At 38.7% G+C, this 57,671-nt stretch carries 47 protein-coding genes (1 of these 47 only partly in view); 27 read left to right on the forward strand and 20 right to left on the reverse strand.

Features of this window, described 5'->3' with window-relative positions; genetic code table 11:
- The first annotated feature begins 70 nt into the window (after positions 1 to 70).
- Entirely contained in the window at positions 71 to 301 is a 231-nt protein-coding gene (locus tag AC1HJP_RS00240) for a TIGR02647 family protein (protein ID WP_058032440.1), read from the forward strand.
- 19 nt (positions 302 to 320) lie between these two features.
- Here AC1HJP_RS00240 and maiA read toward each other — a convergent pair whose 3' ends face one another.
- The gene (maiA, locus tag AC1HJP_RS00245; protein WP_480359614.1) at positions 321 to 947 is read right to left on the reverse strand and encodes a maleylacetoacetate isomerase; all 627 of its coding nucleotides are present in this window, start codon (positions 945 to 947) and stop codon (positions 321 to 323) included.
- Between the two features lie 67 nt (positions 948 to 1,014).
- Entirely contained in the window at positions 1,015 to 2,310 is a 1,296-nt protein-coding gene (gene hmgA / locus AC1HJP_RS00250; protein ID WP_480359615.1) for a homogentisate 1,2-dioxygenase, read from the reverse strand.
- Positions 2,311 to 2,439: 129 nt separating this feature from the next.
- On the opposite strand from hmgA, the gene AC1HJP_RS00255 reads away from it, so the two are divergent.
- The gene (locus AC1HJP_RS00255; protein ID WP_480359616.1) at positions 2,440 to 2,859 is read left to right on the forward strand and encodes a MarR family winged helix-turn-helix transcriptional regulator; all 420 of its coding nucleotides are present in this window, start codon (positions 2,440 to 2,442) and stop codon (positions 2,857 to 2,859) included.
- A 41-nt stretch (positions 2,860 to 2,900) separates the two neighbouring features.
- On the opposite strand, the gene AC1HJP_RS00260 is transcribed toward AC1HJP_RS00255, so the two are convergent.
- Both AC1HJP_RS00260 and AC1HJP_RS00265 read right to left on the reverse strand, forming a co-directional pair.
- A complete protein-coding gene (locus AC1HJP_RS00260; RefSeq protein ID WP_480359617.1) occupies positions 2,901 to 6,023 on the reverse strand; it encodes a TonB-dependent receptor in 3,123 nt (1,040 codons plus the stop codon).
- A gap of 49 nt (positions 6,024 to 6,072) precedes the next feature.
- Positions 6,073 to 6,933 (reverse strand): S1/P1 nuclease, encoded by an 861-nt coding sequence (locus AC1HJP_RS00265; RefSeq protein WP_480359618.1) that lies wholly within the window; start codon positions 6,931 to 6,933, stop codon positions 6,073 to 6,075.
- A 239-nt stretch (positions 6,934 to 7,172) separates the two neighbouring features.
- Between AC1HJP_RS00265 and AC1HJP_RS00270 the strand changes: the two genes are divergently transcribed.
- Both AC1HJP_RS00270 and AC1HJP_RS00275 read left to right on the forward strand, forming a co-directional pair.
- Positions 7,173 to 8,027 carry a PhnD/SsuA/transferrin family substrate-binding protein gene (locus AC1HJP_RS00270; protein WP_480359619.1) on the forward strand — a complete coding sequence of 285 codons (855 nt, stop codon included), beginning with the start codon at positions 7,173 to 7,175 and terminating at the stop codon, positions 8,025 to 8,027.
- A complete protein-coding gene (locus AC1HJP_RS00275; RefSeq protein ID WP_480359620.1) occupies positions 8,027 to 8,944 on the forward strand; it encodes a hypothetical protein in 918 nt (305 codons plus the stop codon). The genes AC1HJP_RS00270 and AC1HJP_RS00275 overlap by 1 nt, the downstream gene beginning before the upstream one ends.
- Before the next feature lie 59 nt (positions 8,945 to 9,003).
- Here the strand turns inward: AC1HJP_RS00275 and ushA are convergent, their stop codons facing one another.
- Both ushA and AC1HJP_RS00285 read right to left on the reverse strand, forming a co-directional pair.
- Positions 9,004 to 10,593 carry a bifunctional UDP-sugar hydrolase/5'-nucleotidase UshA gene (ushA, locus tag AC1HJP_RS00280; RefSeq protein WP_480359621.1) on the reverse strand — a complete coding sequence of 530 codons (1,590 nt, stop codon included), beginning with the start codon at positions 10,591 to 10,593 and terminating at the stop codon, positions 9,004 to 9,006.
- A 68-nt stretch (positions 10,594 to 10,661) separates the two neighbouring features.
- The gene (locus AC1HJP_RS00285) at positions 10,662 to 10,841 is read right to left on the reverse strand and encodes a hypothetical protein (RefSeq protein WP_138479514.1); all 180 of its coding nucleotides are present in this window, start codon (positions 10,839 to 10,841) and stop codon (positions 10,662 to 10,664) included.
- Positions 10,842 to 11,058: 217 nt separating this feature from the next.
- Between AC1HJP_RS00285 and AC1HJP_RS00290 the strand changes: the two genes are divergently transcribed.
- Positions 11,059 to 11,577 carry a GNAT family N-acetyltransferase gene (locus AC1HJP_RS00290; protein ID WP_480359622.1) on the forward strand — a complete coding sequence of 173 codons (519 nt, stop codon included), beginning with the start codon at positions 11,059 to 11,061 and terminating at the stop codon, positions 11,575 to 11,577.
- On the opposite strand, the gene AC1HJP_RS00295 is transcribed toward AC1HJP_RS00290, so the two are convergent.
- Genes AC1HJP_RS00295 through AC1HJP_RS00305 form a run of 3 tightly spaced genes read right to left on the reverse strand, consistent with a single transcriptional unit; the run spans position 11,570 to position 15,025 of the window.
- Positions 11,570 to 12,166, reverse strand: coding sequence for an ABC-type transport auxiliary lipoprotein family protein (locus AC1HJP_RS00295; protein WP_480359623.1), 597 nt, complete (start codon positions 12,164 to 12,166; stop codon positions 11,570 to 11,572). The genes AC1HJP_RS00290 and AC1HJP_RS00295 overlap by 8 nt on opposite strands.
- A complete protein-coding gene (gene pqiB, locus AC1HJP_RS00300; protein ID WP_480359624.1) occupies positions 12,166 to 13,824 on the reverse strand; it encodes an intermembrane transport protein PqiB in 1,659 nt (552 codons plus the stop codon). Before pqiB ends, AC1HJP_RS00295 begins: the two co-directional genes overlap by 1 nt.
- Positions 13,817 to 15,025 (reverse strand): PqiA/YebS family transporter subunit, encoded by a 1,209-nt coding sequence (locus AC1HJP_RS00305; protein WP_480359625.1) that lies wholly within the window; start codon positions 15,023 to 15,025, stop codon positions 13,817 to 13,819. The genes pqiB and AC1HJP_RS00305 overlap by 8 nt, the downstream gene beginning before the upstream one ends.
- 236 nt (positions 15,026 to 15,261) lie before the next feature.
- On the opposite strand from AC1HJP_RS00305, the gene dnaK reads away from it, so the two are divergent.
- Together dnaK and dnaJ are read left to right on the forward strand one after the other, a co-directional pair.
- The gene (gene dnaK / locus AC1HJP_RS00310) at positions 15,262 to 17,190 is read left to right on the forward strand and encodes a molecular chaperone DnaK (protein ID WP_138560357.1); all 1,929 of its coding nucleotides are present in this window, start codon (positions 15,262 to 15,264) and stop codon (positions 17,188 to 17,190) included.
- Positions 17,191 to 17,296: 106 nt separating this feature from the next.
- Positions 17,297 to 18,433, forward strand: a complete 1,137-nt coding sequence (dnaJ, locus tag AC1HJP_RS00315) for a molecular chaperone DnaJ (RefSeq protein ID WP_138479504.1) — start codon at positions 17,297 to 17,299, stop codon at positions 18,431 to 18,433.
- Between the two features lie 42 nt (positions 18,434 to 18,475).
- Here the strand turns inward: dnaJ and AC1HJP_RS00320 are convergent, their stop codons facing one another.
- Positions 18,476 to 18,709, reverse strand: a complete 234-nt coding sequence (locus AC1HJP_RS00320) for a hypothetical protein (RefSeq protein WP_480359626.1) — start codon at positions 18,707 to 18,709, stop codon at positions 18,476 to 18,478.
- Between the two features lie 446 nt (positions 18,710 to 19,155).
- On the opposite strand from AC1HJP_RS00320, the gene AC1HJP_RS00325 reads away from it, so the two are divergent.
- From AC1HJP_RS00325 to AC1HJP_RS00340, 4 genes are all read left to right on the forward strand, one after another.
- Positions 19,156 to 21,402, forward strand: a complete 2,247-nt coding sequence (locus AC1HJP_RS00325) for an acyl-CoA dehydrogenase (protein ID WP_480359627.1) — start codon at positions 19,156 to 19,158, stop codon at positions 21,400 to 21,402.
- A gap of 96 nt (positions 21,403 to 21,498) precedes the next feature.
- The gene (locus AC1HJP_RS00330; RefSeq protein ID WP_480359628.1) at positions 21,499 to 22,440 is read left to right on the forward strand and encodes a protein kinase family protein; all 942 of its coding nucleotides are present in this window, start codon (positions 21,499 to 21,501) and stop codon (positions 22,438 to 22,440) included.
- Positions 22,437 to 23,252: an SMR family transporter gene (locus AC1HJP_RS00335; RefSeq protein WP_480359629.1), complete on the forward strand. Its 816-nt coding sequence runs from the start codon at positions 22,437 to 22,439 to the stop codon at positions 23,250 to 23,252. The genes AC1HJP_RS00330 and AC1HJP_RS00335 overlap by 4 nt, the downstream gene beginning before the upstream one ends.
- A gap of 71 nt (positions 23,253 to 23,323) precedes the next feature.
- Positions 23,324 to 23,716 (forward strand): cytochrome b562, encoded by a 393-nt coding sequence (locus tag AC1HJP_RS00340; RefSeq protein WP_480359630.1) that lies wholly within the window; start codon positions 23,324 to 23,326, stop codon positions 23,714 to 23,716.
- 27 nt (positions 23,717 to 23,743) lie between these two features.
- Here AC1HJP_RS00340 and ykgO read toward each other — a convergent pair whose 3' ends face one another.
- Together ykgO and AC1HJP_RS00350 are read right to left on the reverse strand one after the other, a co-directional pair.
- On the reverse strand, positions 23,744 to 23,884 hold the full coding sequence (gene ykgO / locus AC1HJP_RS00345; protein WP_480359631.1) for a type B 50S ribosomal protein L36: 141 nt from the start codon (positions 23,882 to 23,884) through the stop codon (positions 23,744 to 23,746).
- Between the two features lie 11 nt (positions 23,885 to 23,895).
- Positions 23,896 to 24,150, reverse strand: coding sequence for a type B 50S ribosomal protein L31 (locus AC1HJP_RS00350; protein ID WP_138479489.1), 255 nt, complete (start codon positions 24,148 to 24,150; stop codon positions 23,896 to 23,898).
- Positions 24,151 to 24,330: 180 nt separating this feature from the next.
- Between AC1HJP_RS00350 and AC1HJP_RS00355 the strand changes: the two genes are divergently transcribed.
- On the forward strand, positions 24,331 to 24,582 hold the full coding sequence (locus tag AC1HJP_RS00355) for a hypothetical protein (RefSeq protein WP_138479487.1): 252 nt from the start codon (positions 24,331 to 24,333) through the stop codon (positions 24,580 to 24,582).
- On the opposite strand, the gene AC1HJP_RS00360 is transcribed toward AC1HJP_RS00355, so the two are convergent.
- The gene (locus tag AC1HJP_RS00360; protein ID WP_480359632.1) at positions 24,567 to 25,238 is read right to left on the reverse strand and encodes a DUF6058 family natural product biosynthesis protein; all 672 of its coding nucleotides are present in this window, start codon (positions 25,236 to 25,238) and stop codon (positions 24,567 to 24,569) included. The two genes, AC1HJP_RS00355 and AC1HJP_RS00360, sit on opposite strands and share 16 nt — an antisense overlap.
- A 140-nt stretch (positions 25,239 to 25,378) precedes the next feature.
- Here AC1HJP_RS00360 and dapA point away from each other — a divergent pair, with 140 nt between their 5' ends.
- Together dapA and AC1HJP_RS00370 are read left to right on the forward strand one after the other, a co-directional pair.
- Positions 25,379 to 26,293 carry a 4-hydroxy-tetrahydrodipicolinate synthase gene (gene dapA / locus AC1HJP_RS00365; protein ID WP_480359633.1) on the forward strand — a complete coding sequence of 305 codons (915 nt, stop codon included), beginning with the start codon at positions 25,379 to 25,381 and terminating at the stop codon, positions 26,291 to 26,293.
- A 58-nt stretch (positions 26,294 to 26,351) separates the two neighbouring features.
- Positions 26,352 to 27,647, forward strand: a complete 1,296-nt coding sequence (locus tag AC1HJP_RS00370) for a DEAD/DEAH box helicase (protein WP_480359634.1) — start codon at positions 26,352 to 26,354, stop codon at positions 27,645 to 27,647.
- 67 nt (positions 27,648 to 27,714) lie between these two features.
- Here the strand turns inward: AC1HJP_RS00370 and AC1HJP_RS00375 are convergent, their stop codons facing one another.
- Both AC1HJP_RS00375 and AC1HJP_RS00380 read right to left on the reverse strand, forming a co-directional pair.
- A complete protein-coding gene (locus AC1HJP_RS00375; RefSeq protein ID WP_480359635.1) occupies positions 27,715 to 28,353 on the reverse strand; it encodes a glutathione S-transferase family protein in 639 nt (212 codons plus the stop codon).
- Positions 28,354 to 28,524: 171 nt separating this feature from the next.
- Positions 28,525 to 30,132 (reverse strand): AbgT family transporter, encoded by a 1,608-nt coding sequence (locus AC1HJP_RS00380; protein WP_480359636.1) that lies wholly within the window; start codon positions 30,130 to 30,132, stop codon positions 28,525 to 28,527.
- 161 nt (positions 30,133 to 30,293) lie between these two features.
- On the opposite strand from AC1HJP_RS00380, the gene AC1HJP_RS00385 reads away from it, so the two are divergent.
- Together AC1HJP_RS00385 and AC1HJP_RS00390 are read left to right on the forward strand one after the other, a co-directional pair.
- A complete protein-coding gene (locus AC1HJP_RS00385) occupies positions 30,294 to 31,241 on the forward strand; it encodes a ribonuclease Z (RefSeq protein ID WP_480359637.1) in 948 nt (315 codons plus the stop codon).
- Positions 31,242 to 31,314: 73 nt separating this feature from the next.
- On the forward strand, positions 31,315 to 33,411 hold the full coding sequence (locus AC1HJP_RS00390; RefSeq protein ID WP_480359638.1) for an ATP-binding protein: 2,097 nt from the start codon (positions 31,315 to 31,317) through the stop codon (positions 33,409 to 33,411).
- Here the strand turns inward: AC1HJP_RS00390 and AC1HJP_RS00395 are convergent.
- The 3 genes from AC1HJP_RS00395 to AC1HJP_RS00405 all read right to left on the reverse strand — a co-directional run bounded on the left by AC1HJP_RS00395 (position 33,408) and on the right by AC1HJP_RS00405 (position 36,570).
- Entirely contained in the window at positions 33,408 to 34,211 is an 804-nt protein-coding gene (locus AC1HJP_RS00395) for a 2-oxoadipate dioxygenase/decarboxylase family protein (protein ID WP_480359639.1), read from the reverse strand. The two genes, AC1HJP_RS00390 and AC1HJP_RS00395, sit on opposite strands and share 4 nt — an antisense overlap.
- A gap of 95 nt (positions 34,212 to 34,306) precedes the next feature.
- Entirely contained in the window at positions 34,307 to 35,329 is a 1,023-nt protein-coding gene (astA, locus tag AC1HJP_RS00400) for an arginine N-succinyltransferase (RefSeq protein WP_480359640.1), read from the reverse strand.
- A gap of 35 nt (positions 35,330 to 35,364) precedes the next feature.
- Complete coding sequence (locus AC1HJP_RS00405; RefSeq protein WP_480359641.1) at positions 35,365 to 36,570, reverse strand: aspartate aminotransferase family protein; 1,206 nt, start codon at positions 36,568 to 36,570, stop codon at positions 35,365 to 35,367.
- Between the two features lie 150 nt (positions 36,571 to 36,720).
- On the opposite strand from AC1HJP_RS00405, the gene AC1HJP_RS00410 reads away from it, so the two are divergent.
- Entirely contained in the window at positions 36,721 to 37,149 is a 429-nt protein-coding gene (locus tag AC1HJP_RS00410; RefSeq protein WP_480360244.1) for an Lrp/AsnC family transcriptional regulator, read from the forward strand.
- 66 nt (positions 37,150 to 37,215) lie between these two features.
- Here the strand turns inward: AC1HJP_RS00410 and AC1HJP_RS00415 are convergent, their stop codons facing one another.
- A complete protein-coding gene (locus AC1HJP_RS00415) occupies positions 37,216 to 39,132 on the reverse strand; it encodes a putative bifunctional diguanylate cyclase/phosphodiesterase (protein WP_480359642.1) in 1,917 nt (638 codons plus the stop codon).
- A 386-nt stretch (positions 39,133 to 39,518) separates the two neighbouring features.
- On the opposite strand from AC1HJP_RS00415, the gene AC1HJP_RS00420 reads away from it, so the two are divergent.
- The 10 genes from AC1HJP_RS00420 to rluF all read left to right on the forward strand — a co-directional run bounded on the left by AC1HJP_RS00420 (position 39,519) and on the right by rluF (position 54,860).
- A complete protein-coding gene (locus tag AC1HJP_RS00420) occupies positions 39,519 to 39,842 on the forward strand; it encodes an isoamylase early set domain-containing protein (RefSeq protein WP_480359643.1) in 324 nt (107 codons plus the stop codon).
- Entirely contained in the window at positions 39,829 to 41,811 is a 1,983-nt protein-coding gene (malQ, locus tag AC1HJP_RS00425) for a 4-alpha-glucanotransferase (RefSeq protein ID WP_480359644.1), read from the forward strand. The genes AC1HJP_RS00420 and malQ overlap by 14 nt, the downstream gene beginning before the upstream one ends.
- Positions 41,804 to 44,023 (forward strand): 1,4-alpha-glucan branching protein GlgB, encoded by a 2,220-nt coding sequence (glgB, locus tag AC1HJP_RS00430; RefSeq protein WP_480359645.1) that lies wholly within the window; start codon positions 41,804 to 41,806, stop codon positions 44,021 to 44,023. Before malQ ends, glgB begins: the two co-directional genes overlap by 8 nt.
- Positions 44,024 to 44,025: 2 nt before the next feature.
- Positions 44,026 to 46,068 (forward strand): glycogen debranching protein GlgX, encoded by a 2,043-nt coding sequence (glgX, locus tag AC1HJP_RS00435; RefSeq protein WP_480359646.1) that lies wholly within the window; start codon positions 44,026 to 44,028, stop codon positions 46,066 to 46,068.
- The gene (locus AC1HJP_RS00440; protein WP_480359647.1) at positions 46,058 to 48,577 is read left to right on the forward strand and encodes a glycogen/starch/alpha-glucan phosphorylase; all 2,520 of its coding nucleotides are present in this window, start codon (positions 46,058 to 46,060) and stop codon (positions 48,575 to 48,577) included. The genes glgX and AC1HJP_RS00440 overlap by 11 nt, the downstream gene beginning before the upstream one ends.
- A complete protein-coding gene (gene glgC, locus AC1HJP_RS00445; RefSeq protein WP_480359648.1) occupies positions 48,570 to 49,874 on the forward strand; it encodes a glucose-1-phosphate adenylyltransferase in 1,305 nt (434 codons plus the stop codon). The genes AC1HJP_RS00440 and glgC overlap by 8 nt, the downstream gene beginning before the upstream one ends.
- A gap of 10 nt (positions 49,875 to 49,884) precedes the next feature.
- Positions 49,885 to 51,417, forward strand: coding sequence for a glycogen synthase (locus AC1HJP_RS00450; protein WP_480359649.1), 1,533 nt, complete (start codon positions 49,885 to 49,887; stop codon positions 51,415 to 51,417).
- A 187-nt stretch (positions 51,418 to 51,604) separates the two neighbouring features.
- Positions 51,605 to 52,822: an EAL and HDOD domain-containing protein gene (locus tag AC1HJP_RS00455; protein ID WP_480359650.1), complete on the forward strand. Its 1,218-nt coding sequence runs from the start codon at positions 51,605 to 51,607 to the stop codon at positions 52,820 to 52,822.
- 79 nt (positions 52,823 to 52,901) lie between these two features.
- Positions 52,902 to 53,915: an ABC transporter substrate-binding protein gene (locus AC1HJP_RS00460; protein ID WP_480359651.1), complete on the forward strand. Its 1,014-nt coding sequence runs from the start codon at positions 52,902 to 52,904 to the stop codon at positions 53,913 to 53,915.
- Positions 53,916 to 53,972: 57 nt separating this feature from the next.
- On the forward strand, positions 53,973 to 54,860 hold the full coding sequence (gene rluF, locus AC1HJP_RS00465) for a 23S rRNA pseudouridine(2604) synthase RluF (RefSeq protein ID WP_480359652.1): 888 nt from the start codon (positions 53,973 to 53,975) through the stop codon (positions 54,858 to 54,860).
- Positions 54,861 to 54,945: 85 nt separating this feature from the next.
- On the opposite strand, the gene AC1HJP_RS00470 is transcribed toward rluF, so the two are convergent.
- Positions 54,946 to 57,671: the 3' portion of an efflux RND transporter permease subunit gene (locus tag AC1HJP_RS00470; RefSeq protein WP_480359653.1), read on the reverse strand. 325 nt of this gene lie beyond the right edge of the window; 2,726 of the gene's 3,051 nt are visible here — the last part of the coding sequence; its start codon lies beyond the right edge, outside the window; the stop codon is at positions 54,946 to 54,948.

Below are 57,671 nucleotides of genomic sequence, written 5' to 3' on the forward strand. Positions count from 1 at the left end.
TAACCTTAGTTTAGTTCATAAAAATTTGAACCTATATTACCACAACAACAATAAATTAATGGGAGAGGTTATGGCTATAGATAGCAATTTTATGGCTGAATTAACACTTTTAGCGAAATTTCCACGTTCGAGTATGCAAATGGGGATCAAAATCCATAAAGATGCCGATCCAAATTTGATAGCAGCGGCTGAGAGGCTTTATAAGAAAGGTGTCATTGACAGTCCTGATGGCGGGTATTTGACAGACTTAGGTTTAGATTTAATTGGACACTTAGACCAAGTCCATTGTGCGCTTCAATAAGCGCACAATGAATTAAAGGTTAAGCGGCGTCGAATTGATTTTCAGGCGCTGCATCAATAAATGCTTTATGCGTATTACAGTGATTGTAAATAGCTTCAATTTTTGGAAATTGACTCATATCTACTTTAAAGCGTAACGCATTAAATACTTGAGGCACTAAACACGCATCTGCGAGCGTTGGTTTATCTCCAAAACAAAACTTATCACCGGTTAGCATAGCTTCAAGTTTCTTAAACCCTTCAATGACCCAATGTCTGTACCAAGTGTTTTTTTGATTATCATCAACATTCAGTTCATTTGATAGGTATTTAAGCACACGCAGGTTATCGATTGGGTGTATGTCACATGCTATGGCATAACAAAAATTTCTCACTTGAGCCTTATGCCATGGATCATTCGGTAGTAGAGGCGTGTTGGTATATGTTTCTTCTAACCACTCTAGGATTGCTAGAGACTGCCCCAAAACACCTTGTTCAGTTTCTAGCGCCGGTAATAAACCTTGGCTATTTTTATTGGTGTACTCTTCAGAAGTTTGTTCTGATTTCAAAAGGTTGACTGCAGACATTTCATGCGCAATGCCTTTTAAATTCAACGCAATGCGTACTCTATACGCTGCAGAAGAGCGAAAATAGGTGTAAAGTTTCATATTCAGATCCTTAATCACGACAAAGGCACGCGATTGCGTGCCTAATATTTATAACATTATAGAAAGCTTAAGCACCCTTGAAGTACTTTTTAATACCTTTCCAACAATCAAGGTAATTTTGTTGTCTTTCTTTGCCTTCAAGTGCATATTTTGTTGGAGAGATGACGTAACGAGACTCAAACATGAAAGCCAAAGTGTTTTCATATCTTTGTGGCTCAAGCTCTGCATTTGAAGCTTTTTCGAATACATCGGCTTCAGGTCCATGTGGTGACATACAGTTATGTAAACTCATACCACCAGGAACAAAGCCATGCTCCTTAGCGTCATACACACCTTCGATTAAGCCCATAAACTCACTCATGATGTTACGGTGATAATATGGTGGACGGAAAGTATCTTCTGCAACCATCCAACGAGGAGGGAAGATCACAAAGTCTACATTGGCAACGCCGGCAGTACCAGATGGAGACGTTAAGACTGTAAAAATTGACGGATCAGGGTGGTCAAAACTGACGGTGTTCATTACGTTGAAACGCGCAAGATCATATTTGTAAGGCGCGCTATTACCCGTCCAAGCAACAACGTCTAGTGGTGAGTGACCAATGTCGCAGCGGAAAAGGTTACCGTTGAACTTAGCCACAAGCTCAAAGTCACCTTCAAGATCTTCGAACGCTGCTACAGGATATTGGAAGTCACGTTCATTAGTATAACCGTTAGCACCTACAGGACCACGCTCAGGCAGAATGTAAGGGTGGCCGTAGTTTTCACAGATATAGCCACGAATACTGTCGCCAATTACTTCAACTGAGAACTTGATACCACGTGGAATAACTGCAATTTCGCCCGGCTTTACTGCAAGTTTACCGCACTCAGTATGTAAAACCATTTCGCCTTGTTGAGGAACGAATAGCAATTCACCATCGGCATTATAAAAATAACGACCTTGCATTGATTTATTAGCAACATAGACGTGGATACCAATACCCACTTGACCGTTTGCACTGCCATTTGCTGCCATGGTTACTAAACCATCAACAAAGTCTGTTGCTTCACTTGGGATGTCAATAGGATTCCAGCGTAACATAGTAGGGGGCGTTGGCACTTCAGTAATTGGCGCTGTTCTTAATAAGCCATTGTCCATCGACGTATAGTCCCCCTGAACAACTGAAGGACGAATGCGGTAGAACCAATTACGACGATTGTCAGCACGTGGTGCTGTGAACGCGGTTACATTAAATTGTTCTGCATATAGGTCGTATTTTACTTTTTGTGGTGAGAATTGACCTATTGGTAATGCGCCTGGTAAAGCTTCGGTTTCAAATTCGTTTCCAAAACCTGTTAAGTACTGAAATTCTGTGCTCATAGAACTTGCTCCTTTGATGTTTGCAATTAAGATACTCTCATGTGAGACTATATTCAAATCAAAAAACAAACTTTGCTTGTATAATTTAGTTTACAAAGGCAATGAGATGCAGAAATTAAAAGACAGTTTATGTTAGAAATTACAGAGTTTTTACCTTATCAACTTGTACATTTAGCCAATAAAGTAAGTGACGACTTTGCAAATGTGTATCAAGAGCAGGCCGATTTAACTACGCCTCAATGGCGTGTTATGGCACATCTGGCACAATCGAGCTTTACTGCAAAACAGTTAATTGACCTTGCTCGAATCGATAAATCAACCATATCAAGAGCAATTAAACAATTAGAGTCAAGAGGTTTAGTTGGCCTTAGAGCCGACGCAAAAGATAAGCGGAGCAAAGTACTGTTTTTAACGAAAGAAGGCCGTGAAATTTATAAAAAACTGTCAGTTTCTGCTAAAGCTTGGGAAAAATCGTTGTTAAAGCATCTAACAGAAGAAGAGAGAGTGACATTGAAAGCCGTATTACACAAACTTAATGAACACATATAAAAAAGGCCAACATATGTTGGCCTAAATAAATCTATATTAAATTAGAAAGTGTATTTCACACCGAAACGCATTTCCCAAACTGATACATCTTTTTGAACAGATTGGTTAGCTGCATTTGGATTGAAGTCAGAGTAAACGTACTTACCGTCAACAATAGCTGCCTTAACAACTCGGTTACCAACGAAGTTACCTTTACGCATCACACCCCAGTCATCGTTTAACATGTTAGTTAAGTTGTCGATAACGAAGAATACTTCACCTTTGTGACCATCCATAAATCCAGGTACTTCTTGAGTGATCTTGAAGTCTAGCTTTTTGAACCAATCAGCATTTTGGCTATTACGTGCTGCGATTTGACCACGATCTAAACCTTGCTCAGAAATCCAGTTATGGAAATCTTCGATTTCAGCAGCTGACATGTTGTAAGTTACTTTGTCATCATTGATTTCTGGAACATACATAAGCTGACGACCGCTGCGTGAATTCCAGCTTGCATCACCAAACGCGCTGTCACTGCCTGAGAATAGATAGCTGTACGGCTGACCTTTGCTTGCCTGACCGAATAGGTTGAACTTAGTCTTGAAGCCATCAATTAGTTCTACTTTATAACCAAGTTGTAAAGTAAAGCGATGCGGTACTTCGTAATCAGACGTTGATAAGCTTGGTGCAGTCGGGTTGAATGTCGCGATGTTACCGTAGTTTGAACCAGCTGTTGAGCTTGTCATTGGGTTCACATCTTGAGAGTCAGTGAACGCATAAGATAAAGTTAAGTCAATGCCATTATCAAAACGTTTGCTCATTGCAGCAGAGATGATGTGTGACTTAGCATCTGGACCTGATACGTTAGTTAACATGTAGTCACCATCACGACCATCTTCACGCGCTTCAATTAGAGGGCGGCCGTCAGGTGCTGTTTCACCAGTTGTCTGAAGTGCAATGTCTTTTACAAGCGCTGAGTTTTGCTTATCAGTGTATAGGTAATCTACGCTGAATACATACTCGTCTTCAGTTGTGTAGGTTGCACCTAAAGCAAGTTTCCACTCTGAAGGAATTTCAAAGTTAGGCGCAGTTGAGTTAACAGCACCATCGCCATCACCGATAGCAGTGTTACCGATAGCGTCGAACATGTCTTTAGGAACATCATAACCTGGTGTACCACCGTGCATGTTCGTTAACTCAGTTTCAAATAAGTTAGCATAGAAACCACGCTTACCAATTTGAGTTACACCATCATTTGAGTATGAGTTAGAAAGCCATACATTCGGGTTACCACCAGAATATAGACCAATACCACCACGTACTTCTAACGCGTCATCAACATACCAGTTGAAACCTACACGTGGTTGAAGTAAGTCAACACCATCAAGGTTTTTAGTGTTCATGAAACCATAACGTTCTTCAAAACGCTTGTTTTCTGTTGGGCTGTCGTCACTTGTGTAACGGTCATAACGTAAACCGAACGTTAGTGTTGCATCGATGTCAGAGAATGCGTATTCATCTTGAACATAGAAAGTATGCTGAGCATAAGAGAATGAAGCAGCTACATCGTTAGGGTTGTTAGTACCAGCTGAGTTGTTGTAGAACGTGAATGCAGCACCGTTCTCATACTCTTCAATAGAGCTGAAACGGAATTCACCTTGTGTATGCTGCATGAATAGGTTGAATACATTTAATTCTTCGAACTCGTAACCAGCAGTGATTGTGTGCTCGTCAAGGTAATAAGTACCCGCTAATTTAAGCGTGAAGTTATCCCAGTCTAGATCGTTTGATTGACGAGAGTCATCTGGACCAATATAAACAGTACCTTCGTCTTCAGTTGTGATTTGGAATTCACCGAAACCAGATGCAGCATCTAGTGATGCTTGGCGACCATCTAAATCAGTTTTACCGATGCGGACTTCAGTTGAAAGTTCATCAGTCCAGTCTGAGTATAGAGACGCTACGATTGACGTCATTTCTGCGCCTTGCTCGTAGAAGTGGTTGCTTAGCGGTAGCTCATCACTTGCTTGGTCAGACTGAGATAAACGGAAACCATCATTCCAGTTGTACACTACGTTAGCACGGTGGCTGTCGTTAATGTTCCAGTCAAGCTTAACTAGAAGTTTTTCATCTTCAACAGGCATACTAGGAACCATTGTACCTGGGTCGTAGTTATACTTGTCTTTTGTAATTGCAATAATACGGTCAAGGTCAGACTGGCTTACAGTATTGTTTAAAGCACTGTAGCTAAATTGCTCAACACCTTCTAACTTCTCGTAAGAAGTAAATAGGAATAATGAATCTTCGATTAAAGGCATACCAACGTGGAAGCCGTAACGCTTCTCAGAGTAATCACCGTTGTCGATGTCTTCGCCTTCTACCTTATCACCCTTCATAGAGTCATTTGTGTAGTCGTAGAACATACCGCCGCTGATGTCGTTACCACCTGATTTTGTAACCGCGTTGATGTTACAAGAAGTGAAACCACCGTATTGAACGTCGAAAGGTGCTAATTCAACAGCAACCTGGTCGATTGAATCAAAAGAGAAAGGTGCGCGAACAGTAGGGTAGCCGTTTGAACTTAGACCAAAGTTGTCGTTCATACGAACGCCGTCTAGTGTCAGGCTGTTAAAGCGAGGGTTACCACCACCACATTGGATAGCACCACGGCTCTCATCTACGTAAACACGTGGGTCTGCACGAACGATATCGCGAAGGTCACGGTTAATCGCTGGTGCTTCTTGAAGATTTTCAAGTGTGAAAGTCGCAGCAGGGCCAGTACCACCAGACATCTGGCTAATAGGGCGACCTGTTACAACGATTTGCTCGATATCTGAAGGAGCTTTCAACTGAACGTTTACTGGGTAGTCAGAACCAAGAGAAAGATATACGTTTTCGATAAGCTGATCTTCAAAAGTCGTTGAATCAACGATGATTTGGTAAGGACCACCTACACGTAAACCCTTTGCTGAGAAGTAACCTGCATCATTTACAGTTGCCACTTTTGTTGAACCAGAAGGTAAGTGCATGATAGTTACTGTAGTACCAGTAGCTGGATTACCTTGAGGACCAACGATCTGACCTTTCACTGCAGAAGAGGTTTCGTTAGCAAACGCAGCGCCACTTGCACCGATGCCAGCAATAACTGCAAGCGATAGTGCCGTTTTGCGTAGTTGAGTTTTCATTTTATTGTTTCCCGTGTTGAGATTATTTAACTTACTTTTTTGCATGCCATTAACCACGCTTTTTAATAAGCGCTTCTGTTAACGGCTTTGCGTTACTGTCAAAAATTTGGTTAAGAAGCCCGGCCAAACGGATACCACCTTGTGATAAGCGCTTTTTGATAACAGGCATATGCTTGTATACATAGCCATAACTGAGCTTTGTTTCTTTTTCACCGTACACACGGTGAGCTATTTTGTTTGATTCAACCAACCAATCAGCAGGCTGGCTATTTAAGTATGCCTTTATAGTCTTTTTATTTGACGTTTTTATGAAATCTGCAAACTCAGTGAAAGATAAATTTTCATTTTCAATAAGATGAGTATCCCACGTGCTATGCAAGTTTGTTTCTTTACCGAAGAAAGATACCTTGATTAAGTTACCTCCACGGTCTTCTGAGCGTCCCGCATGGAAAGGCTGATGGCTATCGCCTACCAAATGCACTAAGAAACTTAAAGCAAACTTTCTAGATTCTAAGTCGCTCTTATTACTCTTTAAAATATTAATAGAATAATAAATTCCGTCTAAAATATGTGCAACTTTATCTCTGGAGTCAATAGAGGTGTTTACATATTGATGCATTTTTTTTGCATCTTTAATATTAATGTAATGCCATTTGCCAGATTCTTTTCGCCAAAAGTGCTCCGGATTAGAGCGCATTTCATCGGGCCAAGTTGAGATTTGAGCTAGAGAACTACCAGCCAATAAAGGCTGTAGGGCAGATTTAGTGCTATCAGTTAAATGCATGTCAGCTATTTCACCAATCACTCTGTGACCGTTTTGGCCCCAAGCAATAGCTTTGTGTGAACTAAGTGCTGTTAACATTGTCAGTGATAAAGCAAGTGTTTTAGTAACTGTTGTCAAATTTAACATGGATTGCCCGTGTAAAACGTAATCTTATTAAGGTCAATTGTCCGTGTTTTTGAAGATTGAATAAAGGACTCAAGTTTATTCATCATTACCTGTTAACAAAGCAGCTAAATCAATGGTTTATGGAATTTAAATAACTTTACCTATTGTAATAAGTAAACAAACTTGCTCTAATGGCCAAGTTATCAATAAACTTACTTTTTGTTTTGTTAAAAAAATATAAATTATCGTTAAAAACTATCTTGTTCCTGTCTGTTATCACAAGCACATGGTTAGTTTGGTTATTATCAAAATTGGTTATTTCTGATACATCTATACATCTGATGCCGATACAGCAACATAAATTCAATTGCCAAACTGCATCTAGTGAAAACCAAGCCGTATTTAGAGTTAAAGTACCTACAAGACAACTTGCTGAGCAATTACTCCCGGCGCTTTGTCAAAACAGTGTTCTTAAACGTCAATTTGGTCATGTTGAAGTTTTTTGGGGCGGGAGTTTAGCTGAACAAATCGAATTTTTTGGTAAAGGTATCGCAGATCTCATATTGAGCAAAGACAGTATTATGCAAGCACTTCGTGCCGATGCGACACATAATTACACACCGATTATCGGCTATTCAAGTTACTCTGCATTTTTTATCTCGAACAAAGAAAAACCTAAACTTGAAAAGGCCTATTTCCTTGATAAACGTATTGGTTTGCTTGATTACCCAACCAGTCGTTCTGGCCATATTTTGCCAAAGAAAGCATTTAAACAATTAGATTTAGATATTAAAAACCTAAATATTACTTATGTTAGCTCTCACACCGCACTAAGAGAAAAGCTTGCAAATAATGAAGTAGATATCATCGCGTCTTATTGGAATGATAAGACGGATGACGAAAAGTTTTCTCATAACTATATTACCCCCATTGGTGATAATATTACTGGCAGCCGTTGGTACCTTAAATTGACAGAAAACAATACAGATCTCGCTTGTGCTGTTCAAACAATTACTACACAAATAGCGCAATCAGTAGGCAGTGCCTATTTTGAATCTTTAGAAAAGTTCTGGCAGTGCGATCTTTCACCTTATAAATTTATTGGTGAAAAATAATGATAAACATAAAACCAATTTATATTTTCACAGCAGCCATTTTCGTTTTGTTAAGCTTGCTATTTTATTTGGGTCAAGAGAATAAAATAGCACAGACGGTTGAATTGCAGAGCGAACAAGTAGCTAAGCGTGTCTCACTCGATGTCAGCAGCTTACCATTAGCAGAACCACTTTTTAATTATGCAGGCAATCAGCAAAAAGTAGATATTTATATTGAACAATTGAATCAACAACTCGATTCGCTTGATTCTAGAGTAAAAGTTGAATCTATATCTACTGTTAAGCCAAGTAATAAAGTGTTTTTGGAATTGTTCGCGAATTATAAAACTATCTATTTGGTTTTAATTGCTGACAGAAGCCATGTTAAATACACTTACATTATAGTGATGTTACTTACCTTCGCCAACGCATTACTCTATCGCAAAGTATTTAGAAAACATATTGAAAACAGAGTGAAAAAAAGAGCGGTTTCAGTCGAAACTATAAAACCAAAGTTAGTAATCGATTTATATTCAAAGTCACTATTTATAGAGGGCTCTAATGATTTTCAAAGTCAATTAGCCAATAAGCCACTTTGCTTTTATCTGGCAATGATCGAATTTAGCCATGCTTACCCAGATTTAAACCTTCATTTAAATAAAGACGTGCCAGCTGAGTTACTTACTATCGCTGAAAAGTATTTTCATAGATTATCTGTTCTAGGACACACAGTTAGAAAAAGGCCAAATTTCTCGAACAGCTTAGAAAAAACCCTTAGCGAAATTAGGGCGGCACTTGACGAAATTTTAAGAGAGAGCCCGGAATTAAAAGCAAAACTTTACCCACCTAAAGCGCATGGTGAAGGGTCGCGCTCTAAGTTACATAGCTACGGTCTTAAGAACTTTTTAGATAGTGATTATGAGATAAGAGGTAAGTAATTTGTTGAAGATGCCAGATATGTTCTGGCATCCATTATGGAATACAAGACGACTTGAACTTATAGTTCGCTCACCTTAATAGGAGAGTATTTTTCGATATAGGCTTTTAATACTTCAGCATCAGTTCGCTCTGAAGGAACAAACCCTTTTCGTCCAACAAGAACTGGATATCCATCACCTCCTGCTGCATTGTAACTGTTTATACTCATTCTATAGGTTTTGTTAAGTTCTAAAGCTTGACCGTTAATTTTCACATTAACTAACTTGCCATCTTTTCGTTCAAAACTTAGACCTTCATATTGTAAATAAGCACCAGCATCAATCGGAAAAGAAGTAACGATTTCAAGGTAATCAATAAGATCTTTACCTATCCAATTCATTGCCGTAATTCTATTTTTAAAAGGATGAACTTTTAAAACGTCTTTATAACTGATCTCGCCAGCTTCAATACTGTGACGTATTCCCCCACCACTGATCAGGCCAAAATCTGCTTTTACTGATTCTTTTTGTGCTTTAATAATTAGGCGTGCTAATGGGCTTTGCTTAAATCGCACAGTATCTCGTTTACCGTCTAAATAGGCATCAGTAAAACCGATAGGTAAATCAAGCTGACCTTTACCTATTTTCTGGAATGGCTTTAATAAATCTAACATGTCTTGATCTTCTGGAATATATTCCCCGATCACTTCACCATTATCACTTTTTAAATTGACCGGAATTAACTGATAATTCACGAGCGTAATATTTTCACCTACGATTTTAAATTCTGCTTTACCAACATATTTCCCCCATTCATGGGCTTGCATGATCCAAGTACCATTTTGATTATCTGGCTTACAAGCTTTTCCAGGTGCAAAATCTTCATCTGGGTTACCGAGTGAATCTACACAAACGGGTTCTTGAGAGTGTCCGCCAATGACCATATCGAGTGCGCCTTTTGGCAGCTCTCTTGCTAAAGTGACGTCGCCGGGTGCATTAATACCAAATTTTGCGTCGTGGTAATGGCCCATGTGAGTAACCGCAATTGTAACGTCGATATCTTCATATTTATTATTTATATCGTTTAGTACTTTTTTCGCAGCGATACTCGGTTTGATAAAGTCCAAATGCCCAACATACTCGGGATTGGCAATTTTAACCGTATCGACTGTAGTAAGTCCTATCACACCAATTTTAAGACCATTTTTTTCTATAATTGAGTATGGTTGGTAAGCATGAGACGCATCACTTTTATTAAGAATATTCGCCGATAGAATAGGGAATTGAGCCCATTCAATTTGTTTATCAAGAATATGTAATGGATTATCAAATTCATGGTTACCGATTGCCATGGCATCATAGCCAAGTAAACGCATACCTTTGAAATCAGGCTCCGCATACTGAAGGTCTGACTCTGGAACACCAGTATTTATATCACCACCCGAAAGTAATAACACGGCATGACCATTTTTTTCGGCTTCATTTCTAAGCCTGTCAACAAGTGTTTTTCTTGCTGACATGCCATATTCACCTTTTTCGTTTTGCCAAAAACGTCCATGGTTATCATTAGTATGAAGAATAGTAAGGTATTCAGATTTTGGTTGTTGGACTGAATAGGTAGCACATCCTGAAAGTGCTAAAGCTACCGAGAGAGCTAATAATTTGCGCATAATAAACCCGTGTGTAGTAATTACGCGCTTAGTTTAAACTATATGCTCTAAAGCGCTACAGGTAGACACTAATTTCTTTTTGAGCAACTCTTAAGCGCGGCAGTTTCTCTTCTTAATAATTCTTGTTTTGCAAAAGCACATTTCTCATGGTCAATCTCAACCATCCAGTTTAAAAAGCTTGCAGGCAAACTAGTGTATTTCTCGCCTTGATGAAGGCCGAAATCACAAATAGGTGATTCAGTATTCATTACTTAACCTTTTCTGTTGTTTTTATAGCCACTGCATCCTATCAAACTCAGATTAAAATAAAAGAACAAAACGTTACGGAAAGGTTAATTTTAATAACCGGTAGTTTTAAGAGTTCTCTTTACATTAGATAATTAGTTGTTTAATTAATAGTATTTGTTGTAGATTGTATACAGTTTTTGTTTCGCATATCCAAGAGTAAATGATTAGGGTTCTATCGTGAAATTGAATACAGAAAGATTATTGCTAAGACAGGCAACTTTAAATGATGCCGGTTTTATTTATAAATTATTGAATCAAAATAGTTTTAAAAAAAATATAGCTGATAAAAGCATTAAAACTCATAAAGATGCAGAACATTACATTGAAACCGCTTTTTTAACACCTTATAAGTTAGATACTTTTTCACCTTATATTGTGTGTCTGAAAAGTAATGATAAAGATTTTAGGCAAATTGGTGTATGTGGCTTATACAAAAGACCAGCATTACAGTATCCAGATCTTGGTTATGCGTTTTTAGATGAGTTTACTGGGTTAGGTTATGCGAGCGAAGCGGCAAGATGTGTCATTGATTACTCGCTCAATACGCTAGGACTAAAATATCTCTGTGCACTCACTGATCCTGAAAACAGGGCAAGCATAAACTTACTAAAAAAATGTAAGTTCAACTTAGGAACACAAGTTATATTAAATGAAGAGCAGGGGGTGAGTAATCTGTATCAACTTTCACTTAAATAGATTTCGATAGAATGATTCCAGTTATTTTATCAGTAAGCTTTTCCCAGCTAAATTGATGTGCTTTGATGAGCGCATCAAATCCTGAATCTTCTAGTGGGGTTGAAATTGAGAACAGCTCTGAATTTAATAATATCTTTCCTTCGGGATTAAATTGATAAATAAACCATTGGCCTTCAATCAATGAACCAAGCTCATAGTGGCCAGCAAGTTTTGTAACAATCACCTGGAGCATGAACTCACCATCTTGAGGCGCTGTTTTTCCGGCAGGGATCACTTTGTAATTTGATACCTTTTTTACCAAGCCACGTGCCATGGAATCGGTAAACGTATATTTAGGGTGCTGAGACCAAAAGTGATAATTGGCAATATTGACAGAGTTATCTCTTAGTATCTGTATTAGAGGCTGTTGATCCGCAACGCCTTGGATCTTTACTTGATTGATATGTAGATATTTAGTTTCCGTCTGCTCAGAAGTCGTTGCACCATCTTCTTGCTGATATGCAAAATCATAATATTTTAACTGAATGTTTTGGCCTGACGAGCAAGCTGTTAACGTCAGCAGTACCAATAGAATAGTTAAATTACGCATTATTGCTTCTCTGGAATTGGGTCATTTGGAGTGTTTTTATCAAATATCAGCATAGTTGGTTGCTCATTTAACCCCTTAGATAGTGGTTTAAGTGTATTTGATAAGTTTTCTAACTCTTGCAATGTATTGGTTAGCTGATCGACAACACCTGAGTCTTGTTGGTAGCTAGACAGTGTGGTTTCAAATTGCTTCAAGCTACTGGTTAGTTGAGTAAGTGTTGTCTCTAATTGTGTTAAATTTTTAGCCACTTTATCTGCAGTCTCGTTGTTATTTAGTTCGTGGATCATGGCCTTTAGTTCTTCTGCAAGAGATTGGTATGCCACTAATGTATTGTTTAATGTGTTGGTGGTTTGTTCGAATGGCAGCTTATTTAATTTGTTAACCAAGGCTGTCATTTGTTCCGATAAAGCAGTGAACCCACTCGATATGCTTGGAAGAACAGGGTATATGTCAGTTTTAGTGACATAACTCATCTCATTAGCATTATTATAAAAATCAAAATCTATATATACCGCACCGGTCAATAAATTACCACTTTTTAGTGATGCTCGTAATCCAGAGTTAATCCATTTGTCTATATTTTGTTGCCAATATTGTTTTGCTAACTGCTCGTTTTTATAAATTCTACCATATTCAATTTTTATCAGCACAGGCACTTGAGTGTTGTCTTGCTCAAAGTATATGGGTTCTCCATTTTTCTCTATTTGGGCGGGGGCTTGTTCAACAGTGCCAATCCTCATTCCCCTGTATTCCACTGGTGCACCAGCATTGAGGCCACGAATTGACTGTTCAAACTCAACAATATAAAAGTCGAAATCATCAAAGCGTTTCTCTAATGCTTGCGCATAGTTTTTATGTAAAGCATAAGTTTTATTGGCGAGCGCTACACCATTTGGATTTTGTTCTGGAGGGTAATCAACTGATATACCGCCTTTTATCAATTTTGATAAACTTCCAGTTGAAAACTGTACGCCAGAAGTATTAAGGCTGAAATCAACCCCTGAGCTAACCCAGAATATTGTGTTGTTGGTGATCAGTTTATCATAAGGAGAAAATACAAAAATGCCGTAATGCATAGATAAGGTATCAACATCAAATCGCCCTGATTCAATCTGACCTATTCGATAACCCCTAAAATAGATAGATGTACCAACATCGAGCACTTCTGCTGAGCTCGCTGTTAACTTGAAGCGTTTACCTTCTATATCATTACTTATCAAAGCAGGTTCATCTTGCAGAGTGAATAAATATGATAGGCTCTGACTTTGTCCAGGCTCTAACTCTAAATACGCTCCTGAAAGTAAGGTGTTCATTCCTGATATGCCTGATTGATCTATGCGAGGCTTAACTACCCAGAATTTGGCATCTTCAGTTAATAAATCTCCATATTGATTGTCAATTTGAACTTTAGCTAACACACCATTTTGAGAAAGATCTAATTCAAGGCCTTTTACTAAACCGACCTTAACATTCCTTACTTTAACTTCAGTTTTTCCTGCTGTGATACCATCTGCTGTTGTCATTTTGACATAAATAGTATGACCTTGATCAGCTTGGTATTTAAATAACATCCAAGCAGTTATTAGCAGTGCGATGATTGGAATAATCCAAATCACAGTAAATTTTGGCTTAGACTCGATATAAGCGTGTTCATTCATGATTGTGAAACTTGTCCCATAAGATTCGAGGGTCAAAACTATTCACGGCAACGATCTGACATAACACCATGATAGTAAAAAATACGATACCAATTTGAGGTTCAACACTGAGCACAGTACCAAGTTGTACCAGAGAAACCAAAATAATCACGACGAAAACATCAATCATTGACCATTTACCCATTATTTCTAACCAACGATAAATTGTGCTTGCCCGTTTTGGGTGCGTACACTTTCTCGATTGTAATATTAAGTAGAACAATGCCATGGCTTTAATAATCGGAATACAGACACTGGCTAAGAATATCAGTATAGCAACTGGGTAGGAGCCTGATTGCCACATAACAACTACGCCAGAGAAAATAGTAGCCGGTGTTTCATTGCCCAGGTTAACAGTATTCATAATGGGCAGCAGGTTTGCAGGGATTAAAAAGACCGTTGCAGTAACCATCCAAACAATTGCTCTTTGCGCTGAGTTTGGTTTACGGAAATAAGTTTTAGTATAACACCGAGGGCAATGAGTTTCTCTGGTTAGCTGAGAGCAAGTCAAACATTGCTTGAGCTCTTGTGCTCTTGCGCTTTTACCATCATGAAGCAACGCGGGTTGAAACAGCATCTGCTGTCTCTCCCATAATTCAGTTTCATTTATTAAAGACAAAGTCTCTATAAAACAAACTACAAATAGAATATAAGCCCAAAAACCAAGACCAAACCCAATATCAGCGAGTGACATTAATTTGAAAACACTGACTAAAACGGCTACTAGGAATATATCTGCGAGATTAAGCGTTTTTGTCTTATTGAGTAATCTAGCCAGGTAGCGAGCATTATGAGGGTTTAGGTCTTGCCAATAATGGCTATTAGTTAATAGTACAAGTAAGCATACAAATAGGGGGATTAAAAATGTGCTGAGCACAAAAATTCCAGAAAGAACGACACTATATTTATCAGCGAGTAAACTAAAAGCCTGCCATAAACTTATATCTTGAACTAGACCATGTTGGCTGAAGCTTACAAAAGAGGGGTATAGACTAGAAAACAGGAATAATAAACTGGTGAGGCTGAATGCAATCAACCATTGTTGTTGATTAGCTTGATAACTGACTATCTCATTTTTACAGCAAGGACAAATCGCACGCTGATGTTCTCCAAGTGAAGATACACGCACTAGTGAGTCACAATGTTTGCAGGCGAGGATCATAAATGGCTAGTTTTATTCTACTCAAGTTTCTGTTGAGTTTGATTTACTGCAGTACACAAAGCAAGATAATTGCGTTATTTGGTTTTTAAAAAAGAAAATGTGCTCATAAAACAGGCAAAAGAAAAATAATTTCAAAAAAATGCATTTTTTTTTATTTTTACGCTTGAATTCAAAAACACTGCCCCTATTTACTAGTCATCGAAACGAACAACGAATTTTGAAGTCGGAGAAGATTCATGGGTAAAATTATTGGAATCGATTTAGGTACTACTAACTCTTGTGTTGCAGTACTAGATGGTGATAGCGCACGCGTTATTGAAAATGCTGAGGGTGATCGTACAACCCCGTCAATTATTGCTTTCACTGAAGAAGGTGAAACCTTAGTTGGTCAGCCAGCTAAACGCCAAGCGGTTACAAACCCTAAAAACACATTATTTGCAATTAAGCGTTTAATTGGTCGTCGTTTTGAAGACGAAGAAGTACAACGTGACATTGGCATTATGCCTTTCACTATTACTAAAGCAGACAATGGTGATGCATGGGTAGAAGTACGTGGTGAAAAGCGTGCTGCACCTCAGATTTCTGCTGAAGTGCTTAAGAAAATGAAAAAGACAGCGGAAGACTTCTTAGGTGAAGAAGTAACAGAAGCTGTAATCACAGTACCAGCTTATTTCAACGATTCTCAGCGTCAAGCAACAAAAGATGCTGGCCGTATCGCCGGTCTTGAAGTTAAGCGTATCATCAATGAGCCAACTGCTGCAGCACTTGCATATGGTATGGACAAGAAACAAGGTGACAATGTTGTTGCTGTATATGACCTTGGTGGTGGTACATTCGATATCTCAATCATCGAAATCGATGAAGTAGATGGCGAGCACACTTTTGAAGTACTTGCTACAAATGGTGACACGCACTTAGGTGGTGAAGACTTCGATAACCGTGTTATCAACTATTTAGTAGCTGAATTCCAAAAAGACCAAGGTATTGATCTTAAGAATGACCCGCTTGCAATGCAGCGTGTTAAAGAAGCAGCAGAAAAAGCGAAGATTGAGCTTTCAAGTGCACAGCAAACAGAAGTTAACTTACCTTATGTGACTGCAGACGCGACTGGTCCTAAGCACATGAATGTAAAACTAACTCGCGCTAAGCTTGAGTCTTTAGTAGAAGATTTAGTAACTCAATCAATTGAGCCATTAAAGCGTGCACTTGCTGATGCAGATCTTTCTGTGAGCGACGTTAACGACATCATTCTTGTTGGTGGTCAAACACGTATGCCATTAGTGCAGAAGACAGTAACTGAGTTCTTCGGCAAAGAGCCACGTAAAGACGTTAACCCTGATGAAGCGGTTGCTGTAGGTGCTGCAGTTCAAGGCGGTGTATTAGCGGGTGACGTAAAAGACGTACTTCTATTAGACGTTTGTCCTCTATCTCTTGGTATTGAGACTATGGGTCAGGTAATGACTGCGCTAATTGAGAAGAACACGACTATCCCTACTAAGAAGTCGCAAACTTTCTCAACTGCAGAAGACAACCAATCTGCAGTAACAATCCACGTGTTACAAGGTGAGCGTAAGCGTTCAAGTGACAACAAGTCTCTTGGTCAATTCAACCTTGAAGGTATTCGTCCGGCACAACGTGGTGTACCACAGATTGAAGTTACTTTTGACGTTGATGCTGATGGTATCTTACATGTATCAGCAAAAGATAAAGACACTGGTAAAGAGCAGAAAATCACTATCCAAGCTTCATCTGGCCTAAACGATGATGAGATCGAGCAAATGGTTCGTGATGCTGAAGCAAATGCTGAAGAAGATAAGAAGTTCGAAGAACTTGTTGCTTCACGTAACCAAGCTGATGCAATGGTTCACGGTACGCGCAAGCAAATCGAAGAAGCGGGTGATGCATTACCAGCAGAAGACAAAACTGCAATTGAAGCCGCACTTTCTGAACTAGAAACTGCAATTAAAGGTGAAAGCAAAGAAGAAATCGACGCTAAAGTCCAAGCTTTAGCTGAGAAATCTCAGAAGCTTATGGAAATTGCTCAAGCGAATGCACAGGCGCAACAAGCACAAGGTGCTGATGCGGGTGCACAGCAGCAAGGTTCAGCTAAGCAAGATGACGACGTAGTTGATGCAGAGTTTGAAGAAGTAAAAGACAATAAGTAATTGTTGAACTTCAAGGGCGCATTTAAAATGCGCCCTTAGTCTATTCAAAATCCGTAAAAATTAATGTTCTGGTAGTTTAAACTACCCTTAACTGAGTAACAAAACTATGTCAAAACGTGATTATTATGAAGTGTTAGGTGTTGCAAAAGACGCCAGTGAACGTGACATAAAAAAAGCTTATAAACGCTTAGCAATGAAGTATCACCCAGATAGAACTGAAGGTGATGCGGATTTAGAGGCCAAGTTTAAAGAAGTAAAAGAAGCGTACGAAGTACTCACAGACAGTCAAAAACGTCAGATGTATGACCAATACGGCCACGCAGCTTTTGATCAAAATGGTGGCGGCGGCCATGGTGGCTTTGGCGGAGGCCATGGTGACTTTGGTGATATTTTCGGTGACGTATTCGGTGATATTTTTGGTGGCGGCGGTCGTCGTCAATCACGTCAACAACGCGGTTCAGATCTTCGTTACAATATGGAACTTAGCCTTGAAGAGGCCGTTCGTGGTAAAGAAGTTGAAATCAAGGTACCAACTTGGGTAAGTTGCGAACCTTGTGACGGAAGCGGTGCTAAAGCGGGTTCTAAACCTAAGACTTGTCCAACTTGTCATGGTGCTGGTCAAGTGCAAATGCGACAAGGCTTCTTTGCTGTTCAGCAAACATGCCCAACATGTCAAGGTACGGGCTCTGTTATTTCAGATCCTTGTAACAGCTGTCACGGCCAAGGACGAGTTGAGAAAACCAAAACGCTTTCAGTAAAAATTCCAGCAGGCGTTGATACTGGTGACCGTATTCGTCTTACGGGTGAAGGTGAAGCAGGCATGCATGGCGCGCCGTCAGGTGATTTGTATGTTCAGGTTTCTGTTCGTGAACATCCGATTTTCACTCGTGATGGCAATAACTTGTATTGTGAAGTACCTATCAGTTTCACTACAGCAGCTATTGGTGGCGAAATTGAAGTTCCGACCCTAGATGGCCGAGCAAACCTAAAAATTCCTGCTGAGAGCCAGACAGGTAAAATGTTCCGCATGCGTGGTAAAGGTGTTAAATCTGTACGCAGCGGTTCAGTCGGTGACTTAATTTGTAAAGTAGTAATTGAAACACCAGTAAACTTAAATGACAGACAAAAAGAGCTGTTAAAAGAGTTAGAAGAGAGTATGGGTGCTGACAACGGTAAAAACAGACCGAAAGCACAAGGTTTCTTTGATGGTGTTAAGAAGTTCTTCGATGACTTAACAAAGTAAAATTTGTTGAACCAAAAACGGCGCGCAGCGCCGTTTTTCTTTTTAATCTAAAATTAATAGATAGTCTTGTTCACCCTCACATCGACATGCTTGTGATTGACCATCCTTTTGACCAAATAAACTTCCAGATTTACAACCAAACAATTGGCATTTCGCCTCACAGGCCATTGCATCTCGCCATGTTACATACTCGTCGTTCATGAAACTAAAAGCAGAAGAAACCGTTAGCATGCCTATGAAAAGGGTTAGCACTTTAAGCTTTGATTTAAGCCACATGTGACACCTCATTTTCATAAGTATTAGACTTTAGTCTAATGCTTAAACGGTATTGTTCAAGTAAAGGATCGTGTTGTGTTGGCTCTGAATTCTAACTGTATCTTGAAAATCTAATGTTTAGCACTAAGCACTTAAATTCACATTCTTTAGCTATGAAAGTTAGAGTGACTGATTTATAAACTAAAATTCAATTTAAAGATTCTAACTCCGACTTGGTTTTAAAATTTTAATGTTGTTTTAATAACCAAAGAATGCAGATTAAACGCTTTATATTCAAAAATTTTCTAACTTGAGCTTACACGTGTAAGCCTATCTAATTCAATGACTTAAACCGTCATTTGCAAAGGCAGAGTAATTTTCTTGTTAAATTATTGCATAGAGTAATTGATCTAACGCGTTTTTTATGCCGTAATGTAGGTATATTCAACTGGTCTGATGAGTTAGTTATGAGTTTAAGAACACAATTTAGAAAAGTATTACCAAGTATCTCAATTACAGAACAAGAAGCGCTTGACGCAGGTGATGTTTGGTTAGAAGGTTCAATCTATCAAGGTAAGCCTGATTTCAGCGCGCTTCGTGCCGTGCCTGAAGCGACACTTTCTGCAGAAGAGCAAGCTTTCATTGACGGTCCAGTGAAAGAGTTAATGGCTATGATTGATGATTCTGTTATTCAAAACAGTAAGCATCTTCCTGAGCATATTTTAGATTTCTTGAAGAAAGAACGTTTCTTCTCTTTAATCATTCCAAAATCATACGGTGGCCGTGAGTTCAGCCCTTATGCTAATTCAACCATCGTAGGAACAATCGCAACGAAATCTTCAGCTGTAGCTGTAACTGTTATGGTGCCTAATTCATTAGGCCCGGGTGAGTTATTAATGCATTATGGTACTGAAGAGCAGCGTGCGCATTACTTACCTCGTCTTGCGAATGGTACTGATATTCCATGTTTTGCACTTACCAGCCCAGAAGCGGGCTCTGATGCCGGTGGTATTCCAGATCAGGGTATTGTGACTAAGGGTATGCACAATGGTGAAGAAGTCTTAGGTTTAGAGATAACTTGGGACAAGCGTTATATCACTTTAGCACCTATTGCGACAGTACTAGGTCTGGCATTCAAAGTATTTGATCCTGAAGGTCTATTAGGTGGAAAAGAAGAGTTAGGTATTACGTGTGCGTTAATTCCAAAATCACACCCAGGTGTTGAGCTTGGTAATCGTCACGACCCTATGGGAATTCGTTTTTACAATGGTACTACGCGCGGCAATAAAGTCTTCATTCCAATGGAATTCATCATTGGCGGGCAGGAAAACATTGGTCGTGGTTGGCAGATGCTTGTTAGTTGTCTTGGTGCAGGCCGTGGTATCTCGTTACCAGCTTTAGGTGTTTCAACAAGTCAGGTAGCACTTAAGTCAGCTTCAGAATATGCCGCGGTTCGTGAGCAGTTTGGTCTATCTATTGGCCAATTTGAAGGTATTCAAGAAAAGCTAGCTGACATAGCGGGTAAAACTTACCTTCAAGAGTCTATGCGTGTGTTAACCACTGAAGGTCTAGGTATGGGTCTAAAACCATCAGTTGTTACTGCTATCGCAAAATATCACATGACTGAAATTGGTCGTGATGTACTTGACTCTGCAATGGACATTCTAGCTGGTAAAGCGATCCAGAATGGTCCCCAAAACACGTTAGCTAGTGGCTATGTGGCTCAACCAATCGCAATTACTGTTGAAGGCGCTAACATTCTAACTCGAAACCTGATGATCTTTGGTCAAGGTGTAATGCGCTGTCACCCGCATCTTCAAGAAATGGTTGAAGCAATTCATAGTGAACAAGCTGACGCAGATAAGAAGTTTAATAAGAAATTCCGTCAAACTGTGGGTTACGGTATTTCGAATGGCTTACGTGCATTTGGGTTAGGCTTAATGCCATTTATGGCTGGCAGTCAGAGTTCATTGTCTGAAGTTAAGCAATATGAGAAAGCGGTTATGCAATTATCATCTCGTTTAGCTTTGTTTGCTGATTTCTCATTATTAGTTCTAGGCGGCAAGTTAAAGCAAGCTGAAATGTTATCAGCACGTCTTGGTGACGTAATGAGTTACCTATATGCAGCAATGGCCTCAATTAAGTATTATGAGCAGAAAGTATCTGAATCAGAGCGTGCACAAGCGGCACCTTATTTCCATTATGCAACGCGCTGGGCATTACAAAATGCTGAAAACGCATTACATAAATTCTTAGATAACTTCCCAGCAAGTTTTGCTCGTAAGTTCTTACGTGTAGCAACATTACAATTTAGTCACAGAATGGCAAAAATTGACGACAATTTAATTCGTGAACTAGCTGCTGCCGCACAACAAGACACAGCATTTAAGTCACAAATCACTAAACTTGTTAAACCAACTGCTGGTGATGGTCACGATATTAACGAGCAGGCATATAAAGCGAAAATGGCTTGTCTTGATTTACTTAAAGTACTCAAGAAAGCACTTCGTTCAAAACAAGTAAAACCAGGAGTGCGTTTTGCTGACACATTAGATAACGCTTTAGCCGCGAATATTATTACTAGTGAGCAATATGCCAAGTTAATTGATTACAACAAGAAGCGTGAAAAAGCGATTCGAGTTGATGAGTTTGATTTCGACTTAAACCTTATTGATGATTGTCCGTTGAATGCTGATATTCAGCAGGCCAGTTAACAATCGTGGAGAACAACGCCCAGTAATTCGCTGGGCGTTTTTATTTTAGGCGCGTACAATAAATTAATATCCTAAAGAAATTTAAAAGTAATCCCCTTGAGTACACGTCATTTAGAAAAGCATATACCTGAGCTCAAGCTCATTGATTTATCTATTTCACTCTGGAGTGGATGTGGACAAATTCAATCAGGTTTATATAGCTCCCAGCCAGTGGTAGTTAAACTCAGTGAAATTCCTGAAAACATAAATCATCAAGTCATCAGTCAATCTAATTTTGCCAAACAGAGAAAAGATAAGTCTTATCTCAACGAACTCAATTTTTACAATGACCCGACATGCCATACAGCTTTTGAGAATGTAAGACCCTATTGTTACTTTGCAAAGCGAATAGGAGCTTTAAATGTTTTGATCTTAGAAGACTTTAAATCAAATGGCTTTCAAAACATAGATGATCATAAACTTGAACATATCTATGCAGTTGTGAAATGGTTAGCCCAGTTTCATGCGCAAGGGTTTACCCTTATCAACTCAAAACCATTTCCATTAGGCGGATATTGGCATTTAGAAACAAGGCCTGATGAGTTTGAAAGGATGGAATTCATTGATTTAAAACGCCATGCAAGGTATTTGGCTGATTCACTTTATAAAGCTAAGTATCAGACTTTAATACATGGCGATTCCAAGTTAGCAAACTACGCGTTTGATGACTGCTACAAGGTCCTTGGTTATGATTTTCAGTATGTTGGTTCAGGCATAGGGTTACAAGACGTTATGCTGTTTATGACCAGCGTGTTTAATGGTGATGCGTGTGCAAAGTATGAAGAATCATTACTTAATTTATACTTTGAAAGTTTGAATAAAGCACTGAGTAATACCATGAGCATAAAAGAATATGAACTTTTAGAGCATGAATGGCGTACTCTATGGCCAATAGTGTGGTCTGATTTCTATCGTTTTTTAAATGGCTGGAAACCTGAACATAAAAAAATAACGCAATTCATGCAAAATAAGTTTTCAGAAGTTCTAAACACCATATGATTTTTTCTTTATTCAGTGCGCTTTGCTGGTCTTTATTTGATATTGCAAGAAAAGAGTTGGCGCAGCATATTAATCCAAAGTTCTTGTCGCTTGCAATGAGTGTCAGTGTTCTGCCTTTGTTCTTCTTATTGTGGGGATTTCAAGGGTTTCAATTGCCGAGTAGTTCTTATTATTTTCCAGCAACGATAAGTGGCGTACTTGCTGCAATAGGCAGTGTTTGTTTTATGTTAGCCATTTCGAAAGGCAAACTTGCAATTGTATTATCTATTACTGCTTGTACACCGTTTATTTCAGCAGTGTTCTCATTCTTTTTCTTAGACGAAATACTTTCTAAGTTAGAGTGGTTAGGCATAGTCTTGGTTGTATCTGCAACCATGCTTCTTGCTGGCACATCATTTAACACACGTGAAAAATCAAGCTTATATGCATTAATTACTGCACTTGCATGGGGCACCTGCATTGTATTCGATAAACAAGCATTAACTCACGGCTCAAGTTCGTTCCATGGCATGTTTCTAACATCCATAATAATTGCTGTTTTGTCTATTAGTTTACGAATTGACTACCAATGGCGAGCCTTGCTTAAAAACTTTAAGTGGTGGCTTATTGCAGTGATGGTGTTTTTTGGGGCTGTATTTCTTCAATTCGCAGCGCTTGAATATCTAAACCCGGGTGTAGTTGAGGCTATAAAACGCGGAATTGGGATTGTTCTCGCTGTCATTATTGGTCGCGTGTATTACCAAGAAATATTGTCTAATAAACAGGTCGTGGGAGTTTGCTTTGTCTTATTCGCAACTTATTTATTCATGTAAAGGGGCTTTACAAAGCGCTTTTCTATTTTTCTAGAAAACTTATAATGTCTTCTCGATTATTCGGAGTTTATATGAAGTATTTAGTTTTATTGTTTTTGTCAGCCAGTATGTTCAGTTTTAGTACCTCAGCACAGACAAGCGATTTATCTGTAACAATGAAAAACATAGGCCATGCTTACAAAAAGGCAGTTCGCTCAACTGACGGTAAAGAAATAATCAGTCAAATAGATGAAATGATTTTTTTGATTCAAAAAAGTAAAAAGGCTAATTTCAAAGCTGATTTAAAAGAGCAATCAATCGAGGGATTAGATAAGGTCATCACCGTTTTACAAGAATCAAAGCGTTTTGTAGAGAAAGGTGAAATTACCAAAGCTAAGGTAAAATTAAAGAAAGTTGATGTACTTCGAGAGAAATATCATGAGCTACACGAGCCACCAAGTGTTTGGGAGCTATTATTTGGATAGAGAAAAGCGGCATAAATGCCGCTTTTTTTATTTTTTCTTTTTCTTCATGCCTTGGACGGCTTTGAATCTTGGGTTTGATTTACAGATCACAAAAACACGACCACGTCTTTTTACTACTTGGCAGCCTGGACGATTTTTTGCACTCTTTAAAGAGCTCAATACTTTCATAAGTTTTCCTTTTATTTTTTGCTTGCAAGATTTTTGAAGCGGCGGTTGAATTGAGCAACACGACCATCAGAAGCTGTAATTTTCTGCTTACCTGTATAGAAAGGGTGTGATTCACTCGAAACATCAATCGGTACATATGGGTAAGTTACGCCATCAATTTCGACTGTTCTATCAGATTTAATTGTCGAACCAACAATGAAGTATTTATCGATAGAAGTATCGTGAAATGCCACTTGTTCGTAATCAGGATGAATATTAGGTTTCATAGAATGCTCTTATGTTTTGTTATAATATCTCGCATGTTATTCTAAATGAAAATTATTTGCAAATGGGTTTTGGGTAAATTTGTTGATTTTGATGGTTTGTTGTGCAAACAAACACCTTGTCTCTAGCTATTCGTTGTAGGCCTGTTATAAATAAGGTGTAAGTTTTAAAGGGAAGCAACAATGGAAGAGCTAAATAATAATTTGGATAACACCGTGATTGATTCACTCAAAAATAAAGATCACAGTGGCATTAACAAACAGCTTGATCAGTTGAGTTGTTCTCATAGTGACATCATTGAGTTACTTGCAGAATATGTTGTGTTAGCTGAACAAGATGATGAAAGCTTTGATGCTTGGTACGACGGTCTTTGCGAAGATAAATTAAAAGTTTTAAAGGCATTTGAAATTATGAGAGCTCACTTAGAGTCGTGAGCTCTTCTTACCGACAAATCATATTGCTTTATTAAACGCTCAATATAACGCTGTCGAATAAGCTGTTTTGGTAATAGTGGATTGTCTAGTGCAACTGAGTTATTAAGTTGTCTGAGTGCAACATGAAGTATTTTTCGTGTCTCCTCATCGAGTATGTCTAAGCTAAAATCTTCAGTTAAAAATGAAATAACATACTTAAATAGATCGATAGCAACGATTTCTTCTATCTTTCCTGTAGAACTGATTGCGCCATATTTTCCTACTAAGAAATATTGCCAACTCGACTGAATGGATTCTTCCAGATCTTCTGTAAATGAGGCGATAAGAGTTTCAGGTAAATCATGCACTAACTGATTCAAAGTCTGTTGATAAAGATTCCCAAAATACATGAATGCTTGACTTGATGACTCAATATTATGCTTTATAAGTATCTGAGCCCAAGCTAGATATCCTCTCGGGTAATATTCAATCTGCTCTGTATGCTCTGTGATCCCTAAGTAAGAATTGACTTGAAGTTTATTTTCTATAACGAAACTGCTCGCTGGAAACAAACCTGACTCTTGCCACTCAAATAAGATATCTTCATCTACTCTCGCAGACTGGCATATTTCTATAGTTTGATAAAAATTCTCATTGAAATGATTAAGTAAGCTCATAGTGGTACTGGTTGAATATACAGTATTTGTATTAAATCAGTAATACAACCAATTTACAAGTCATTCAGCCTAAAGAAAGCTCGGAACTGCTATTGTTTTATGTAAGAATATTGGGACTTGGAATAAGAATACTTGTAAATATGCAGATTAACGAAAAACTACAACAAGCAAGCTTGATCACCGCGATAAAAACCCCTTACTTAGAAACCGGCGAAATTGATTTAGCAGCCTACGACAAATTAGTCGAGCTACAGATCGAAGCAGGTGTTGATGGTATTATCGTTGGTGGTACTACCGGTGAAGGTCAGTTAATGAATTGGGAAGAGCACCTAATGTTAATTGCGCACACGGTGAGTAAGTACAAGCAACAAATATTAGTTATCGGTAATACGGGCAGCAATAATACCCGTGAAGCTGTGAAAGCAACAGAATATGGTTTTGCAACGGGAATGGATGCCGCATTACAGATAAACCCTTACTATGGTCGCACTTCAGTTGAAGGTGTTGTTAAACACTTCGAAAAAGTGCTCGAGATTGGCCCTGCATTTATTTACAACGTACCAGGAAGAACGGGGCAGGACTTAACACCAGATATCATTGAGCCTCTTTCGAAACATGACAATTTTATTGGTGTTAAAGAGTGTTCGGGTAATGAGCGTATTGCTCACTATGAAAAACAAGGTATCGCATGCTGGTCGGGTAATGATGATGAAGCACACGATGCAAGACATTTACATGGTGCGCACGGTGTCATTTCAGTCACTTCTAATATTGTGCCTAAGCAATTTAGAAGTTTGATGAATGAACGTAATGACGACCTGAATCAGTCATTGCAACCATTAATGTCTTGGTTATTCTGCGAACCTAACCCGATTGCGATAAACACGGCGCTGATGATGACTGGTGCTGTAAAGCCTGTCTTTAGATTACCTTATGTACCATTAAGTGCATCTCAACAACAACAAGGCTTGCAATTAATCTCTGAACTAGTAAGTGGTAGTTATGTTGGTCATGCACCAACTTTACTAGACACTGAGTCAATTATTCTTTGTTAGAACTGACTAATTGACGTATAATCTGCGGCCTTTTAATGATTGGCCGCAGGTTTATGTTATGAATTTCAAATCTTTTAGTTTTTCTCCGCTTATTCTGCAAGCACTAGACGAATTAGAATTTCACACCCTTACACCAATTCAGCAAGCTGCTATCCCTGTTGTAAGAAAAGGGCATGATGTACTTGCCACAGCTCAAACAGGTACAGGTAAAACCGCCGCTTTTAGTTTGCCAATCATTCAGAATATTTTTGAGCAATCTGAGCAACATCCTAGAGCTTTGATCATAGCGCCAACCCGTGAATTAGCAGAACAAATTGCAAATAACTGCAAACAATTTGCTAAATATACTGACCTAAATGTGGTTGCTTTATTTGGTGGTGTAAATACTGCAGGGCAAGAAGAACAATTGAACGCTGGCTGTGATATTTTGGTTGCAACACCTGGTAGGCTTCTCGATCACTTACGTCTAGGCAGTGTAAACCTTTCTCAGGTAAAACACTTAGTGTTAGATGAAGCCGACAGGCTACTCGATATGGGCTTTATTACTGATATTCAAAAAGTGATAGAGCTATGTCATGAAGAGAAACAACAACTATTCTTCTCGGCAACTTTCCCAACGGCAATGAAACAGTTTGCTCGTCAAGTATTAAAGCACCCAAAGTTTGTGCAAGTCACTCCTGAAAATACAACGGCAGAAACGGTTAGACATATTGTTTATCCTGTCGAGCAAGGCAGAAAACAAGAGCTGCTTTCTGAGTTGATTGGTAAGAAGAATTGGCAACAAGTTCTTGTATTTGTGAACATGAAAGATGTTGCTGACGATATTGTTAAAGAGCTGAACCTTGATGGTATTCCTGCAACTGTGTGTCATGGCGATAAAAAGCAAGGTGCTAGACGTCGTGCTTTACGTGAGTTTAAAGAAGGCAAGGTTCGCGTATTAGTTGCCACTGAAGTTGCTGCTCGTGGAATTGATATAGAAGGACTGCCTCGCGTTGTTAACTATGATCTACCTTATCTTGCAGAAGATTACGTTCACCGTATTGGTAGAACAGGTCGTGCGGGTCAGCAGGGCCAAGCAATTTCATTTGTTGCACGTGAAGAAGAGCAAGTTTTACTGCATATTGAAGAATTAATAGGACAGCAAATTAAGCGCTATTATTTACCTGGCTATGAAGTAAGTAGTCGTGAAAGTCTAATTAAAAACTTAAGTAAAAAACCTTCACATCAACGTAGAAAGCCAAAAACTAACCGCCCTAGTAATCAGGCAAGTGGTGAAGCGAGAGCGAAAAACAGAGCGCGTATCGCGAATGTGAGAAAGCAGATTAAAGGTAAGTCTTTAAAGTTGAGTAAATAAATTCTTTTTAAGCAAAATATTCAAAAGGTTGCCAAGTGCAACCTTTTTTATTTTTTAAGTAAAATGATTAAATTGCATAAGCTGCGAGGCTTATCTCTTCAATTTTACAGGCTTGTTGTATTGCCTCATCTCTTGCCATGGTTTTTAAATATCTATTTAGATTACTAAAGCTTAATGGTGGATGCTGAATTTCATCCCCCCAAATACACAGCATAAATAAAATGTAATCACAGACAGTCATTGATTCACCAACCAAATAGGTGTTGTCGTTTAGCTGTTTATCAATGATCTGTAACACATCTTTTAATCTTGTTTGCTGTGTTCTAACAATGTCATCGTAAATTAATGCGTTTTGTGTGTGCCTTTCTGGATAAAAGTAAGTCATAAGCTCTGTTTGAAGAGTACTAGTTAAGTACATCAACCACTGATTGAAAACAGCTTTTTGTTTTATATCAGAAGGAATAAGAGATGTTTCGGGGTGTTTTTCTGCAAGATATAAACATATCGCTGCGCTTTCGAAAAGAATAAAATCATCATCAACCAATGTCGGGATCCGTCCTGTTGGGTTAATTGATAAATATTGGGCAGACTTTTGGGCAAGCTTTTTTCTATCCACCAGCTCGAGTTGATAGGGGACATTAATTGCTTTTAAAACAAAATGAGGGGCAAGACTGGCATTACAAGGGTAGTAAAACAGAGTATACATACTTCACCTAGATAGTTAGAGTTTTTCGATAGCAGTGTCCTTTCAGTTAAATGATACTTGAAAAACTTAGGTGAGATAATCTGTTTAATCAAGAAATTACTTCACTTTACAAACTAAAACGGCAACCTGAGTTGCCGTTTTATCGCTTTAAAATGCTGATTTAGTTACTGACTAAGGCGTATAGTAAATCGGCGAGTTAGGGCCTACAGGTAAACCAAAACCGAACACCCAAATATAAAACAGAGCAACCCAGCCAACAAAGAAGAACATACTGTACGGAAGCATAGTAGCAACTAGCGTACCTATACCCATGTCTTTTTTGTACTTAGTCGCAACAGCGAGTATGAGACCAAAATAGCTCATCATAGGCGTGATAAGGTTAGTCACAGAGTCACCGATACGATATGCGGCTTGGATAGTCTCTGGCGCATAACCAATCAACATTAACATAGGTACGAAGATTGGTGCAGTCACAGCCCACTGAGCCGACGATGAGCCTAAGCTTAAGTTGACTAATGCACACATAAAGATAAACAGCACAAAGACCTCAGGGCCAGTTAGATTAAGCGCTTGAAGTAGTGCTGCGCCATTAATTGCTAAAATAGTACCAAGGTTAGTCCACTTAAAGAAAGCAACGAACTGAGCCGCGAAGAATACAAGTACAATGTACATACCCATAGAGCCCATTGACTTACTCATTGCGTCAATGACGTCGCGGTCATTCTTCATGGTACCAACAACACGGCCATATACGAAGCCAGGGATCGCAAAGGTAACAAAGATGAATACCACGATACCTTTTAGGAATGGAGAACCCGCTACTTCACCAGTTTCAGGGTGTCGTAGAATACCATTTTCAGGCACGATGGTTAATGCAAGAAGCGCAGACACAACAAGAAGAGATACACCAGCCCATTTCAAACCAGACTTTTCTTTCGCGCTTAATTTTTCAATGTTGTTTTCACTTAAGTCGATGCTTGCTTCTTCAGGGTTGTATTTGCCAAGACGCGGTTCAACAATCTTCTCTGTAACCAATGTACCAACAGTGGCAATTAGGAAAACTGAAATCATCATGAAGTACCAATTCGCCTCTGGGCCGACTTCATAAGTTGGGTCAATCATCTGTGCTGCAGGTGTTGTAATACCGGCAAGTAGCGGATCGATTGTGCCAAGTAGAAGGTTTGCACTATAGCCACCTGAAACACCGGCAAACGCCGCAGCTAAACCAGCAAGTGGGTGACGACCCAGACTATGGAAAATCATTGCAGCAAGCGGAATTAAAACAACATAACCTAATTCAGATGCTGTATTTGACAAGATTGCGGCGAAAACAACCATGAAAGTAACTAGGCGCTTTGAAGCACCCATCACCATACCGCGCATCGCAGCTGATAGCATACCTGAGTGTTCTGCAACACTTACACCCAGAAGTGCAACCAACACAGTACCTAACGGTGCGAAGCCTGTGAAGTTAGTTACAAGCCCTGTAACGATGCGCTGAAGACCTTCAGCACTTAAAAGACTGACAACTTCGATGACCCCATCAGGATCGCGTCCTTTAGCGCCTTCAGGGCGAGGGTCAATGGCACTTAAGCCAAACCAATCTGCTATACCACTGAAAATAACAATGGCAATACAAAACATAGCAAATAGCGTGATAGGGTGGGGTAACAAATTACCTAAAAACTCAACAGTTGCTAAAAAGCGATTAAACAAACCCTGTGGTTTTTGTTCTGTTGATTGTTGATTTTCAGGTTTTGTCTCAACTGCGTTCGACATAATGAAAAATACTCAATACCAAAATTGCCGCATAACCTATCACTTTTTTAATTTGAAATCATTTTTTTACCGTTAATTCACAGTAAAAACAGGACAAACACCATGACGAAAACCTGACAATTTGGCAATATAGACTCAACTTAGCGTTTACCGTATTCAATATGTACATTCACTTTCTCGGCACTTCATCAGGTGTACCTAGTCAAACTAGAAATACATCGTCTACAGCAATTTCATTCGATAAAACAAAATCATGGGTTATGGTTGATTGTGGCGAAGCAACACAGCATCAACTCTTAAAGTCTTCTCTCTCTTTTTTCCATTTAGATGTTATCTGTATTAGCCATGTACATGGAGACCACTGTTATGGTTTACCTGGGTTATTGTCGTCTATGTCGATGAATGGCAAAAAATCTGCTGTTCACCTAATCGCGCCCAAAGAAGTAATTGCATGGTTGCATGTAACTTTTCATATGTCTGATACCAGACTCTCCTTCGATTTAATCACGCATGATATTAGTGAAATGACAGGTTCATCTGATTTCAATTTTTGTGATATTGAAGTCATCTCTTTAAAGCACAGAGTCTTCAGCTTTGGTTTTAAGGTTTCAGAAAAGCTGATCCCAAAAAAGCTCAAAATTGAAAAGTTACTAAAAGACGGCATTAAAAGTGGCCCTCATTACAATAAATTGCAAAAAGGGGAAAACGTTGAATTTGGTTCACAAGTACTTTTAAGTAAAGATTACACATCTCAAAGCTGGCAAACACGTCGAGTCATTGTTTGCGGAGATAATGAAAAACCTGCTCTTGTTGCAAATTGGTGTTCTGATATTGATGTGCTAGTCCATGAGTCAACTTTTACACATAATGACCTTCACAAGCTAGGTTTTCATACAGGCCATTCAGATGCGAAAAGAGTTGCAGAGTTTGCGCAGCTTCATAAAATCCCAACGCTAATTTTAACTCATTTTAGTGTCCGATATCATGGAGAGCATGGACTTGAAAGTTTAAGGCGAGAAGCAAATCACTACTATTGTGGAAATTTAATTCTCGCAGAAGATTTTTTTACTTTCTCGATAGAGAAAATAAAATTGCATTTAGAGCAATAATAATTTGGCATATTAATAGCGCATCTTTCACTTTGATATATGCTTAAAACAGATACAATTTCGTTTAGTGAATATGCCTACTTTAAATATCAAAACACGTATTCTACTGTTTGTGGTAATTTTTGAAATATTGGCATATTCGTCAATTGTACTTTTTAGTAACGTTTACTACAGCAGCGCGTTATCTAATGTCAAAGAACAAGAAATCGTTCAAACCTTCAAATCTAGTGCTAATAAAATTGACCACACAATCACATTGATGGAACAAAGCGCCTACAATCTAGCACAACACGGCCTTTCTCTTTATCTTGAGCACAATAAATCGCATTTTGAAAAAGCAGAATTAAAGCAGAAATTTAGTGTCATTTTAGAACAGCACTTTTCATTTTTTGAACTTGCCTTAGGTGGTGGTGTTTGGTTTGAACCTATGCGAGTGTTCGAAGATACACAATATTTCGGTCCTTATGTGTATCGAGATAATAAACGTATACTATTTAGCTGGGAGCTAAGTAGTGAGCAATATGATTACCATAGTCAAGATTGGTATCAGTTAGGAAAACAAGCTGCAAAAAACGCGCTTCCAGTTGTCTGGACACATCCTTATGTCGACGAAGCGGGTAGCTTAGCTCCAATGATGACAGTTGACGCGCCAATTATTCTAACTAATGGGGATATGATTGGTATGGCAACAGTAGATTGGTCGTTGGCTGCACTTACTACATTTTTAGAAACAGTGAAGATCACCGATAACTCATCACCACTGTTAATCCATAAAGCATCAAATAGAATTATCAGCTTTCCTCTAAAGTCTGAGTTGGTGATGCAAACGACACCCGATGAAGCATGGGTTAAGCCATTGTATCTTGGTTCATCAAATACTAAGTTCAATACTTTTAAAAGTTTACCGATAAACGGTAAGCTGTATGACTTGTATTTTCTAGAGACAAAAAGCGGTTTTATATTGGGGTTTTTCAGCCCGCATAAAGACATCGATAAAGAAGTGAGGGCGGTATCTCAAGTCACTTTATTGGGAGGTGCAATTATCGGTATCACTTTCATTGTCTTGATTATTTTTATCATGAAGCACCTTTTTAAGCCTTTTGATTTAGTGCTTAGCCAGATCAAAGGGTCCATCAAGCATACAGATAATGAAAAAGTAACCGTTCAAAACATTGTTTATGACGAGCAAAACGAATTCACGCCAATTATTACTGAGTTAAATTTTGTCTATCAGCAAGTCAACACACATATAACTGAAATTAATCAAGCCAATAGTGCGCTTACTAAGACACAGAGTGAATTAGATAAGCTCAACATTGACCTAGAGCTAAAAGTCAAATCGCGAACAGATGAGCTTAATTACAAAACTGAAGAAGCATTAAAGGCACTTTCTGATTTGCAAACTATACAGAAAAAGTTGATTGAACAAGAAAAGCATGCGTCACTCGGGCGATTGGTTGCTGGGATAGCACATGAAATTAATACGCCAGTTGGCGTTGCCATCACAGCGGCTTCATTTGTTGAAGATGAAGTGATACATCTAGAAGAGAAACTGCAATCATGTCAGTTAACAAAACACCAATTGGTTAAGGTTATTTCTGATTTTAAAGAAGGCTGTTTTATCCTTAAAAGTAATTTACATAGAACTGCTGAATTGGTAGCCAGCTTTAAACAAGTCTCTGTAGATCAATCTTCTGAATTACTACGAAAGATTGAGTTGAATGCTTATCTAGAAGATGTGATCCGTACTTTAAGGCCAAGGATTAAAAACTCATCGCACAAGGTTCATCTTGAGCCTAACCCTGTTGAAATTGAAGTACTTTGCAGCCCAGGTGCAATAGCGCAAGTTATTACAAATATTATAGAAAATGCGCTAGTTCATGCCTTTAATGAACATGAGTCTGGTGAAGTTAATGTACTACTCTCTCAATCAGGTAATGAAGTTAGCATTTTGATTTCAGACAACGGCAAAGGTATGCCTAGTGATGTGTTAGAGTGTATTTTTGATCCGTTTTTCACTACGAATAGGGAAAATGGTGGAAGTGGTTTAGGGATGCACTTGGTTTATAACATTATTTCTCAGCAATTAAACGGCACGATTAATTGTTCCAGTATTGTTGGCAAGGGAACTCAATTTATCATCAAGTTCCCAATAAACTCAACGAATTAACGAGCGTTTGTGCTTTCGAATATTTTGTCAGCAGACGCTGCAACAAATCCAGTATAGATTTCACCATCTGGTTTGTTGTAACGTAGTGCAAACTCATAGAAACAGCTTGGAATTGCAAACTCACCATCAGTGAATACAACATTTGCATGATCGGCCAATGTAGATGATTGCTCTAATAGCACTTCTGGTGACCCTTTGATTTCACCACCTGAAGCATTCAATTCAAACCCAGCATCTTTTAAAGATGTATTTACCGCTTCAATAGTCTCAAAGTTCGCCAGGTGATTAATGCTTACAGTGAAGTGATTAGCGCGGTAGCCCCATGCAGACATCCAAGCAGCATATTCACTTTCTTCTAGTAAAGCTTTGTAGGTTTCATTACTTACTTGCCAATGTGTGCCTGAGTATAAGAAATTGTCTGCAGTTACTGCATCTTCATCAATTTGATCGACCATTTCTTTAACAGTTTTCTGTAAAGACTCAGAGCACTTTTCAACAAGTAATTCAGAGATGAATACTTTAGGTTTAGTTGGATCAGTATGCTCGAAGTGTTTTGCATATAGTTTTTTTGCTTCGAAATGGTATTCACCACATTCTTTGTAACCAACCGCTAGAAAATGCGCCGCTAACTTTTCTAAACCCACTTTTTCTATGTTAAAAGTACGAAGAGCAATATGATCATTGATAACGTCAGACTGTTGTGTAGAGCCTAGTAGCTCATGAACTTTAATGGCCGAAGGTGTAACTTCTAAATAGTTAGACCAAAGGTTATCAAATAGTGTGTCAACATTGTTGTGCATAATGGTTCCTTAATTTGACGGCTTAGCCGCTCAGTTTATGTATCGATTAAGCACGACACATAATCTCATACCAATTTTAATTAGTTATTTGCGTTTTATAGCGCAAAAATTCTTACTGTATCGCCATTTTTTAGGCTAAGTGCTTCAGCTTCTTCACGCGCAATCGTGAGTGATAGCGCTTGTTTGTCAAACAGTACGTTATCTGTAAACACGGCTTTAAAATCAGTGAGTTTTTGATTCGATATGGCGAAGGTTTTCTCACTGTTTACAGAGTCGACTATAATGACAGGGACAACGTAAGACTCTTGTACTGTTCTGATATTGTCCAGTTTTGCTTCTATTGTTGGGCCCGCATCGAACAGATCAACGTAGCCTCTATGCTCAAACCCTTCTTTTTGAAGGAGTCTAAGTGCAGGCTTGGTTTTTTCATGCACATGACCGATAACGGCCTGAGCCTGGTCACTGAGTAAGTTCGCGTAAATAGGGTATTTAGGCATTAGTTCGCTGATAAATACCTTGTCACCTAAACCGACTAAATGGTCTGCTTGAGGAAATTCAATCGAAAAGAAGTGTTCTTGCAACCATTGCCAAAATGGAGAATGGCCTTGCGAATCACTTACTCCACGCATTTCTGCAATGACGGTATCACTAAAGCGACTACTTTGATCTGCCATAAAAGCAAAACGAATACGGCTTAAAAACCGACCTGCAAGACCCTTACGGTATTGTTCGCGTAAAAACAAAGTACAAATTTCAGAGCAACCCGTGTAGTCATTACACATACTCAATATTTCAACCGTGTTATACACGTTCAATGTACTTGAATGATGAACCGTTTTACCCATGTGATAGTGGTAAAGAGGGACTTGTGTTCCAACAGCTGCTTCAATCGCTGTTGTGCCAACAATTTCATTCGTTTTTGTATCTTCTAATACAAACAAATAACCTTCATCAAAAGGTGTCTCAACATGTTTTGAGAAACTATTTTCTGAACGTGAAATTTTATCTTGTAGTAAGTTGTCGTCAACAGGCAAAGACGTGAAGCCATGACCAGACTCTATTGCGATTTGCTTTAAAGCTGCAAAGTCAGTGTTTTTGATTGGTCTTAAGATTTGCATAATAAAGTGAGGGGCCAATAGACCCCAATCCTATTTTAGCCGTTTACAACATCTGCAACTGCGAGCTCAAAACGAGCTAGACCCGCTTTAATATCGTCTTCTTCGATCACAAGTGATGGCGTGAAGCGAACAACATTAGTACCAGCTACGAGTGTCATTAGTCCATGTTTCATACTCGCAACTAAGAAGTCACGAGCACGACCTTCAAACTGCTCATTAAGAACCGCACCTAACAGTAGACCTTTACCGCGAATCTCACTGAAAACATTGTATTTTGTGTTGATAGCTTCTAGCAGTTCACGGAACATGGCTTCTTTTTGTTGAACGCCAGTAAGAACAGATTCGGTATTTACTGTATCAAAAGCCGCTTCAGCGACAGCACAAGCTAATGGGTTACCACCATATGTTGAACCGTGTGTACCAATTTTAAGGTGTTTTGCAATATCAGTTGTTGTGATCATTGCACCAATTGGAAAACCACCACCAAGTGCTTTTGCTGTTGTTAAAATATCAGGTGTCACATTCAAACCTTGATATGCATAAAGATGACCAGTACGACCAACACCAGTTTGCACTTCATCGAAAATTAGCAATGCATTGTGCTGGTCACATAGTGCTCTTACACCTTCAGCAAATTCTTGCGTCGGAGAGATAATACCGCCTTCACCTTGAAGCGGTTCCATCATAACAGCACATGTGTTGTCATCCATTAGTGACTTTAATGTTTCTAAATCGTTGTAATCACAGTGAACGATATCAGCAGGTTTAGGGCCAAAGCCGTCAGAGTAAGCAGCTTGACCACCAACAGTTACAGTGAAGAAAGTACGACCGTGGAAGCCTTTGTTGAAAGCAATAATTTTAGACTTGTGCTCACCAAAGTTATCAAGTGCAAAACGGCGAGCAAGTTTAAGTGCGGCTTCGTTTGCTTCTGCACCCGAGTTTGCAAAGTAGACTTTATCAGCGAATGTTGCATCGGTGATTTTTTTAGCAAGTCTAAGCGCAGGTTCATTGGTCATTACATTTGATAAGTGCCAAATTTTTTCGCCTTGTTCTTTTAATGCATTAACAAGATTTGGGTGACTATGTCCTAAACAGTTTACAGCGATGCCGCCTGCGAAATCGATGTACTCATCACCTTTTTGATCCCACACTCGTGATCCTTTACCTTTAACAGGGATAACTTCTGAAGGGTTATAGTTTGGCACCATGACGTGGTCAAAAAGTTCGCGGTTTACTTGCATAATACTGCCTCTAAAACATGTGTTTAATAATTGTTCTTTTCTATCGTTTGATAGTTTTCCTAATTATTGCTTTGATGCCAAGAAATTTGCAGTGCAATATTTCTCAAATTGATAGATAATTTTGATAATTTAACCAGTGTAATGGTCATTATGATAAAAACACAAGACGAAAAGTTGATAGCTCTGTTAAGAACGAATGCAAGAACGAGTATTTCAGATTTGGCTAGAATGCTCGATCAGTCACGTTCAACAGTCCAGAACAGGCTCATCAAGCTTGAGCAAGCTGGGATAATTAAAGGTTATAGTGTTGAGTTTGGAGAAGAGTATCTTGAAGGACTTGTTTCAGCACATGTATCTATAAAGGTAAAGCAGAAGTTAACTACGCAAACAACGGTTGCCTTAAAAAATCATAATAACGTATCTGCCTTGTATGCGATCAGTGGTGAATACGACATGATAGCAATTGTAGAAGCACAAAGCCTCCAACAACTTAGCAGCATACTCGATGACATCGGTGATTTAGATGGAGTAGAGAGAACAAACTCATCAGTCATTCTAGAGACCAAGTTTAAACGTTAAATGTTAAAGGTTCAGATTTTTATAAGGTAATAACTTGAGAGGTGCAGTAAAGAAATTTACATGTATTTAGTTCTTTTGCACTTCGGGTAACCAAACACTGGTACCAGTTGTTGCTATATGGTTCACATTGCCAGTTAAAACTTTTGAGCCCACATTGTAAGAGGTTTCTGGTCTACTTACTAAGTAACCTTGAACACAACGAATACCCAAGTTTTTAACTAACTCAAATTGTTCGATTTGTTCAACGCCTTCAGCAACGATTTTTAAACCAAGTTGGTGTCCTAACTCACTAATAGAGTTCAAAATTTTAAGGTACTTAGGGTTTTCATTGGCTTGGGTGATGAACAGTTTATCTATCTTAATTACATCAATAGGCAAATCGGCAAGTGTACTCAAAGAGCTAAAGCCTGTACCAAAGTCATCAATTGCCACACTTACACCAGCCTTACGACAAGACTCTAATTGCTGAATTATATGTTCGCTGGCAGTTATAAGAGTTGATTCAGTAATCTCTAGCATTAAAGAGCTAGCAGGAAGCCCTGTCTTATTAAGTGCATCCATTACCCAGTTATAAATATCTCTGTGCTTAAGTTGAATGCCTGATACATTAACTGATATTTTAACTTTCTTCATACCAGCGTTGTGCCAAGCTGACATTTGCCTACACGATTCAAGCAAAATCCAATCTCCTAGCTCTAAGATAAGATTTGACTCTTCTGCAATAGGTATAAACTCAGATGGTGGAATAAGCCCTTCTATAGGATGTTGCCACCTGATTAACGCCTCAAAGTAATCAATGGCACAATCTTCAACATGTACAATCGGTTGAAAAGACATATGGAAGCTGTTTGAGCTAATTGCGAGCCGCAGTTCTTCGAGAAGATAGTGGTACCTGCGCATTTTATTTCCCATTTCTGGAGAATAAACCCTAAAGATACCTCGACCATCAGTCTTCGCTCTGTACATGGCAACATCAGACATTTGTAATAATGCATGAGGTTGAGATGCGCTTTCTGGGTAAGAAGCGATACCAATACTAGCGCCGATTTTCACCAGTTTGTTACCAAGAACAAAATCGCGCTCTATCTCTGTCAAGACGGCTTGGGCGAGTTCAGTGCAAAATGCTGGATCTCTAATATCAGGCACAAAAACTGAGAATTCATCTCCTCCCAGTCTAGATAAGTTTTGATCAATGCCGTTTTGAGGGTGAAGGTCCTGGATCTTAAATTGACGAACTATATCTTTTAAACGATTAGCAACTTGAATTAAAATTTCATCTCCGAAGCTATGTCCAAAAGAATCATTCACTTGCTTAAAGCCGTCTAAGTCTATAAATAAAAGTCCACACCTAAGTTTGTTTTGCTCTGCAAGCTTGAGCTGCTTCTCAAGGTGCTCAATATAAGCATGTCTATCGATTAACTGCGTGAGTTTATCTTGATAAACGTGGTGGTCTGTTTGTTGTTGAATTTCACCAACTTGTTCGTGTATTAAATTTATTGCATGTCTGATCTGAGTTACAGTGGAGCCGTACCTCAGGCTCTTTTCATCAACCTCAAAGCTTTTTAGCAGCTTATGTATGTCTTTATTGATCTCATCTAACGCAACTTTTTGACGTTGATGATTTTTTTGATTTCTGGCTAAGCTACTAAGTGATATGACTATAAGTAAAACAGAGATTAAGGCGTAGGGAGATAGTAGGCTTTCGATAAAAGCATGTTCTGCTTTGATTGCGAGTAGCTCACCTTTGTTTCGCGTTAAGACGTGTACGGTGTTGTCCAATTCAATGAATTCATGAGATGGCAAGATAAACCTAAACCAGGCTGAAGAAGGGGTGATATTTGATGCCGAACTAAGCTTAGTTACGTTAACTTGATCTTCGCCAGCTATATCCATAAGAGACTTGGTGAATAAAAAGTTGAATATAAAACCCAACAAGATCACACAGAGAATGAGTAGTCCTTGTAATTTAAGCTTTTTTAACATATCAGCTGGTTCCAGCAATTCCCATGCGGAGAAACAATATCAGGTTTAAGTTTTATCATATTTATGACATTTTATGAAAGTAAGATTTTAAATTTAGCAACAAACTGAATAGCTATGAGTAAAAATTGCGTACTTATTAAGAATATTCACTTTACACTGTTTAAAACTTGGTCTAATTTAAAATTCTCTCTCACACATACTTACCACTCAACGTAATGTTGAATTTGTTTAACTTGCGCATTGAATCTTGCGCTGATGACACTGGAGTTGTCACATAAGATAAACATTCAGTTGATTAAATAGACTAATAATCTTCAAAGCTGAAATGCAGTTTGTTTCAGAAGCAAGAACTTGATGCGTAAATTCTTTAGGAATAAGGCAAGGCAATGCTAAATAAGCGATTCTTTAAGACCAAAGCAGAAGCTGAAATAACTTTCGAGTGTGGGTTTAAAAATGCGGATAAAATCGAACTGGTTGCAGAGTTTAACGACTGGCAACCAGTTGAGATGAAATTTGTTAAATCACGTCAAGTATTCAAAAGTAAATTTCGCTTACCAACAAATAAACAGTATCAGTTTAGATACCTAATAGATGGTGAAGTTTGGGAAAATGATAATCAAGCTGATGGCTATAAAGCAAATGGGTTTGGTTCAGAAAACAGTTTAGTGTCTACCACAAAGGAAGTTGGTATTCAGAATGAATGCATTTGAACAACTTTGTTATTTATATGGTATAGGTTCTGAGTTCACAAAATATACTGGTGAAACTGTTAGGTTTTCTCAGCCTGCTAGAGAAGCTGCGCTCAAAGCATGTGACATAGATTTTTCTTCTAATGAATTAATACATGCTTTGAACTATCAGTTAGACGTTGCGCCATGGCATTCGTTATTACCAAGTATTAGTTTAGTTGAACAGGCTGACCCTCATCTTACGATTAGGATAAAAGACAATCAAGAATACGGTCCATTACATTTAGCGGTATCTGAGATCAATTTAAGTGTTGAATTATCGTTTAAAAAAGCGGTTTTCTCAGGTGAATATATTGATGCTGGCATTCGTTTTATTGAACTAAAGTTACCTATATCGGAGCACCTGCCTACGGGTTATTTCACCGCGGAGGTGACACTTAATGATGAGGTATATTCTACAGAGTTGTGGGTGACACCCAAAGAAGCTGTGGCTTTTAATGAACATAAGCAATTTGGTGTTAGCGTTCAACTTTATACATTAACTTCAGCTGGAAATTATGGTTTCGGTGATTTCTCGGATTTGCAGCAATTGATAAACAATAGTGCCAAGTCTGGCATTGATTTTATTTTGTTGAATCCACTACATCTTTTGTTTGAAGATGAACCACAAAGAGCCAGCCCATATAGCCCAAGTCATCGAGGGCTAATTAATCCACTCTATATTTCAATAGCTGAATGTCTGACTCAGCCTACCTTTGCACAATTAGTAGATGAGCATAATTCGGCATTAGCAATTTTAAATGCTGAAAAACAGGCGCAATACATAGACTATGAAGTAGTCACAGAGACAAAATACAAGTTATTAAAGTCTCTTTATCGTCAATTCAAGCAAAACGCTAGCTTGAATTTACAGCGCAACTTTCGTCGATTTTGTCAAATTAAAAGTAATTTATTGAGTGCTTTTGCAGATGATGAACGGGCAAAATTCTGGCAATGGCTCGCTCATGAACAACTAAATAAATGTCAAAAGCTTTGTTTGTCTCTAGGGATGAAAACCGGTTTGATCAATGATTTAGCGGTTGGTTGCGCGAAAGATGGTCTTGAATTCTTAACAAATCAATCAATATTTGCAAAGCATGCTGAAATAGGTGCGCCACCCGATCCTTGGGCTGAGTCTGGTCAGAATTGGGGATTACCAGTTATTGACCCTAAAAAAATGGCTCATAATAACTTTTCTTACTTTAAGCAATTAATAAAAGAGAACATGCAATATTTTGGGGCTTTAAGAATTGACCATGTAATGTCATTAAGGCGTTTATGGTGGTGTTTAACAGTCGATAATGAGCAAACTGGTTGTTATGTCTACTATCCGTTCGAACATCTTTTAGCTATCTTGAAAATTGAATCACACCTCAATAATACCGGTTTAGTTGGAGAGGATTTAGGGGTAGTGCCGCCTGAAGTTACGGAAGCCTTAGCATTAAGTGGTATCTACGGAAACACTTTGTTTTATTTCGAAAAAAACCACATGGGTGAGTTCAAGCATGGTAATGATTACCGCGAAAATTGTATGTTAATGCTTTCGAACCATGATGTGCCCCCATTTATTTCTTGGTGGAATGCACAAGACGTTGACTTGAAATTAAGTCTTTCTCTTTGTACTGAGCTGGAAGCCAATACATTAAAGTCGCAAAGACTAATTGATAAACAACGTGTATTGAATTGGCTCAATAAATCGCACCTTAATTTAGATAGCGATGTACACGAATTGTTTAATGAGCTAGTTAAAACACTCATACAAACCCCACCTAAACTTTTTAGCTTAAACTTTGATGATTTAGCAAAGCAAACCTTGCCGATTAACATTCCAGGTACAGATAAAGAATATCAAAATTGGCGACGCCGAATTCTCACACCGATAGAAGATGTGTTTACTGCACAGCAAAGTTTACTCAATGATTTAACAGCATTAAGGAAAAGCAATGATTGACTCTTTGGCCCGCAAAGAAATTACTTACGACGCGCAAATAAAAGCATTACAACAAGGTCAATTTAGTGATCCTTTTTCTTTCTTAGGATTACATGCTAATTCTGAACAGCAGTTTGAAATAAGAGCATTTATTAAAGGGGCACACTCTGTCGAGTTGGTGAGTCCCTCTGGAAATATTGATTTCTCAAACATTAATGATTCGGGTTTATTTGTTCTAACGCTAGAAAATGTTGATTTACCTGAGCCATATCAACTGAGGGCTTTATACCACGATGGCGCAGACCACGTTTTTTACGACCCTTACCAGTTTAAATCGTCGTTAAACCAGGATGATATGTACCTTTTTAATGAGGGTACCTTCGAGCATGCATATCGTTTATTAGGCGCGCATTGTGTCGAGCAACAAGGTGTTTCAGGTGTACGGTTTGCTGTGTGGGCACCAAATGCACAGTCTGTATCTGTTATCGGTGAGTTTAATCATTGGCATGCTAATCAGAACTTAATGCGCAAACACCCTGCAAGTGGTATTTGGGAATTGTTTTTGCCTGAAGTTGAACCCGAGCAATGCTATAAATACTCGATAACAGATTGCCATGGTAATCGTTTTGAAAAGGCAGATCCTTACGCATTAAAAACACAACAGTCACCGGGTACAGCATCCGTAATTCAAAAATCGATCCCTCAAGTCTCCGTTAAAGAGAGTAAAGTTGAAAATACCCTTAACAGAGTTGATGCGCCTATCAGTATTTACGAAGTACATTTAGGCTCTTGGAAAAGAAGAGAAAACGAAGGTGAGCGTTATCTTACTTATCGAGAATTGGCAGATGATTTAGTCAACTATGTAAAAGACTTAGGTTTTACGCATATTCAATTAATGCCTATCAGTGAGTATCCTTTTGATGGCTCTTGGGGCTATCAGCCTGTTGGATTATTTTCTCCATCAAGTCGATTTGGCTCTGTAGATGACTTTGCTTATTTTATAGAGTCATGCAAAAAAGCTGAATTGGGCGTTTTATTGGATTGGGTGCCAGGGCACTTTCCGTCTGATCCACATGGTTTGCATTGTTTTGATGGCACGCATTTATATGAGCATGCAGACAAACGACAAGGATTCCACCCTGATTGGAATACGTATATTTATAACTATAGTCGCCCTGAAGTTCAGTCTTATTTACTTTCAAATGCCATCTACTGGTTAGAACAATATCAAATAGATGGCTTACGCGTTGATGCCGTTGCTTCCATGTTGTATTTAGATTACAGCCGTGAAGAAAATGAATGGGTACCAAATCATTTAGGTGGTCGAGAAAACTTTGACGCCATACATCTTTTACAAAAAGTAAATACCCGCAGTTATGCCAATCAAAACGACATCATGATGGTTGCAGAAGAATCGACAGCTTGGCCTGGTGTGACCAATTCTGTTGATAATAATGGTTTGGGCTTTGGTTATAAGTGGAATATGGGGTGGATGAATGACACGCTAAATTATATGAAGCGTGATCCAATTCATAGGCAATACCACCACCATGAAATGACCTTTTCTATGGCATACGCTTATTCAGAAAATTACATTTTGCCACTCAGTCATGACGAAGTGGTACATGGTAAAGGGTCTTTATTATCTAAAATGCCAGGGGATGATTGGCAACAATTCGCTAATTTAAGAGCGTATTATGCATTTATGTATGCGCACCCAGGTAAAAAATTACTTTTTATGGGCGCTGAGCTCGCACCCAGGGAAGAGTGGAACCACAATGCTGGTTTAAATTGGGATTTACTTAACTCTGAAGCGCATCACGGTGTATTTAAGACAATACAAAAGTTAAACCAAGTCTACAAAACATCACCTGCGTTTTATGAGTTGGACCAGCAACCAGATGGATTTAAGTGGATTGACAGTGATAATAGCCAGCAGAGTATTTTCAGCTTTGTTCGTTTTTCAAAATCTGTAAATGATCATGTCGTCGTAATTTCTCATTTCACCGGTCAAGTTTACCATCAATTCAGAATGGGGGTGCCGGCTAAAGGTGTATATCAAGTTGCCCTAAACACTGACGATAAGACGTTTTGGGGCAGTGGCGTTAATGCAGTTGCACACAGCCAGCAGCTTATCGAGACACAAGATATCGCCAGTCATGGCTTTGAACAAAGCATTCAAATAACTATTCCGCCTTTATCTACGCTTTATTTACAGTTCGTGACGGGGTAAGAATGCTGATTTCTGGTAAAGGTAATAGCTCACCCTTAGGCGCTTCACAGTCAGATAATTCAGTGAATTTTGCAGTATATGCTCCACAAGCTGCACATGTTTCACTCTGTTTATTTGATGACAGTGGCTATGCTGAAACAGAGCGTTTGGCTATGCATTTACACGAAGGGGGCGTCTGGTCAGTCAGTGTTGAAGGCCTACAAGTAGGCTGTATTTATGGCTTCCGGGTTTCTGGTAATTATGATTTGAGTTCAGGCCAGTTACATAATGAACATAAATTATTGCTAGACCCCTACGCAAAAGACCTTCACGGTCATTTTTATTGGAGCGAAAGGCACTTTTGTCATTTACCAGTTGGGCATTTCAATGATGCTGATAATGCCTTTGATATGACGAAGTCGAAATTAACTTTACTTGAAAAATATCAAGGTGAAAGGCCAAATGTTCCATGGAGTGAGACTGTTATTTATGAGTGTCATGTAAAAGGCGCTACGAAATTAAATAACAAAATACCCAAAGCGCTGCGAGGTAAATTTCTTGGCCTTGCACATGAGCACTTCATTTGTCATTTAAGGTCTATGGGTATTAATACAATCGAGTTATTGCCTGTTCATAGCTTTATCAGTGAACAGTTTTTAACAGCCAAAGGCTTACAGAATTATTGGGGCTACAATACGCTTAACTTTTTTACCCCACATAAAGAGTACCTTGTTGATGGAAATATTAATGAATTTCAGCAAATGGTTGGGCTACTTCATAAAGCGGGTATAGAGGTTATTATTGACGTTGTCTTTAATCATACCGCTGAAGCTGGGCTTGAAGGGCCATCGTTGTCTTTTAAAGGACTCAATAATTCTGGTTATTATCGATTGTTAGAAGAAAACTGTGATTATATTAACGATACGGGGTGTGGCAACACAGTCAATATAGATGACCCACATACACTAAAACTCATACTAGATAGCCTAAGATATTGGGTTGAATATTACGGGGTTGATGGTTTTAGGTTTGATCTCGCAAGTATTCTCGGTAGAGGTAGCAAAGGGTTTAATAAAGGTCACGCCTTCTTTCAAGCAATCCATCAAGACCCGATTTTAAGTCAATGTAAACTCATCGCTGAGCCTTGGGATATCGGCCCAGGAGGCTATCAGCTCGGTGCATTTCCTGCTCCTTGGCGTGAGTGGAACGATAAATACAGAGATACTGTTCGTCAGTTCTGGCAAGCCAAGCAACATGTTCTTCCTGAATTGGCAAAACGGATCCATGGTTCAAATGACTTATTTGAACACAACTTGCGAGGTCCGTTAAATTCAATCAATTTCATCACCAGCCATGACGGTTTTACACTCATTGATTGGGTGAGCTATGAAAATAAAAACAATCTTGAAAATGGTGAGAATAACCAAGATGGTCACAATGACAATCACAGTTTTAATTGTGGTATTGAAGGTGAAACCAAAGATGTTGACGTTAATGCGCTCAGATTAAAGCAGCAAAAGAATGCACTTATCACGCTACTCATGTCTTGTGGTGTGCCTATGATTGCCGCAGGTACAGAACTTTGTCACTCTCAAAAAGGTAATAACAACGCCTATTGCCAAGATAACGACATTAGCTGGTTAAATTGGGAAGAACACAACAGCCAAGATCTGAGAAACTTTATTGCTAGACTTGTCGAGATAAGGCGTTGTTTTGCTATTTTCAAGCACCCTTTTTATGTACATCAAGAAGATAGCGACTTTTCGGTGCATTGGTTTGATGAACTATCTCAGCCTATGGATACCGTTAAATGGCATGACCCAACTTCGCAATTTTTAATGTGTCGCTTGGATGATAACAACAATAAAACGTCTCTTTTATTACTTTTAAATGCAGGCGAGGCAGCCGTTAATGTCAGTCTCCCTAAGACTGCTCAAAAGTGGCAACTACAAATCACCTCTGAACCCTCAGATAAATTAAATCAAATAGACCAAGTTTTAGATATATCAGCGCAATCAAGCTGGGTTTTTTCTACTAATTTTGAAGGAAATGATAATGAGTCATAAAAATTCAAATGGACAAGTGCCTGATACAGCTAAGGTTGACACCTTGTTAGCTGATGTCAGTGAAGATCTAAATCGACATTTTTACTATACCTTAGGGCGAGATAAAAATGTCGAATCAAGGCTCTATTTATATCATGCACTGGCATTAACTATTCGAGATAGGCTGGTAGCTAAATGTAGAAAAACCAATGAGCAGAGAAACAAGCAGCCTACTAGAAAAGCGGCATACATCTCACTTGAGTTTTTAATGGGCCGAGCGCTTGGTAACGCTATTTTGAATCTTGATTTAGAACAAGATGTAAAAACAGCGCTTGAGCAATATAGTGCAGAATTGGAGTGTGTAAGTAGTGCAGAGCATGATGCAGGTCTTGGTAATGGTGGCTTAGGTCGACTTGCAGCATGCTTTTTAGATAGTTGTGCCAGTTTAGCACTTCCTGTTGTTGGGTATGGTATTCGTTATGAATATGGCATGTTCAATCAATCTATTGAAAACGGTTATCAAGTCGAGCATCCAGACAACTGGTTACGTGAGGGACACCCTTGGGAGCTGAGTGCGCCTGAACAGTCAAAGCGAGTTAAGTTCTTTGGTCATGTTGAGTCATATGTCGATAAGCATGGAAGAACACATAGAGCGTGGGTGAATACTCAGGATGTACTTGCTGTGCCTTATGATGTGCCAATTCCTGGCTATAAAAATGACATAGTAAATACATTGAGGCTTTGGAAAGCAGAAGCAACAGATGAATTCAATTTAAGAGAATTTAATGAAGGTAGCTATTCTGATGCTGTTGCGCAAAAAAACTTAGCAGAGCAAATTTCGATGGTGCTCTATCCCAATGACAGTAGCGAAAACGGTAAAGAGTTAAGGCTTCGACAACAGTACTTTTTAACCAGTTCTAGTTTACAAGACATTCTAGATGATTGGGTGGCCGAGCATGGTGAAAATTTTGATGATTTTGCAAAATTTCATGTATTTCAGTTAAACGATACACATCCAAGCATTGCTGTCGCAGAGCTTATGCGTTTGCTGATTGACGATTATGAAATCGAGTGGGATAAAGCGTGGGAAATCACCACAAGTACCATGGCCTACACGAATCATACCTTGTTACCTGAAGCATTAGAGCGTTGGTCAGTTCCTTTATTTGAAAGGCTTTTACCTCGCTTATTAGAAGTTATTTATGAAATTAATGCCCGTTTCTTAGCGCAGGTCGCCATTCATTGGCCAGGCGATATTACAAAACAAAGGGAGCTTTCTTTAATTGAAGAAGGGGATGTGCCACAAATTCGTATGGCTTATTTGGCAATCGTGGGCAGTTTTTCTGTTAATGGTGTTGCTGCGCTTCATACTGAGTTATTGAAAAGTGGTCTTTTCAACACCTTCTATCAGCTTTGGCCTGAGAAATTTAATAACAAAACCAATGGGGTAACACCTCGTAGGTGGCTTGCGCATTGCAATCCTGAGCTCAAATCATTAATCAGTGACTATATCGGCAATGAGTGGATTGCTGATTTCAGTAAAATTAAAGACTTGCGTCGCTACTACGATGATAAGCAGTTTCAAGCTAAATGGTTTGAAGTCAAGAAAGCGAACAAAGACAAGCTTGTTGCTTTAGTTAAATCACAATGTGGTGTTGAGTTTGATTCAAAAATGATGTTTGACGTGCAAGTGAAACGTATTCATGAATATAAACGTCAATTATTGAACATTCTTCATGTCATTCATTTATACATTCAGATTTGTAAGGGCGATACAGAAAACCTGACACCGCGATGTGTATTAATTGGTGGTAAAGCTGCACCCGGGTATTACATGGCTAAGCAAATCATTAAATTGATCAACAATGTTGCTGAAGTCATTAATAAAGATGAAAGGGCTAAACCTTTTCTAAGAGTCGCATTTCTTCCTAACTACAATGTTACTGCGATGGAGACTATTTGTCCTGCGACCGATTTATCAGAGCAAATCTCAACGGCTGGTAAAGAGGCATCGGGTACAGGCAACATGAAGTTTATGATGAATGGAGCCATTACAATCGGGACCCTCGATGGTGCCAACATCGAAATCTTAGAAAATGTTGGTGCAGACAACTTCTACTTATTTGGGGCAAAATCAGAAGAGACCAACGCTATCAGGTCGCACTATGACCCTGAGAAAGTTATTCGTGACAGTGAAAACTTAAGCGCGGTGTTTAAGTTGCTTGAAAGCGGTCACTTTAATTTATTCGAACCCAACATCTTCGACGACATTATCAATGCCGTTAAATGCCCAAGCGACCCTTGGTTAACTGCGTATGACTTTGACAGTTATTGTCAGGCTCAAAGTAATGCAGCCAAAGCTTACCAAGATAAAGTTCATTGGACTCAAATGAGTATTCTCAATACTGCGGCCAGTGGCAAATTTTCAAGTGACAGAACTATTTCACAATATAGTGAAGAGATCTGGCAAATATTGCCGGATACAGCACAGATTACAGACAAGGAACAAATGGAGAAGCAACATGCCTAGTTATGAAAATCGTTATATTAGTAATTTAACCAGAGAGACTTATGCCCTGATATTGGCTGGTGGCCGAGGCTCTCGTTTACATGAGTTAACTAACTGGCGTGCAAAGCCTGCTGTCTACTTTGGCGGTAAACATAGGATCATCGATTTTCCGCTTTCAAATTGCATAAATTCAGGAATCAGACGTGTCGGTATTGCCACACAGTACAAGTCTCACTCACTAATTCGCCACGTTAATCGAGCATGGGGACATTTTAAAAAGGAACTCGGTGAGTCTGTTGAGATTTTACCGGCATCTCAGCGTTATGGTGATGAATGGTATTGTGGAACCGCTGATGCGGTATTCCAAAACATGGACATTATTCGTCATGAATTGCCAAAATATGTCATGATTTTATCAGGCGATCATGTTTATCGTATGGACTACGGCGCATTGCTCGCAAAGCATGTTGAAACCGGTGCAGATATGACAGTATGTTGTATTGAAGTCCCTTGTGAAGAAGCTGCGAATACGTTCGGTGTGATGACGGTTGATGACAATAATCGAGTCAGACGTTTTGACGAAAAGCCAGCTGAACCTTCTTCTATTCCAGGAAAAGAAGGGACTTGTCTAGCATCAATGGGTAACTATGTATTCAATACAGAATTTTTATTCGAACAGTTAAAAAATGACGCAGAACGAGAGGGGTCAGGTCGCGATTTTGGTCACGATATTATTCCTGCCATCATCGAAGAACATAACGTGTTTGCATTTCCTTTCAGAGAGCCAACACAAAAAGGTCAAGCTTACTGGCGTGATGTGGGCACAATTGACTCATTTTGGGAAGCAAATATGGAGCTCGTTTCTCCAGAGCCACAATTAGATTTATACGACCCGAGCTGGCCAATTTGGACTTATCAAGAACAGCTACCTCCAGCCAAGTTCATTTTTGATGACGAGGAAAGACGTGGTATGGCTGTAGATTCAACGGTTTCTGGTGGTTGTATTATATCTGGCTCTGTTGTCCGTAAATCATTACTGTTTTCAAATGTTCATGTTCATTCTTATTGTACTATCGAAGGCTCAGTGATCCTTCCAGGCGTTAAAATTGGCAGAAATTGTAAAGTTAGAAATGCCATAATCGACCGTAGCTGTGAACTTCCAGAAGGCATAGTCATTGGCTACGACTCAAAAGTTGACGAAGAGAATGGCTTTAGAGTGTCTAAAAAAGGCATTGTATTGGTGACGAGAGATATGCTTGCTGCGTATAATCAACGTCAACTAGTTAATGAAGAAAAACAAGAGCTTTCAGTAGTTTAAAAGGCAGGGTATGCATATTTTAATGGTCGGTGCTGAGAATGACCGATTGCCAAATTGTAAAGTTGGGGGGGTTGCGGATGTTATCCGTGACATCCCTTACGCTTTAACTGAACATGGTGTAACGGTATCTGTTGTAGTACCTGATTATGGTCAAGAGCAATTAAATCGACACTTCATCGCAGACATAGCAGTGCCATTCAGGCAACATTTAGAGACCGCGAGTTTGTGGTTAGTTGAATCAAGTGAAGGTGTAAATCAATATGTAATTTCACATTCTTTGTTTTCAGACAATGGTGGGAAGATATATTGTGATGATGGTGCAAACAGGCCGTTTGCCTCTGATGCAACGAAATTTGCTTTTTTTAGTGCTGCTGTTTGTGAAATTATAGAGCACAGGGTAATTGATAATCTAGATGTTGTTCACTTACATGATTGGCATGCTGCGGGTGTATCTGTGCTTGCGAAGTTTAGCCCACGCTTTGTGTATCTGAAAACGTTGAAGCTTGTATACACAGTCCACAACTTAGCCCTACAAGGTATAAGACCTTTTAATCATGATGAATCAAGCTTAGAAGCCTGGTTTCCAACCTTAAATTATGATGGTCATCAAATTTGCGATCATCAGTATCCTCACTGTTATAATCCGATGCGTAGTGGTCTCAACTTATGTGATGTGATCCATGTCGTTTCTCCTACTTACAGTTTTGAGGTACAAGAGACAAGCCGACCTGACGAAGGTTTTTTTGGAGGGGAAGGCTTAGAACATGATATGCGTTTGGCTGCGAGTCAAGGTAGGCTGTTTGGTATTCTAAATGGATGTAATTACAGTGCAGCAGAAAAGGATAAGCTTTCTTATAGTGAATATCTAACTGAAGCGGAAAAATGCATATTTAAATGGATGTCAAAGTCTCACCTTATTGAAACTAAGCACTATATTGCTCATCAAAGAGTGTCTAAATGGAAAGCTCAGAAAGAAAAAGCAATTGTTTCTAGTGTCGGCCGTATAACGGATCAAAAAGTGTTATTGCTAATGCAAAAATCTGCAAATGGCATTGTACTAGATGACTTAGCTTTAGTTGCGGATAAGTTTAATAGCAACATAGTTATACTAGGAAGTGGCGATCCATATATCGAATCGCAATTTATGCAAGTGATGGCAAGAAGAGACAATGTTTTATTTTTAAATGGCTATGATCAAAAGCTTGGAGATACATTATATCCATTAGGCAAGTTATTCTTAATGCCGAGCTCATTTGAGCCTTGTGGCATAAGCCAAATGCTTGCTATGCGTGATGGACAGCCATGTTTAGTGCATGGTGTCGGTGGGTTAAAAGATACAGTTTCGCATAACGAAACAGGCTTTGTCTTTAATGGTAAGTCATTAGCTGAACAAGTTAAACAATTAACGGATTCATTTGAAAACGCTTTGTCTTTGCTTGCTTCTAATAAGGAAGTGTTCTCAAATATTTCAATGAATGCAAAAGCTAAACGGTTTGAGTGGTCGGGTTTAGCTAAACAGTACATTTCTAAATTGTATAAATAAACTTCAATTATACGGCTGGGGCACAAAATTGGATCTACTTCAGCCGTAATCCCTCCTATAATTTGCTATAATTTTAGATTAAAGACTTTGTTTTTAGTGATTTAGTGTGGTTTTTTTGCTGGGCTATAGTGCTATTATATTAAGTGTTTGTACTTGAAAGATCGTATTTGGGAAAAGGAGCTTATGCTTGAAAGTTTTTGTTGCAAGACAAGCTATTTTTAATAGGAAAATGCAAGTTGTAGCGTATGAACTTCTTTTTAGAGATGGTTCTAGCAACAGTTTTCCCAACATTGCAGAAGACAAAGCAACTGCAAAGCTAATACTTGATAATCAATTGAATCTTGGCACGCGGTATCTTACGTCTGGTAAGAAAGCCTTAATTAATATTGGTCCTGAGTCTTTAAAACAAGAGCTTGCAACTTTTCTTCCTGCAAATGATGTTATTTTAGAGTTACTCGAAACAATTCAGCCTACTAAAGATAATTACGAGCTTGTTCGACGTTTATTTCATCAAAATTATAAATTAGCGTTAGATGACTTTGAGTATGAAGATGCATGGCAGCCTTTCTTGAAACTGGTGCGTTTAATCAAGTTTGACGTTATGCAAAACCCTTTGCATACCATAGTACCGCTTGTTGAAGAGCTAAAACAGAAAAAGAATATTAAGCTGTTAGCAGAAAAAATAGAAACTGAAGAAGAGTATGAAATAGCAAAAAAAATGGGCTTTCATTTTTTTCAAGGTTATTTTTTTGCCAAACCCCGTGTTATTGAAGAGAATGACATTGAATTCAATTACACCATCGTCATGCTCATTTATACCGAAGTTTTAAAACCCAATCTCAATGTGACTAAAATTGCGCAATTATTCTCCCAAGATACGGCGTTAGCTTATAAGTTGTTGCGATTAATTAATTCAGGTGTTTTCCCGATAAAAAGTAAAATTGAGTCTATTAAGCAAGCTTTGGTTTATTTAGGGTACGAACGTACAAAAAAGTTTGTGGGCTTGATCATGACGGCGCATGTTGCCAAAGGCAAACCAACAGAGTTAACCCGGATGAGCATTGTACGCGCTCGGTTTTGTGAACTTATAGGCAATAAGGTTCAACCAAATTCAGGCTCATCTTGTTTTTTAGTGGGGCTTTTTTCATTGCTTGATGCCATTTTAGATAGACCCATGGAAAAGGTTGTTGATAAGTTACCCTTTCCTGAGGAGCTACAAAATGCGTTATTGGGCGAAGCGAACTTCCATTACTATGTACTTAATATTGTCAAAGCCTATGAATCTGGTAGCTGGTGGAAATTACAAAAAGCGTGTCAGTATTTAAATATCAGTGATGAATGCTTACCCGAGTTCCATGCATCAGCGATTTTATGGGCTGATATGTATAAAGATAAGGCTTTTTAAACATATGGTTAATCACAACTAGATGCAATATATAATTAGAGTCATCTTGTTATTGTTCGTTTCTATGGCATTTAATGTTATGGCTAAACAAACGGTGCTATTTGTAAACCCATCAGTGGTAGACGATCCATTTTGGAGTAAAGTCCAAACTATTAGTCAAAATACGGCAAAGCAATTAGGTTTTGACTTACAAGTTATCTATGGAGAAGGAAATAGGCATATTCAAATTCAAGAACTAAAAAAATATCTTGAATATCAAAGTAAACCAGATTACGCCATTTTGATACTTTACCCCGGTGCAGCAGAAGAAACGTTAAAAATACTAGAACAACATCAAGTGTCCTCAATTACCTTGGAAGAAACAATTTCTGGTGATGAAAAAAAAGTTATCTCTGAACCTGGGAAGAAGTTTAAGTTTTGGCTTGGTGAGGTTTACCACGATAATTATCAAGCTGGATATGAATTGGCCAAAACTTTACACCAGCTCAGTGATAAAAATTTAAAATCAAAAGCTGTAATTATCAATGGTCATTATGGTTCCGAATCTGATATGAGGGCAAAAGGCGCAGTTGATTATTTCGGATCACATAATGTAGATGTTGCCCAAGAGGTTCATGCCTCTTGGTCTGAAACTCTTTCAACTGAACAAAGTCTAAAACTGCTTAAAAGGCATAAAGATATTAATATTGTTTGGGCTGCATCAGATCTTATGGCTATTGGTGCGATGAAAGCATGTAAACAAGCTTGCGCTGAAAGTCAGAATATCGCATTTGGAGGGTTTGACTGGTTATCGGTTGGCCTTGAAAAAATAGCCTCAGGTGAAGTACAAGCAAGCGTCGGAGGGCATTTTATGATGGGGGCATGGGCGCTTGTTAGTCTGTTCGATCATCAAAAAAATCACCCTTATTGGACTAAACACAAAGAGTTAGTGATACCCATGGGTATTATTACGAAAGATAATGTGCACAATTATCAATGGATGAAAAGTAATCCTAATTGGGGGCAAATTGACTATAAATCTAAAAGTCTGCACCTAAATAAACAATCTGAATATCAACTTCACTTAATTCCCAAGGTTTGGCAGAAAAATTAGAGAAAATTAAATACTAATCCTTTAAAATACTGCCAATTGAATTTTAGGGATTGTCTTTTGACTGCTACAACACGTTTAAATAAATACATTAGTGAAACAGGTTTTTGTTCAAGAAGAGAAGCTGACAAGCTTATTGATGCTGGACGTATTAAGGTAAATGGCAAACCACCTGAAATGGGTGTGAAGGTTTCTGACGAAGATACAATCCTGATTGATGGCAAGCCACTTAAAGCAAAGCCTAAACGTGTTTACATTGCTTACAATAAACCAGTTGGCGTGACCTGTACGACTGAGAAAAAAATAAAAAGCAACATTGTCAGTGCAATAGATTACCCAGAGCGTATATTTCCAATTGGTCGACTCGACAGGCCTTCTGAGGGGTTAATATTTCTCACAAATGAAGGTGACATCGTTAACAAAATTCTACGTGCCGGTAATAACCACGAAAAAGAATATGTGGTTACTGTCGACAGAAGCATCAATAAACGTTTTGTTGAAAGAATGGCAGGTGGTTTGCCAATCTTAGATACGGTAACCAAAAAATGCTTCGTGAAACAGACCGGCGATAAGACGTTTACCATTATCCTCACTCAGGGTTTAAACAGACAGATCCGTCGAATGTGCGAATACCTTGGTTACGAGGTAACAGCGCTGAAACGCGTACGAATTATGAATGTTAACTTGAATGGATTAAGACCTGGACAATGGCGTCATTTAACTGAGCAAGAAATGGCTGAAATAAACAAAGCAATTGAAGGATCAGCAAAAACAGAAGAAGGCTCAGTGGATAGCAATAAAAAAGTCAGAAAGCCATCAGATAAGAAAGCTGTGACACGTTATACCGATGCAAGGTCTAAAAGAGATGAGCAGCAGCCTAAGAAGAATTCAAGAAAGCCTACTGAACGAAAAAAAGGTACCTTATCTTTAAATCGGAAATCAAAATAGTTTCAGTTAACTAGATCTGAATTATTTATGCATGCAAATACTAAAGTAATTGCATGCATAAAAATGGCCGATTAAGGCCATTTTTTTATTTTTGTTTAATCGAAAAAAACAAACAGTAAATCACTGGTAAAACAATCAAGGTCAGGATTGTGGCGAATCCTAATCCAAACATGATAGTCACAGCCATTGATTTGAAAAACACATCAAATAGCAATGGGATCATGCCTAAGATAGTTGTGATAGCAGCCATCGAAACTGGCCTAACACGGCTCACACCTGAATCAAAAACTGCTTGATATGGTGATTTACCTTCACTTAACTCCAGGTTTATTTGGTCGACTAACACAATCCCATTTTTAATAAGCATACCTGATAGACTTAATAAGCCTAAAAGAGCCATAAAGCTAAATGGTGCTTGAAATACGACTAACCCGGCAGTAACACCAATAATGGCTAACGGTACAGTCGACCATATCACAAGCGGTTGTCTTACAGAGTTAAACAGGCAAACAGTAATGATAAACATGACCAAGTAACCCAAGGGTAATGAGCCAAAAATTGCTTTTTGCGCTTTACTTGAGGCCTCAAATTCACCACCCCAATCTAAGTGATAGCCTTTAGGGAGTGGTATGGCTTCAATATCACTTCTCACACGTGCAAATAGTTTAGCTGGCGTTTCGTCGCCTATGACATCATGATCAGCCATAACTGTGATAGTACGCTTTCTATCTTTACGCATGATCAGTGGATCTTCCCAAGTTACTTCAAAGTCATCAACAACCGTTGTTATTGGTACAAAGACATTGAGGATAGGGCTATATATTTGTAAATCTGATAAGTTATTTACCTGATTACGTTCATCAACTGGAGAACGTGCAATAATTGGTAGCAGCTCTGTGCCTTCTCGGTATAAACCAACTGTTTTACCTGTTACAGAGGTAAGCAGTAAGTCGTCTATATCAGTCTTGCTAATACCCAGTCTTCTGGCTTTTTGTTCATTAAATTGAGGGCGGATCACCTTCGTTCGCTGACGCCAATTATCACGAATGTTAAATGCCCCTTGATCTTGCTGTAGAACGTGTTTCGCTTTTTCTGCGAGCTGTCTAAGTACAACTGGATCTCCACCTGAGAAACGAGCCTCAATTTTTGCGCTCGTAGATGGACCAATTTCCATACGCTTCACTTTGATTTTGCCATCAATTGGCATATTCATTTCAAACGTTCTTAACTTTTCAATCATAATCGCAACAGAGTCACGGTCTTTTACTCTGACGATAAGCTGTCCATAGGCGTTGTATTGTTTTTCTGGCTCATAGGTAAGCATAAACCTTGGAGCACCTTGACCAACTGTTGTTGTAACATCTTCAACGAGTTCGTCATTTAACAAGAAAGTCTCTATCTTAGCTATGTTCTGTGCGGTACTTCGAATATCAGCACCTTGATAATGCCAATAGTCAACATAGAACATTGGTGTATTTGAGGCTGGGAAGAACGACTGTTTTACTTGACCAAAACCGATAACAGAAGAAACGAGTAGTGCAATCATGAGTAATATGGTTGAAACTCGGTATTTAAGCGCGGTACTTAACAGGGCTTTATAGACAGTAAAAATTATCCCTTGATATGGGTCTGATGCTTTTTCATCGCTATTTTTCGTTTCTTTGAACATAAGGTCTGCGAAAAATGGCGTTAACGTAATTGCAGTAACCCAACTCAACATCAATGAAATGAGCAATACCCAGAATAATGAACCTGCAAACTCACCGCTAGCGTCACTGCTTAAACCAATAGGCGCAAATGCTGTGATACCAATGATAGTCGCACCAAGTAGCGGCCATTTAGTTTGAGCAACAATATTTACAGCGGCTTGAACTTTAGTTTGCCCACGTTTTAGATTAATTAAGATACCTTCAGTGACGACTATGGCATTATCAACCAACATCCCTAATGCAATGATAAGTGCACCTAAAGATATTCTTTGTAAATCTATGGCGTATAATTTCATGAATATAAAGGTACCAAGTACGGTAAGGAGCAGTACACCACCGATCAGAATGCCACTTTTCACGCCCATAAATACCAGTAATACCACTATTACAATTGCGACGGCTTCAACTAAACTAACAATAAAACCGTTAACTGACTTTTCTACTTCGTTTGGCTGATTATAAATAGACGATATTTCCATACCATGTGGACGTTGATACTCTAAATCAGCAAGGTGCTTATCGATTGCTTTACCTACATCAACAACATTCACACCTGAATTAAATGAAATCCCTAATAATAGTGCTTGCTGCTCATTGTATTTAGTTAAATGGGTAGGTATTTCTGCAAACTCTCTTTTGATTGTGGCGACGTCCCTTAAATAGATTAGCTCATTGGCCCCAGGGCTTGAAATTAATAAGCTTTCTAATTCAAACACATCATGGAATTCACCAGTTGGGTGAAAACGGATTGACTCATCGCCAACACGAATTTTGCCCGCATTCGAAACGTGGTTTTGAGATTGTAACAGTGAAAAAATTTGCGATGGAGGAATGCCCAATTGCGATAATTTTTGCGTTGATATTTCAACAATAACCTGAGATTGCTGAGTACCAGAGACGGTGACTTTACTTACCCCGTCAACAAGTACGAGTTCACGCTTTAAGTAATCAACATAATCTTTTAATTCACTGTAAGAGTAGCCATCACCTGTTATCGCATATAACACACCATACACGTCAGCAAAGTCGTCAATTATATTTGGTGTAGAAACGCCTTTAGGAAAACGTCCTGATAGGTCGTTTACTTTTCTTCTTAGCTCAT

It is taken from the genome of Pseudoalteromonas sp. NFXS53 (assembly GCF_056629255.1).

Coding starts and splice junctions, on each gene's coding strand:
- AC1HJP_RS00295 (WP_480359623.1), bottom strand. CDS start 12,166: ATGCGTAATTTAACTATTCTATTGGTACTGCTGACGTTAACAGCTTGC.
- AC1HJP_RS00415 (WP_480359642.1), bottom strand. CDS start 39,132: ATGTTAAAAAAGCTTAAATTACAAGGACTACTCATTCTCTGTGTGATC.
- glgX (WP_480359646.1), top strand. CDS start 44,026: ATGCTGATTTCTGGTAAAGGTAATAGCTCACCCTTAGGCGCTTCACAG.
- AC1HJP_RS00440 (WP_480359647.1), top strand. CDS start 46,058: ATGAGTCATAAAAATTCAAATGGACAAGTGCCTGATACAGCTAAGGTT.
- malQ (WP_480359644.1), top strand. CDS start 39,829: ATGAATGCATTTGAACAACTTTGTTATTTATATGGTATAGGTTCTGAG.
- glgB (WP_480359645.1), top strand. CDS start 41,804: ATGATTGACTCTTTGGCCCGCAAAGAAATTACTTACGACGCGCAAATA.
- dapA (WP_480359633.1), top strand. CDS start 25,379: ATGCAGATTAACGAAAAACTACAACAAGCAAGCTTGATCACCGCGATA.
- AC1HJP_RS00320 (WP_480359626.1), bottom strand. CDS start 18,709: ATGTGGCTTAAATCAAAGCTTAAAGTGCTAACCCTTTTCATAGGCATG.
- astA (WP_480359640.1), bottom strand. CDS start 35,329: ATGCAAATCTTAAGACCAATCAAAAACACTGACTTTGCAGCTTTAAAG.
- AC1HJP_RS00305 (WP_480359625.1), bottom strand. CDS start 15,025: ATGATCCTCGCCTGCAAACATTGTGACTCACTAGTGCGTGTATCTTCA.
- AC1HJP_RS00350 (WP_138479489.1), bottom strand. CDS start 24,150: ATGAAACCTAATATTCATCCTGATTACGAACAAGTGGCATTTCACGAT.
- AC1HJP_RS00265 (WP_480359618.1), bottom strand. CDS start 6,933: ATGTTAAATTTGACAACAGTTACTAAAACACTTGCTTTATCACTGACA.
- glgC (WP_480359648.1), top strand. CDS start 48,570: ATGCCTAGTTATGAAAATCGTTATATTAGTAATTTAACCAGAGAGACT.
- AC1HJP_RS00275 (WP_480359620.1), top strand. CDS start 8,027: ATGATAAACATAAAACCAATTTATATTTTCACAGCAGCCATTTTCGTT.
- AC1HJP_RS00255 (WP_480359616.1), top strand. CDS start 2,440: ATGTTAGAAATTACAGAGTTTTTACCTTATCAACTTGTACATTTAGCC.
- AC1HJP_RS00420 (WP_480359643.1), top strand. CDS start 39,519: ATGCTAAATAAGCGATTCTTTAAGACCAAAGCAGAAGCTGAAATAACT.
- hmgA (WP_480359615.1), bottom strand. CDS start 2,310: ATGAGCACAGAATTTCAGTACTTAACAGGTTTTGGAAACGAATTTGAA.
- AC1HJP_RS00405 (WP_480359641.1), bottom strand. CDS start 36,570: ATGCAAGTAAACCGCGAACTTTTTGACCACGTCATGGTGCCAAACTAT.
- AC1HJP_RS00285 (WP_138479514.1), bottom strand. CDS start 10,841: ATGAATACTGAATCACCTATTTGTGATTTCGGCCTTCATCAAGGCGAG.
- dnaJ (WP_138479504.1), top strand. CDS start 17,297: ATGTCAAAACGTGATTATTATGAAGTGTTAGGTGTTGCAAAAGACGCC.
- AC1HJP_RS00460 (WP_480359651.1), top strand. CDS start 52,902: ATGGCTAAACAAACGGTGCTATTTGTAAACCCATCAGTGGTAGACGAT.
- pqiB (WP_480359624.1), bottom strand. CDS start 13,824: ATGAATGAACACGCTTATATCGAGTCTAAGCCAAAATTTACTGTGATT.
- AC1HJP_RS00395 (WP_480359639.1), bottom strand. CDS start 34,211: ATGCACAACAATGTTGACACACTATTTGATAACCTTTGGTCTAACTAT.
- ushA (WP_480359621.1), bottom strand. CDS start 10,593: ATGCGCAAATTATTAGCTCTCTCGGTAGCTTTAGCACTTTCAGGATGT.
- ykgO (WP_480359631.1), bottom strand. CDS start 23,884: ATGAAAGTATTGAGCTCTTTAAAGAGTGCAAAAAATCGTCCAGGCTGC.
- AC1HJP_RS00380 (WP_480359636.1), bottom strand. CDS start 30,132: ATGTCGAACGCAGTTGAGACAAAACCTGAAAATCAACAATCAACAGAA.
- maiA (WP_480359614.1), bottom strand. CDS start 947: ATGAAACTTTACACCTATTTTCGCTCTTCTGCAGCGTATAGAGTACGC.
- AC1HJP_RS00360 (WP_480359632.1), bottom strand. CDS start 25,238: ATGAGCTTACTTAATCATTTCAATGAGAATTTTTATCAAACTATAGAA.
- AC1HJP_RS00385 (WP_480359637.1), top strand. CDS start 30,294: ATGTACATTCACTTTCTCGGCACTTCATCAGGTGTACCTAGTCAAACT.
- dnaK (WP_138560357.1), top strand. CDS start 15,262: ATGGGTAAAATTATTGGAATCGATTTAGGTACTACTAACTCTTGTGTT.
- AC1HJP_RS00370 (WP_480359634.1), top strand. CDS start 26,352: ATGAATTTCAAATCTTTTAGTTTTTCTCCGCTTATTCTGCAAGCACTA.
- AC1HJP_RS00375 (WP_480359635.1), bottom strand. CDS start 28,353: ATGTATACTCTGTTTTACTACCCTTGTAATGCCAGTCTTGCCCCTCAT.
- AC1HJP_RS00340 (WP_480359630.1), top strand. CDS start 23,324: ATGAAGTATTTAGTTTTATTGTTTTTGTCAGCCAGTATGTTCAGTTTT.
- AC1HJP_RS00410 (WP_480360244.1), top strand. CDS start 36,721: ATGATAAAAACACAAGACGAAAAGTTGATAGCTCTGTTAAGAACGAAT.
- AC1HJP_RS00355 (WP_138479487.1), top strand. CDS start 24,331: ATGGAAGAGCTAAATAATAATTTGGATAACACCGTGATTGATTCACTC.
- AC1HJP_RS00390 (WP_480359638.1), top strand. CDS start 31,315: ATGCCTACTTTAAATATCAAAACACGTATTCTACTGTTTGTGGTAATT.
- AC1HJP_RS00240 (WP_058032440.1), top strand. CDS start 71: ATGGCTATAGATAGCAATTTTATGGCTGAATTAACACTTTTAGCGAAA.
- AC1HJP_RS00260 (WP_480359617.1), bottom strand. CDS start 6,023: ATGAAAACTCAACTACGCAAAACGGCACTATCGCTTGCAGTTATTGCT.
- AC1HJP_RS00450 (WP_480359649.1), top strand. CDS start 49,885: ATGCATATTTTAATGGTCGGTGCTGAGAATGACCGATTGCCAAATTGT.
- AC1HJP_RS00325 (WP_480359627.1), top strand. CDS start 19,156: ATGAGTTTAAGAACACAATTTAGAAAAGTATTACCAAGTATCTCAATT.
- AC1HJP_RS00335 (WP_480359629.1), top strand. CDS start 22,437: ATGATTTTTTCTTTATTCAGTGCGCTTTGCTGGTCTTTATTTGATATT.